This window comes from Microbacterium sp. 2FI (assembly GCF_005502885.1).
Classification (GTDB): domain Bacteria; phylum Actinomycetota; class Actinomycetes; order Actinomycetales; family Microbacteriaceae; genus Microbacterium.
The window spans coordinates 56,665-99,232 of record NZ_SCMR01000017.1 but is presented as its reverse complement, the minus strand read 5'-3'; the positions used below and the strand labels follow the sequence as shown (position 1 = coordinate 99,232).

At 69.6% G+C, this 42,568-nt stretch carries 43 protein-coding genes (1 of these 43 cut by a window edge); 9 read left to right on the top strand and 34 right to left on the bottom strand.

Annotation, left to right across the window (positions count from 1 at the left end):
* Nucleotides 1–554, top strand: a 554-nt coding sequence (locus FFS15_RS18650; protein ID WP_171013202.1) for a hypothetical protein, incomplete at its 5' end; no start/stop codon positions are given.
* Here the strand turns inward: FFS15_RS18650 and FFS15_RS13815 are convergent.
* From FFS15_RS13815 to FFS15_RS13800, 4 genes are read right to left on the bottom strand one after another with little or no spacing between them, the layout of a single operon-like run.
* A complete protein-coding gene (locus FFS15_RS13815) occupies nt 473–1,795 on the bottom strand; it encodes a DUF6716 putative glycosyltransferase (RefSeq protein ID WP_137845625.1) in 1,323 nt (440 codons plus the stop codon). The two genes, FFS15_RS18650 and FFS15_RS13815, sit on opposite strands and share 82 nt — an antisense overlap.
* Nucleotides 1,792–2,664, bottom strand: a complete 873-nt coding sequence (locus tag FFS15_RS13810) for an N-acetylneuraminate synthase family protein (protein WP_137845624.1) — start codon at nt 2,662–2,664, stop codon at nt 1,792–1,794. Before FFS15_RS13810 ends, FFS15_RS13815 begins: the two co-directional genes overlap by 4 nt.
* Nucleotides 2,661–3,860: an acylneuraminate cytidylyltransferase gene (locus FFS15_RS13805; RefSeq protein ID WP_137845623.1), complete on the bottom strand. Its 1,200-nt coding sequence runs from the start codon at nt 3,858–3,860 to the stop codon at nt 2,661–2,663. The genes FFS15_RS13810 and FFS15_RS13805 overlap by 4 nt, the downstream gene beginning before the upstream one ends.
* Nucleotides 3,857–4,783, bottom strand: coding sequence for a hypothetical protein (locus FFS15_RS13800; protein WP_137845622.1), 927 nt, complete (start codon nt 4,781–4,783; stop codon nt 3,857–3,859). Before FFS15_RS13800 ends, FFS15_RS13805 begins: the two co-directional genes overlap by 4 nt.
* A 127-nt stretch (nt 4,784–4,910) precedes the next feature.
* Between FFS15_RS13800 and FFS15_RS13795 the strand changes: the two genes are divergently transcribed.
* Nucleotides 4,911–5,834, top strand: coding sequence for a 5'-3' exonuclease (locus FFS15_RS13795; protein WP_137845621.1), 924 nt, complete (start codon nt 4,911–4,913; stop codon nt 5,832–5,834).
* A 24-nt stretch (nt 5,835–5,858) separates the two neighbouring features.
* Here the strand turns inward: FFS15_RS13795 and FFS15_RS13790 are convergent, their stop codons facing one another.
* The 3 genes from FFS15_RS13790 to trpD all read right to left on the bottom strand — a co-directional run bounded on the left by FFS15_RS13790 (nt 5,859) and on the right by trpD (nt 8,532).
* On the bottom strand, nt 5,859–6,854 hold the full coding sequence (locus tag FFS15_RS13790; protein WP_137845620.1) for a PHP domain-containing protein: 996 nt from the start codon (nt 6,852–6,854) through the stop codon (nt 5,859–5,861).
* A 28-nt stretch (nt 6,855–6,882) separates the two neighbouring features.
* Complete coding sequence (locus FFS15_RS13785; RefSeq protein ID WP_137845619.1) at nt 6,883–7,383, bottom strand: aromatic ring-opening dioxygenase LigA; 501 nt, start codon at nt 7,381–7,383, stop codon at nt 6,883–6,885.
* Between the two features lie 87 nt (nt 7,384–7,470).
* Nucleotides 7,471–8,532, bottom strand: coding sequence for an anthranilate phosphoribosyltransferase (gene trpD / locus FFS15_RS13780; RefSeq protein WP_137845618.1), 1,062 nt, complete (start codon nt 8,530–8,532; stop codon nt 7,471–7,473).
* A 176-nt stretch (nt 8,533–8,708) separates the two neighbouring features.
* On the opposite strand from trpD, the gene FFS15_RS13775 reads away from it, so the two are divergent.
* The 5 genes from FFS15_RS13775 to FFS15_RS13755 all read left to right on the top strand — a co-directional run bounded on the left by FFS15_RS13775 (nt 8,709) and on the right by FFS15_RS13755 (nt 13,613).
* Entirely contained in the window at nt 8,709–9,350 is a 642-nt protein-coding gene (locus FFS15_RS13775) for a heme-copper oxidase subunit III (RefSeq protein WP_137845617.1), read from the top strand.
* Between the two features lie 19 nt (nt 9,351–9,369).
* Nucleotides 9,370–10,173 (top strand): cytochrome c, encoded by an 804-nt coding sequence (locus FFS15_RS13770; RefSeq protein WP_137845616.1) that lies wholly within the window; start codon nt 9,370–9,372, stop codon nt 10,171–10,173.
* Between the two features lie 41 nt (nt 10,174–10,214).
* Entirely contained in the window at nt 10,215–11,294 is a 1,080-nt protein-coding gene (locus tag FFS15_RS13765; protein ID WP_137845615.1) for a Rieske 2Fe-2S domain-containing protein, read from the top strand.
* Nucleotides 11,291–13,135 (top strand): ubiquinol-cytochrome c reductase cytochrome b subunit, encoded by a 1,845-nt coding sequence (locus tag FFS15_RS13760; RefSeq protein WP_137845614.1) that lies wholly within the window; start codon nt 11,291–11,293, stop codon nt 13,133–13,135. The genes FFS15_RS13765 and FFS15_RS13760 overlap by 4 nt, the downstream gene beginning before the upstream one ends.
* Before the next feature lie 73 nt (nt 13,136–13,208).
* A complete protein-coding gene (locus FFS15_RS13755; RefSeq protein WP_137845613.1) occupies nt 13,209–13,613 on the top strand; it encodes a rhodanese-like domain-containing protein in 405 nt (134 codons plus the stop codon).
* On the opposite strand, the gene FFS15_RS13750 is transcribed toward FFS15_RS13755, so the two are convergent.
* The 6 genes from FFS15_RS13750 to FFS15_RS13725 form a co-directional block, all read right to left on the bottom strand.
* Nucleotides 13,610–14,404 carry a protein phosphatase 2C domain-containing protein gene (locus tag FFS15_RS13750; protein WP_137845612.1) on the bottom strand — a complete coding sequence of 265 codons (795 nt, stop codon included), beginning with the start codon at nt 14,402–14,404 and terminating at the stop codon, nt 13,610–13,612. The genes FFS15_RS13755 and FFS15_RS13750 overlap by 4 nt on opposite strands.
* Nucleotides 14,405–14,408: 4 nt before the next feature.
* Nucleotides 14,409–14,843 carry a cytochrome c oxidase subunit 4 gene (locus tag FFS15_RS13745; RefSeq protein ID WP_137845611.1) on the bottom strand — a complete coding sequence of 145 codons (435 nt, stop codon included), beginning with the start codon at nt 14,841–14,843 and terminating at the stop codon, nt 14,409–14,411.
* On the bottom strand, nt 14,844–16,607 hold the full coding sequence (gene ctaD, locus FFS15_RS13740) for a cytochrome c oxidase subunit I (RefSeq protein WP_137845610.1): 1,764 nt from the start codon (nt 16,605–16,607) through the stop codon (nt 14,844–14,846).
* Between the two features lie 2 nt (nt 16,608–16,609).
* The gene (gene coxB / locus FFS15_RS13735; RefSeq protein WP_137845609.1) at nt 16,610–17,506 is read right to left on the bottom strand and encodes a cytochrome c oxidase subunit II; all 897 of its coding nucleotides are present in this window, start codon (nt 17,504–17,506) and stop codon (nt 16,610–16,612) included.
* Between the two features lie 159 nt (nt 17,507–17,665).
* On the bottom strand, nt 17,666–18,031 hold the full coding sequence (locus FFS15_RS13730) for an iron-sulfur cluster assembly accessory protein (RefSeq protein ID WP_137845608.1): 366 nt from the start codon (nt 18,029–18,031) through the stop codon (nt 17,666–17,668).
* 103 nt (nt 18,032–18,134) lie between these two features.
* On the bottom strand, nt 18,135–19,532 hold the full coding sequence (locus tag FFS15_RS13725; RefSeq protein ID WP_137845607.1) for a dipeptidase: 1,398 nt from the start codon (nt 19,530–19,532) through the stop codon (nt 18,135–18,137).
* 46 nt (nt 19,533–19,578) lie between these two features.
* On the opposite strand from FFS15_RS13725, the gene FFS15_RS13720 reads away from it, so the two are divergent.
* Complete coding sequence (locus FFS15_RS13720) at nt 19,579–20,172, top strand: DUF3043 domain-containing protein (RefSeq protein ID WP_137845606.1); 594 nt, start codon at nt 19,579–19,581, stop codon at nt 20,170–20,172.
* A gap of 19 nt (nt 20,173–20,191) precedes the next feature.
* Here the strand turns inward: FFS15_RS13720 and FFS15_RS13715 are convergent, their stop codons facing one another.
* The 5 genes from FFS15_RS13715 to dnaE all read right to left on the bottom strand — a co-directional run bounded on the left by FFS15_RS13715 (nt 20,192) and on the right by dnaE (nt 27,614).
* Nucleotides 20,192–21,214: a quinone-dependent dihydroorotate dehydrogenase gene (locus FFS15_RS13715; RefSeq protein WP_137845605.1), complete on the bottom strand. Its 1,023-nt coding sequence runs from the start codon at nt 21,212–21,214 to the stop codon at nt 20,192–20,194.
* 10 nt (nt 21,215–21,224) lie between these two features.
* Nucleotides 21,225–21,713, bottom strand: coding sequence for a transcriptional regulator NrdR (gene nrdR / locus FFS15_RS13710; protein WP_137845604.1), 489 nt, complete (start codon nt 21,711–21,713; stop codon nt 21,225–21,227).
* A 12-nt stretch (nt 21,714–21,725) separates the two neighbouring features.
* Nucleotides 21,726–23,048 carry a histidinol dehydrogenase gene (gene hisD, locus FFS15_RS13705; RefSeq protein ID WP_137845603.1) on the bottom strand — a complete coding sequence of 441 codons (1,323 nt, stop codon included), beginning with the start codon at nt 23,046–23,048 and terminating at the stop codon, nt 21,726–21,728.
* A gap of 30 nt (nt 23,049–23,078) precedes the next feature.
* A complete protein-coding gene (locus FFS15_RS13700; RefSeq protein ID WP_249354069.1) occupies nt 23,079–24,020 on the bottom strand; it encodes a hypothetical protein in 942 nt (313 codons plus the stop codon).
* Nucleotides 24,021–24,095: 75 nt separating this feature from the next.
* Nucleotides 24,096–27,614, bottom strand: coding sequence for a DNA polymerase III subunit alpha (gene dnaE / locus FFS15_RS13695; protein ID WP_137845601.1), 3,519 nt, complete (start codon nt 27,612–27,614; stop codon nt 24,096–24,098).
* A gap of 121 nt (nt 27,615–27,735) precedes the next feature.
* Here dnaE and FFS15_RS13690 point away from each other — a divergent pair, with 121 nt between their 5' ends.
* On the top strand, nt 27,736–28,209 hold the full coding sequence (locus tag FFS15_RS13690; RefSeq protein WP_137845600.1) for an NUDIX domain-containing protein: 474 nt from the start codon (nt 27,736–27,738) through the stop codon (nt 28,207–28,209).
* Nucleotides 28,210–28,383: 174 nt separating this feature from the next.
* Here the strand turns inward: FFS15_RS13690 and FFS15_RS13685 are convergent, their stop codons facing one another.
* The 16 genes from FFS15_RS13685 to mraY all read right to left on the bottom strand — a co-directional run.
* Nucleotides 28,384–28,953, bottom strand: coding sequence for a GNAT family N-acetyltransferase (locus FFS15_RS13685; protein WP_137845599.1), 570 nt, complete (start codon nt 28,951–28,953; stop codon nt 28,384–28,386).
* A gap of 1 nt (nt 28,954) precedes the next feature.
* The gene (locus FFS15_RS13680; protein WP_137845598.1) at nt 28,955–29,413 is read right to left on the bottom strand and encodes a DinB family protein; all 459 of its coding nucleotides are present in this window, start codon (nt 29,411–29,413) and stop codon (nt 28,955–28,957) included.
* 34 nt (nt 29,414–29,447) lie between these two features.
* A complete protein-coding gene (locus FFS15_RS13675; RefSeq protein ID WP_137845597.1) occupies nt 29,448–30,368 on the bottom strand; it encodes an RluA family pseudouridine synthase in 921 nt (306 codons plus the stop codon).
* A gap of 1 nt (nt 30,369) precedes the next feature.
* Nucleotides 30,370–30,942, bottom strand: a complete 573-nt coding sequence (gene lspA, locus FFS15_RS13670) for a signal peptidase II (protein WP_283205755.1) — start codon at nt 30,940–30,942, stop codon at nt 30,370–30,372.
* A gap of 63 nt (nt 30,943–31,005) precedes the next feature.
* Nucleotides 31,006–31,587 (bottom strand): DivIVA domain-containing protein, encoded by a 582-nt coding sequence (locus FFS15_RS13665; RefSeq protein WP_137845595.1) that lies wholly within the window; start codon nt 31,585–31,587, stop codon nt 31,006–31,008.
* A 136-nt stretch (nt 31,588–31,723) separates the two neighbouring features.
* The gene (locus FFS15_RS13660) at nt 31,724–32,023 is read right to left on the bottom strand and encodes a YggT family protein (RefSeq protein WP_137845594.1); all 300 of its coding nucleotides are present in this window, start codon (nt 32,021–32,023) and stop codon (nt 31,724–31,726) included.
* Nucleotides 32,024–32,032: 9 nt separating this feature from the next.
* Nucleotides 32,033–32,494 carry a cell division protein SepF gene (locus FFS15_RS13655; protein WP_137845631.1) on the bottom strand — a complete coding sequence of 154 codons (462 nt, stop codon included), beginning with the start codon at nt 32,492–32,494 and terminating at the stop codon, nt 32,033–32,035.
* 32 nt (nt 32,495–32,526) lie between these two features.
* Nucleotides 32,527–33,213, bottom strand: coding sequence for a YggS family pyridoxal phosphate-dependent enzyme (locus FFS15_RS13650; RefSeq protein ID WP_137845593.1), 687 nt, complete (start codon nt 33,211–33,213; stop codon nt 32,527–32,529).
* 9 nt (nt 33,214–33,222) lie between these two features.
* On the bottom strand, nt 33,223–34,362 hold the full coding sequence (gene ftsZ / locus FFS15_RS13645; RefSeq protein WP_137845592.1) for a cell division protein FtsZ: 1,140 nt from the start codon (nt 34,360–34,362) through the stop codon (nt 33,223–33,225).
* A 162-nt stretch (nt 34,363–34,524) separates the two neighbouring features.
* Nucleotides 34,525–35,532, bottom strand: coding sequence for an FtsQ-type POTRA domain-containing protein (locus FFS15_RS13640; protein WP_137845591.1), 1,008 nt, complete (start codon nt 35,530–35,532; stop codon nt 34,525–34,527).
* Nucleotides 35,533–35,538: 6 nt separating this feature from the next.
* Nucleotides 35,539–36,975, bottom strand: coding sequence for a UDP-N-acetylmuramate--L-alanine ligase (murC, locus tag FFS15_RS13635; protein ID WP_137845590.1), 1,437 nt, complete (start codon nt 36,973–36,975; stop codon nt 35,539–35,541).
* 67 nt (nt 36,976–37,042) lie between these two features.
* Complete coding sequence (locus tag FFS15_RS13630; protein WP_137845589.1) at nt 37,043–37,435, bottom strand: hypothetical protein; 393 nt, start codon at nt 37,433–37,435, stop codon at nt 37,043–37,045.
* A 186-nt stretch (nt 37,436–37,621) separates the two neighbouring features.
* Nucleotides 37,622–38,707 carry a UDP-N-acetylglucosamine--N-acetylmuramyl-(pentapeptide) pyrophosphoryl-undecaprenol N-acetylglucosamine transferase gene (locus tag FFS15_RS13625; protein WP_137845588.1) on the bottom strand — a complete coding sequence of 362 codons (1,086 nt, stop codon included), beginning with the start codon at nt 38,705–38,707 and terminating at the stop codon, nt 37,622–37,624.
* 57 nt (nt 38,708–38,764) lie between these two features.
* Nucleotides 38,765–40,027 carry a putative lipid II flippase FtsW gene (ftsW, locus tag FFS15_RS13620; protein ID WP_137845587.1) on the bottom strand — a complete coding sequence of 421 codons (1,263 nt, stop codon included), beginning with the start codon at nt 40,025–40,027 and terminating at the stop codon, nt 38,765–38,767.
* Nucleotides 39,978–41,531: a UDP-N-acetylmuramoyl-L-alanine--D-glutamate ligase gene (gene murD, locus FFS15_RS13615; protein ID WP_137845630.1), complete on the bottom strand. Its 1,554-nt coding sequence runs from the start codon at nt 41,529–41,531 to the stop codon at nt 39,978–39,980. The genes ftsW and murD overlap by 50 nt, the downstream gene beginning before the upstream one ends.
* A protein-coding gene (mraY, locus tag FFS15_RS13610; protein ID WP_137845586.1) for a phospho-N-acetylmuramoyl-pentapeptide-transferase crosses the window boundary here: on the bottom strand, nt 41,528–42,568 show its 3' portion. It continues 69 nt past the right edge of the window; only the last 1,041 of its 1,110 coding nucleotides appear in the window; its start codon lies beyond the right edge, outside the window; its stop codon occupies nt 41,528–41,530. The genes murD and mraY overlap by 4 nt, the downstream gene beginning before the upstream one ends.

Below are 42,568 nucleotides of genomic sequence, written 5' to 3'. Positions count from 1 at the left end.
ACCCCGACCCCGCCCCCGAGCTCTGCTCGCAGATCGACTGCCGCGAGACCCTGGCGGTGGCGACGGTACCCGACGTGACCCTCGCCGACCTCGCGTCGTTCCGGCCGGCGCAGCCCACGCTCACCGGTGAGCCGGCCGGCTTCGGAATCGCCGGCCTGCCGACGAACGTCGTGGCGACGGCATCCGAGCAGTTCATCGCCGGGACCCTCCTCGGGTGGGACGTCACGGTGCGCTTCGTGCCCGCCGGCTTCGTGTTCGACTACGGCGACGGTGAGACCGCACGCACGATCACGGGCGGCACCAACTGGCAGAGCCTCGGACAGCCGCAGTTCACGCCCACCCCGACGAGCCACGTATACGGCGAGCGCGGCACGTATCCGGTGTCGGTGACGGTGCAGTACTCGCCCTCGGTCGACTTCGGCTCTGGGCTGTGGCGACCGGTGGCGGGCTACGTCACCGCGTCGACCGGCGGCTACGGCGTTCGCGTGCTCGAGGCGCGCACGGCGCTGGTCGACGAGACCTGCGTCGAGGATCCGTCAGGCCCCGGCTGCTGATCCAGCAGCACCACTCGCCGCAGACGCTGCGCTATCCGCACGATGGCCCGCAGCGGCATCCCGATCACGAGCGCGATCATGCCCCCGGCCGAGCGGTCCTGCCCGCCGAGCACCACCTTGCGTTCCCACGCGTCGCGCAGGGCGCCTCCGGCGCGTCGCCACGGCCCGCGCTCCTCGAGCGCACCGGCGCGGCGCGCCTCGACGAGGGCGGTCGCGGCATCCACCCAATCGTCGTCCGTCGAATCGTGGAAGTAGTTGTCCCTCAGCCATGCGGCGGACGGATGCCGGAACCGACGTGCGATGAGATCGCCGGCGTCTCCGAACAGCCCGCTGCCGACGAAGACCTCGTTGATGAGCAGGGGCGATACACCGAAGTCGGAGAGCGCGATCACGGGGATGCCGCGCGCGACCGCCTCGATCGCCGCGGTGGAGCTCACGGTGACGAGCCCGGCTGCCCCGTCGAGCGCCGCCGCCATCGAGCCGGTCGAGGTGACGAGGTTCGCGGGCAGCGGCGCCATCCCCGCGAGCAGCTCGGCGTACCCGTCGCGCTCGAGATGCGTCTGGTGCTCGCCCGCGGCCGCACGCAGCTTGACGACCACCCGACGAGACGGCTCGGCCTCCGCCGCCCGGACGAGAATCCGCGCCACGCGCAGGCGATCGGCGCGCTCCGACGGCACCTTGGCCTGCGCCGCGAAGATGAGGTCGGTGCCGGCATCCGCTTCACCCGAGGCCGACCCGAACCGCTCCGATCGAGCGAACGGCAAGGTCGCGAGTGCGAACCGCTGCCCGCTCCGGTGCGACACCTCGAGCGCGGCGAACGCCTCCCGCTCGCGCACCGAGTGCACGACGAACAGGTCGCTCTGCGTGCGATAGACGACGGCCCGTCGCGTCGCCGGGATCGAGATCCCCGGGAGTCCGGTGACGATCACCGGGCGCGGCGTGAGCTCGGCGGCGGCACGGGCGAGCACACGTACAAGCGGCCCTCTCCCGCCCAGCAGCACCACATCGGCGCCCGCGAGCTCACCGGCGAGGTCGTCGAAGGCCGTCCGTCGGACGCGACGCGAGCCGAGTCCGCTGCCGGCGAGCGCTGCGGCGAGTTGCGCATCGCTGACGACGAGCGGCGTCTCGAGCACGCGCAGCTGCGCGTCCCATCCGGCTTCGAGCGACCCGAGCAGCGCCGCGGTCCACTTGACGTACGAATCGGTGTCGGCGACGCCGACGATGCGGAGGGGCCGCGTCACGCCGGCACGCGCCGCAGCTTCGCCATCGGCGCGAGCTCGCCCGGATACACCCGCTTGACGCCGTCGCCGAGCGCCGCCTCGATGACGCGGATGTCGCGCACGAGGTGCTGAAGGCCCGCGGGCTCGAGTGACGCGGCGTGATCCGAGCCCCACATCGTGCGGTCGAGGGTGATGTGGCGCTCGACGGCGACGGCACCGAGGGCGACGGCGGCGAGCGAGATCTGCAGCCCGCGCTCGTGGCCCGAGTAGCCGACCGGAACGCCGGGATAGCGATCGCGGAGCGCCGGGATCATCCGCAGGTTCGCCTCCTCGGGCTCCATCGGGTAGGTCGACGTCGCGTGCATGAGCAGCAGCCGCTCGGTGCCGACGACCTCGATCGCGGCGTCGATCTCGTCGATCGTCGACATTCCCGTCGAGAGGATCACCGTCTTGCCGGTGTCTCGGAGCGCCCGCAGCAGGCCGTGGTCGGTGAGCGAGGCGGAGGCGACCTTGTGCGCCGAGACGTCGAGGTCCTCGAGGAAGGCGACGCTCGGCTCGTCCCACGGCGATGCGAACCACTCGAGACCGCGCAGCAGCGCGTGGTCGGAGATCTCGATGTACTGGTCGCGATCGAATTCGACGCGGTGCCGGTACGCGAGATACGTCATCGTGCCCCACGGCGTCTCGCGCGGGATGTCGCGCATGTGCTCGGGGGTCGCGAGTTCGGGCGTGCGCTTCTGGAACTTCACCGCGTCGGCGCCCGCATCGGCAGCCACGTCGATGAGCTGCTTCGCGAGGTCGACGTCGCCGTTGTGATTGAGTCCGATCTCGGCGATGACGTACGCGGGGCGACCCCCGCCGACGACGCGGGATCCGATGGTGACGGTCATGGTGCCTCCAGGGCTCTGGTGAGGGGATCGAGGGATGCCGGGGCTCTGCCGGCGAGCACCCGGTCGGCGAGGTCGCGCACTGCGCCCGCACCCCCCGGGCGATCGAGCACGACGCGCGCGGCGGCGAGGACGCCGTGGTGGGCGCCCGGCACGGCGACCGGCCAGCCGACGAGCTCGAGGCACGAGAGGTCGTTGACGTCGTTGCCGAGGTAGGCGATGCGCGAGAGCGGGATGCCGAGACCGTCCGCCCAGTCCCGCAGCGCCGCCGCCTTGTCGGCGATGCCGTGACGCACCTCGACGCCGAGCTTCGCCGCGCGCGCCGCGACGACCGGGTTCTGCTCGCTCGAGAGGATCAGCACGGGAACGCCGGCGCGGCGGAGCAATGCCACTCCCATGCCGTCTTCCCGGCTCACGGTCACCGACTCGGTGCCGTCCTGGGCGAGCATCACGGTGTCGTCGGTGTGGACGCCGTCGAAGTCGGTGACGACGGCGTCGACGTCGATCGGCGCCGCCGCAGCATCGTGCAGCGGCGAGAGAGCCCGCGCTACGACGAGTTCCGCCTCGGTGTCGATCTCGAGCGCGGTGTGCGGTGCGACCTCGACGATCCCGACGCTCCCGAAGAAGCGGTGGCCCTCCGCTCGCAGCCCCGCCGCGCGCAGCACGTAGAACGCACCGGTCTCGAGGTAGTGGGGCGCGCGATCCTGGCGCCGCGGGCGCGCGGCCGCGTCGTGGTTGATCGCCTCGGCCGCTTCGCCCGCGCCCTTCGCCCACAGGAATCCGTAGGTCTCGACGGCCGAGAACACACTGTCGCGACGGCGGCAGCGCACGAGCTCCACGGCCTCACCCAGAGCCGCGACGTCGACGAACGGCGAGGTCGCCTGCAGGAACGCGACGATCCCCACGTCCACGCCGCGGCGCTCCAGCTCGTCCAGGACGTGCAGCAGCGCGGTCTCCGAGCTCGCTTGGTCGCCGGCGAGTTCGGCGGGTCGCTCGACGATCTCGGCGCCCCACTCCGCAGCGACAGCGGCGATCACGGGGTCGTCGGTGCTCACGACCACGCGGTCGATCGCCGGGCACCGCGTCGCCGCGTCGATTGCACGCGCGACGAGCGGAATGCCCCCGACGCGTCGCAGATTCTTGCGCGGCACGCCCTTCGATCCGCCCCGGGCGGGGATGACGGCGACGACCTCGCTCACGCGGCGACCTCCGAAGCCGACGCGGTGCGGTCACCGATCCGCGCCGAGGTGCGCAGCGTCGATCCGGTGCCCGCGAGCACGAGCGGGAGCGTCGTGCACGTGCTCGACGGCAGCGTGCGGATGTCGAGCGGCCCCGTCGCGCCGGCGAGCACCAGCTCGACGGGCAGATTCGTCTCGCGGATCGTGAGCCCCGGCACGTGCGCCACGGCATCGAGCTGTTCGCGCGTCTCGCGACGGTGCGGCAGGTAGACCGCGGAGCCGCCGGCTGCGGCATCCCTCACCCATCGCACGTAGTCGAGCAGTGTCATGCGCCCGTCCACCGGCCACGCGCTCCCCAGCACGATTCGCCGGCCGAGCTCGGGCGCAGCGGGTGCGGTCGCGCGGGTCCACTCGAATCCATGGCGACGGATGCCGAAGCCGCGGTCGCCGAGCCCGTCGATCCGTTCGCGCCCGAGGTCGAACGCCGTGAAGAAGTCGGCGCGACGGGCGCCCGCGCGACGCCGCACCGCCTCGGCCGCGAACGGAGCCGCGAGTGTCGTGAGGCCCCGCTCGTCGACCCCGGGACGCGCGTACGGGCGCGCGCCGAGCAATGCGTCGGCGAACGCCACGACGTTGCCGCCGTCGTCGAGGAACGTGATCCGCCGCGGACGAAGAAGCGATGCCGCCACCCGGAACTGCCCCGAGAAGCCGTCGCCGACGAGCCAGTGGCCGTGCCGGGCGAGAAGGGCGAACGGGATGCCGAGGTACGGCTCGAGCTCGCCGAACCGCGCACCGCGCGCGACGAGCTCGTCCGCGGTTGCCGACATCTGCGGGGTGAGGCGTCCGGCCACCGGCACGCTCTGCCCCCGCGCGGCGGCCCACTCGGCGGCGCCGACGAGCTGCAGCGGCGACTCGACCCACGCGAGAACGTCGTCTCGGCCCATGTGCGCTCCTCGTTGCCTGCGGTGTCTGCCCACGATGGGCGCGACACGTGAACGCGGAGGCGCCCGACAGGCGACCGGCGAGGGGCGGGCAGGTGAACGGCGGGTGGTGCGTGGCAGGATGACGTGCGTGACCGACCGCCTGATGCTGCTCGACTCCGCGTCCCTCTACTTCCGCGCCTTCTACGGCGTGCCCGACACCGTGCGCGCCCCCGACGGCACCCCCGTGAACGCGGTGCGCGGCTTCCTCGACATCATCACGAAGCTGGTGACGACCTATCGGCCGACGCATCTGGTCGCGTGCTGGGACGACGACTGGCGTCCGCAGTGGCGCGTCGACCTCATTCCGACCTACAAGACGTACCGCGTCGCCGAGGTCGTCGCGGGCGCCCCCGACGTCGAGGTCGTGCCCGACCCGCTCGAGGTGCAGGTGCCGGTGATCCGCGCGACGCTCGACGCGCTCGGCATCCCGATCGTCGGCGCCGCCGAGCACGAGGCCGACGACGTCATCGGCACGCTCGCGACGCGCGCGACGCTGCCCGTCGACATCGTCACCGGCGACCGCGACCTGTTCCAGCTCGTCGACGACGACTCGGCGGTGAGGGTGATCTACACCGCGCGCGGCATGAGCAACCTCGAGATCGTCACCGACGCGACGGTCGTCGCCAAGTACGGCGTGCTCCCGAGCCAGTACGCCGACTTCGCGACGCTGCGCGGGGACTCGTCCGACGGACTCCCCGGCGTCGCCGGCGTCGGCGAGAAGACCGCGGCCGGCCTTCTCGCCGCCCACGGCGACCTCGCCGGCATCCTGGCAGCGGCCGAAGCGGGCGACGGCATGTCGGCCGGCGTCCGCAACAAGATGCTCGCGGGTCTCCCCTATCTCGCGGTGGCGCCGAAGGTCGTCGCCGTCGTGCGCGATCTGCCGCTCGCCGAGGTCGACGCGCGCCTCCGGCCGCTCACCGACGACGCGAAGGCGGATGCCGAGGCCCTCGCCGAACGGTGGGCCCTCGGCGCCGCGATGACACGGATCGTCGGCGCGCTCGACGCGGTCTGATCCCCGCGGTCCGATGCGGGCGCCTCAGCGCACCCGCGCCGTCCACTCCCGCAGGCGCTCCAGCGGCCACGTCGTCACGATCCGCTCGGGCGGCACCCCCGCGCGCTCGGCGCGCTCGGCGCCGTAGTCCAGCAGCGACAGCTGGCCCGGCGCATGTGCGTCGGAGTCGATCGAGAACAGGCACCCGGCCTCGAGAGCGAGCGCGATGAGCTCGTCAGGCGGGTCCTGCCGCTCGGGGCGCGAATTGATCTCGACCGCGACGCCGTGCGCGGCGCACGCCTCGAAGACCGGCTGAGCGTCGAAGGTCGACGGCGGCCGCGTGCCGCGCGAGCCTTCGACGAGGCGCCCGGTCACATGCCCGAGAACATCGACGTGCGGATCGGATACCGCCGCCACGAGCCGCCGTGTCATGGGACCCCGCTCCATGCGGAGTTTGGAATGCACCGAGGCGACGACGATGTCGAGCTCGTCGAGCAGGTCGGGCTCCTGGTCGAGCCCGCCGGCGTCGAGGATGTCGACCTCGATGCCCGACAGCAGCGTGAAGCCCGCGCCGCTCATTCCGGCCACCACCTCGAGCTGGTTCCGCAGCCGCTCCGGCGAGAGACCGTTCGCGACGCGCAGGCGCGGCGAATGATCAGTGAGCGCGAGGTATTCGTGCCCGAGCGTCCGCGCGGCTTCGACCATGAGGTCGATCGAGGTCAGCCCGTCCGACCAGTCGCTGTGCGAGTGCAGGTCGCCGCGCAGCAGCCCCCGCAGCGTCGAGGCGCGCTGCACGCCCGCCCGCTCGCGAAGATCGGCGAGGTAGCCGGGCACGCCGCCCGCCAGCGCCTGCTGGATCACCGCGAAGGTCGAATCGCCGACGCCCTTGCGACGACGCAGCGCCGCGGCATCCCGCAGCTGTTCGTCGGTGAGGCCCTCGATCGCGTCGGCCGCCGCGCGGAACGCCTTCGACTTGTACCGCGACGAGCGCTCACGCTCGAGGAGCGTGGCGATCTCGGTGAGCGCGTCGTGCGGGTTCATCGCGGGAGCGGCGCGCGGAGGCCGCGGCTCATGCTCCGCTCGACAGCGCCGATCGCTTCACGACGACCGGAACGCTCGCAAGCCGGTGGATCGCCCACCCGAACAGGATCGCGAGCACGCCCATACCTGCCGCGAACAGCGCGACGCCGTAGGCGACGACCGACGTGAACAGCGATGCCCGCAGGAACGAGGCCTGCATGACGGTCGCACGCACCGGGTCGTCCTGCGGAAGCTCGGCGTACGTCTTCCCACCCGACGCCTCGAGCGCGTGCTTGTTGATCGTCTCGGCCTGCACGTAGGCGGTGAACGGACCGGTCACCTGCTGGCCCGCGAAGGCCGACGCGTCGTCGGGGATCGTGATGTTCTCGGCCGTGAGCTGGGTGGTCACGCCGATCCACGCGATGATCCCGACGAGGATCAGCAGGATCCCGCCGATGATGCCGAGGATCCCCACCGCCTTGACGAGTCCGACGCTCTTGGCGGGCGGTTCGATGGCATCGGCGGTGGTGGCGGTCGTTTCGTCGCTCATGGCGTCCTCCTGGATCGGCGTCCTGGGGCCACGCTAGCGGTGGGCCTCAACCGTGTGGAAGACCGCGCGCCGTGCAAAACCCTCGGATCAGCCGGCGAGCTCGCGCGTGACCGCGACCCAGCGATCGAGCGTCGCCGCTGCCTCGCCGCTGTCGATCGCGGCGGCGGCGGCATCCTTCGCCTCCGCGAGGCGCTCGAGGATGGGGCGCTGAACCTGGGTCGCATCGCGGAAGAGGCGGTACGAGACGATGCCGGCCGCCGCGTTCAGCAGCACGATGTCGCGCACTGCACCGGCATCGCCGCCGAGCACGCGCCGCACCACGAGGGCATTGTGGGCGGGATCGCCACCCAGCAGATCATCGATGTCGGCCATCGGGATGCCGAGGTCGCGCGGGTCGAGGTCGTGCTCGTGGATGTCGCCGCGGCTCACCTCCCACAGCCGGCTGTGACCGGTGGTGGTCAGCTCGTCGAGCCCGTCGTCGCCGCGGAACACCAGCGCCGTGGCACCGCGGGTGCGGAAGACCCCGGTGATGAGCGGCACGCGGTCGAGCTGCGCGACGCCGACGGCGTTCGCCTCGGCGCGGGCCGGGTTGCACAGCGGCCCCAGGAAGTTGAACACCGTCGGCACGCCGAGTTCGGCACGCGTGGGGCCGGCGTGGCGGAACCCGGGATGGAAGGCCGACGCGAAGGCGAAGGTGATGCCCGCGCGCGCGAGCGTCTCAGCGACCTGGTCGGGCGTGAGGGTCAGGTCGATGCCGAGAGCCGAGAGCACGTCGGACGAACCCGATGCCGAGCTCGCGGCCTTGTTGCCGTGTTTGACGACGGGAACACCGGATGCCGCGGCGACGACGGCCGCCATCGTCGAGATGTTGACGGTGCCGAAGCGGTCGCCGCCGGTGCCGACGATGTCGAGCACGGCCGGGTCGACCGGCAGCGGGAGCGCGGCTTCGAGGATCGCATCGCGGAAGCCGACGATCTCGTCGACAGTCTCGCCCTTGGCACGCAGCGCCACGAGGAATCCTGCCAATTGCGACGGGGTCGCAGCCCCCGACATCACCTGTCGCATCGCCCATGTCGACTCCGAGACGCTGAGGTCGCGCCGCTCGAGCAGCGTGGTGAGAACGTCCGGCCAGGTGTACAGCTCCGCCATAACGCAAGAGCCTAGCGGCGCCGCCGAAACGCAACCGATCTGTGACACAGGCCGCTCAAGGCGCGTCATCACCGTCCTCTGGGCCGATTCTCGGGCATCTCTTAGGTCCACCTAAGTTCCAGAAGGGGCAAATACGTGCCCTCCGATGCGAAACTCAGGCCCTGAGTTCAGCCATAATGGGGAGCGTGACGACCTCCTCAGCGACCTACTCCCAGGCCATGCGGTCCGTCAAGCGGCCGGATCCGGTCGCCGTCGGCACCATCGTCTGGCTCGGCAGCGAGGTGATGTTCTTCGCGGGTCTGTTCGCGATCTACTTCACCCTCCGCAGCACCTCTCCCGAGCTCTGGGCAGAGCGCACCGAACTGCTGAACGTGCCCTACGCGTTCGTGAACACGGTGATCCTCGTGCTCTCCTCGGTGACCTGCCAGATGGGCGTGTTCGCCGCCGAGCGCTTCCAGCCGTATTCGACCAAGAAGCGCGGCTGGCTCGGCTGGGGAATGGTCGAGTGGTTCTGGCTCACCTTCGCCCTCGGCGCGGTCTTCGTGTCGGGCCAGGTGTGGGAGTACGCGCAGCTCGTGTACGAAGGCATGCCGATCTCGGCCGACTCGTACGCCTCGGCGTTCTACCTGACGACGGGCTTCCACGCGCTGCACGTCACCGGCGGTCTCATCGCGTTCCTCCTGGTCATCGGCCGGGCGTATGCGGTGAAGAACTTCGGCCGCAAGGAGATGACCTCCGCGATCGTCGTGTCGTATTACTGGCACTTCGTCGACGTGGTGTGGATCGCCCTGTTCGCCGTCATCTACTTCCTGAAATAGAGCGGAGCTGATTCCCGACATGGCACGAGCAACAACGCGCCGCTCCCCCGGCCGCCGCAGCCCCTGGGCTGCCGCGGCACTCATCGGCGTCGGCCTGCTGATCACCGGTGGCGCATACGCCGGCGCGTCCGCGGCGATGGCCTCGACCGCCGAGACGACCGTCGCCGCCGCAGACCTCACCGTCGAAGACGGCCAGAAGCTCTTCCAGGCCAACTGCGCCACGTGCCACGGCCTCGACGTGCAGGGCACCCCTGACGGTCCTTCGCTCTACGGCGTCGGCGAGCTCGCCGTGCACTTCCAGATGAGCACCGGCCGCATGCCGCTGCAGATGCAGGGCCCGCAGGCTCCGCAGAAGCCCGTGCAGTTCACCGACGAGCAGATCGCGGCGATCGGCGCCTACATCCAGTCGATCGCGCCCGGGCCGACGTTCCCCGACGACGAGGTCCTCGACGGCGGAGGCAGCGCATCCGAGGGCGGCGAGCTCTTCCGCATCAACTGCGCGATGTGCCACAACGTCGCCGGCGCCGGTGGCGCGCTGACCGAGGGCAAGTACGCACCCGGGCTGCACGAGACGACTCCGCTCAACATGTACGCCGCGATGGTCACCGGACCCCAGAACATGCCGGTCTTCAACGACATGACGCTGACGACCGAAGAGAAGCGCGACATCATCTCGTACCTGCTGTTCCTGCAGGAGAACGAGTCCGCCGGCGGATTCTCGCTCGGCTCTCTCGGCCCCGTCTCCGAGGGCCTGTTCATCTGGATCTTCGGCATCGGCTCGCTGATCGCCCTCACCGTGTGGATCACGGCGAAATCCAACTGAACCCACGACATCCCGAACACGCAACACTGACGAGGAGCAGCATGGCACACGAGGACGACCCGCTCGAGCACGAGAGGGCTTCTTGGAAGCCCTCCCCCGGGCTCGCCGTCGCGGTCACCGACCCGGTGCGCAATCCTGAGCTCCCCCCGCACCGCGAGCGGGTGACCGATCAGGATCCCGCCGCCATGAAGCGGGCGGTCCGCACGGTCTACACGCTCTTCTACCTGTCGATCGCGGGCAGCATCTGGGCCATCGCCGCCTACATGCTCTTCCCGATCGAGAGCGGCCGGATCGTCGACATCCGCGCCAACAACCTCTTCATCGGCCTGGGCATCGCGCTGGCCCTCCTCGCAATCGGCCTCGGTGGCATCCACTGGTCGAAGGCGATCATGTCCGACAAGGAGTTCACCGAGCCGCGTCACGCGACGCGCGGCCGTGACACCACGCGCGCGGCGGCGATCCAGGCCTTCGCCGACGCGAACGAGGAGTCGGGCTTCGGCCGTCGTGTGCTGATCCGCAACTCGATGATCGCCGCGATCGTGGCGTCCGTCGCCCCCGGCATCGTGCTGTTCCGCGGCCTCGCGCCCCAGAACACCCCCGATCACCCGCACGCCGGAGACCCGGTGTACCTCCTCAGCCACACGATGTGGAAAGAGGGGATGCGGCTGGCGCACGACCCGAGCGGCGAGCCGATCCGCGCTGCCGACGTGACCCTCGGCTCGGCCGTGCACGTCATCCCCGAAGAGCTCGCCGAACTCTCGCACAGCGACGGCTACCTCGAGGAGAAGGCCAAGGCCATCGTCCTGCTCATGCGCCTGCTTCCCGAAGACCTCATCGAGTCGGAAGAGAAGAAGGACTGGTCGTACGACGGCATCGTGGCGTACTCGAAGGTCTGCACCCACGTGGGCTGCCCGGTGGCCCTCTACGAGCAGCAGACGCACCACCTGCTGTGCCCGTGCCACCAGTCGCAGTTCGACGTCACCGACGCCGCCAAGGTCATCTTCGGCCCCGCCGCGCGTCCGCTGCCGCAGCTTCCGATCACGGTCGACGCTGACGGCTACCTCGTCGCCCAGCGCGACTTCGAAGAACCCGTCGGCCCGAGCTTCTGGGAGCGCCATTGAGCACCGCAACCGTCACTGACGAGCCCCAGGGAACGTCGGCCACGGCCGACCGCGACAAGCCTCTCGGCGGACGCTTCGTCGGCGCCGCGTCGAACTACATCGACGAGCGTACGAGCCTCTCGGGGTTCGTGAAGGAGCTGGGTCGCAAGATCTTCCCCGACCACTGGTCGTTCATGCTCGGCGAGATCGCCCTGTGGAGCTTCGTCGTGGTCCTCCTGTCGGGCACGTTCCTCACGTTCTTCTTCCAGGCGTCGATGACCGAGACCCACTACCACGGCGCCTTCCTGCCGATGAACGGCATCGAGATGTCGGCGGCGATGGCCTCGACCCTCGAGATCTCGTTCGACATCCGCGGCGGCCTGCTCGTGCGCCAGATCCACCACTGGGCGGCCCTCGTCTTCGTGGCCGGCATCGGCGTGCACATGCTGCGCGTCTTCTTCACGGGCGCCTTCCGCAAGCCGCGCGAGCTCAACTGGGTGATCGGCTTCGTGCTGTTCATCCTCGCCATGGGCGAGGGCTTCACGGGCTACTCGCTCCCCGATGACGTGCTGTCGGGCAACGGCCTCCGCATCATCGACGGCATGGTCAAGGGCATCCCGGTCATCGGCACGTGGACCTCGTTCCTGCTCTTCGGCGGCGAGTTCCCCGGCCACGACATCGTGGGCCGCCTGTACTCGCTCCACATCCTGCTGCTGCCGGCGATCCTGGTGGGTCTGCTCGTCCTCCACCTCATGCTGATGGTCATCAACAAGCACACGCAGTTCGCAGGCCCCGGCCGATCGAACAGCAACGTCGTGGGCTACCCGATGATGCCGATCTACATGACCAAGATGGGCGGCTTCCTCTTCATCACGTTCGGCGTGATCGTGCTCATCGCGTCGCTCTTCACGATCAACCCGATCTGGAACTACGGTCCGTACGACCCGTCACCGGTGTCGGCCGGAACGCAGCCCGACTGGTACATCGGCTTCGCCGACGGCGCCCTGCGCCTCGTGCCCCCGGGCTGGGAGATCGTGTTCCTCGACCACACGTGGTCGTTCAACATCCTCGCCCCGCTCATCCTCATCGGCGTGTTCATCGTGCTGGTCCTCATCTACCCCTTCATCGAGGCGTGGGTCACGGGCGACAAGCGCGAGCACCACATCGCCCAGCGTCCGCGCAACGCGGCGACCCGCACCGCCATCGGCGCCGCCGGCGTCACGTTCTACGCGGTGCTGTGGGCGGCAGCGGCATCCGACATCATCGCGACCCACTTCTGGCTCACGATGGAGGGTGTCATCCACACGCTCCAGGCGCTCCTGTTCCTGGGCCCGATCATCGCCTACTTCGTCACGAAGCGCATGTGCCTCGCGCTGCAGAAGAAGGACCGCGAGATCGCGCTGCACGGCTACGAGTCCGGTCGCATCGTCCGCCTCCCCGGCGGCGAGTACATCGAGGTCCACCAGCCGGTCGACGAGTACGACCGCTACAAGCTCGTCGACTTCGAGACCTACGAGCCGCTCGTCGTGCGTCCGAACGTCAAGGGCCGCATCCCGTGGCACGAGAACGTGCGCGCTGTGATCTCGCGCTGGTTCTTCGAAGACCGCCTCTCCCCCGTGACGCAGTCCGAACTCGATGCGGCGCTGGCCCACCAGCACCACGAGCTCGAGCACATCGCGGCTGAGGAAGACGCCGAACTGCAGGGTGCTCACGAGCGCGCCGGCGTGCCCGACGCCCCGCACAAGCCGATCGACGACGGTCACAACTCCGAGACGGCCGTGCGCCCCTCGAACGTGATCATCCCCGAACCCGAGCCGGGCACGAAGAAGCCCAAGAACCGCGAGAAGGAATCCGGCCAGTAGGACGGCAGATTTCCGACGAACAGTGGCGCTCTCCCCCGCGGAGGGCGCCACTTTCGTGTTCTAGGTTGAACACATGACCGACGCGCTCTCGTACTACGCCGCCAAGCTCGCCCTCGAAACCGACGCCTCCGACGTCTATGCCGCACAGAAGGACCGCGACGCGTTCGTGCTCGTCGACGTCCGCAGCGACGAGGCGTGGGCGCAGGGACGCGTCTCAGGGGCCGTGCACATGCCGTACCGAGAGATCGCCGAGCGCGCCGGGCGCGAGATCCCGGCCGGCACGCCCGTCGTCGTGTACTGCTGGAGCCCCGGCTGCAACGCCGGCGCGAAGGGCGCCCTCGAGTTCGCGAAGCTCGGCTACGCGGTGCGCGAGATGATCGGCGGCTACGAGTACTGGGTGCGCGAGGGCCAGCCCACAGAGAACGACGAGGGCACCCTCCCCCGCGTCTTCGACGCGCAGGTGATGGTCGTCCGCTAAGCGGACTCGAGGCCCTCGGTGAAGCGCGCGGCCGCGGCCCCGTAGAACCGGGCGTGGGCTGCCACATCCACCTCGTCGTCACCGACGATGTCCGAGACGACCACCGTGACGTTGTCGCGTGTGCCCGCCTCGAGGGCGAGGGCGACGGATGCCGCGGCCGCCGAGTCGGGATCCTTGTTGTGCCGGAGAAGCTCCGCGACATCCGCGATCGGCACGTAGTCGGTGAGGCCGTCGCTGCACAGCATCCATCGATCGCCCGGTACGGCGGTGTACTCGACCACCGTCGCGGCATCCCTCTCCGCGCCGCTCAGCGACGCCGTGATGAGGTTGCGGCGCGGGTGGGATGCGGCATCCTCCGCCGTCATCATCCCCCGGTCGACGAGAGCCTGGACGTAGGAGTCGTCGCGCGTCTGCTGGACCAGCTGACCGTCGCGCAGCAGATACGCGCGCGAGTCGCCGGTGTGGGCGAGCAGCAGGGAACCGCTCATCGACACGAAGATGCCGGTGAACGTCGTCGCCATGCCGTGGAGCGAAGGGTCGCGCGTCACGTGGGCGCGGAGGTCCCAGTTCGCCGCGCGCACGCTCACGGCGAGGTGTTCGGCATCGATCGCGTCGAGGCGACCGGCCGCGAGGCGATGCACGAACGCCGCAGAGGCGAGATCGCCCGCCGGCCCACCGCCGACGCCGTCGGCGACTGCAGCCCCCCAGGGGGCCGCGAAAGCGGCATCCTGATTGATGGCGCGATGCGCTCCGGTGTCGGAGACCGCGCCGGCACGCAGCCGGATCGGCACCGGGTCAGCGCGCGAAGTAGCCGCGGTAGTACTCGTAGACCCAGCCCACGATCGCGACGACGAACACGGCGATGCCGATGGGCATCATCCACGCGCCGACCGCGAGGCCGATCATTCCGAGTGCCGCCGAGAACGCGAGCACGATCGGCCACCACGACCACGGGCTGAACTCACCGAGCTCGGGGTCGCCGTCGTCGATGTCTGCCGTCAGGGTGTCTTCGGGCAGCTCGCCGCCCTGAGCCTGGTGCACCCTGCCGATGTAGAACGCGATGAGGGCGCCCATGAGAGCCGTGAACAGGAGCGCCACGCTGCCGACCCACTCGATGCCGTTGTACCACGGCAGGTCGGGGTGGGCGATGATGCTCCAGGTCGTGTAGACGACCGCCATGAGCAGGAAGAAGGCTGAGAGCAGCCACCAGAGTCCGGTGTTGGTGCGCACCTACTTCACCTCTTTCGTCTCTGCGTCCACAACCGGGGCATCGGGGGCATCCTTCGCGGGTCCCACGCCGACGGGAATGCCCGCCTCGGGGTGGTTGAGGTCGAACGCGGGGCGCTCGCTGCGGATGCGCGGGATCGACGTGAAGTTGTGACGCGGCGGCGGGCACGAGGTCGCCCACTCGAGCGATGCGCCGTAGCCCCATGGGTCGTTCACGGTCACTCGCGGTGCCTTGCGCGCAGTGATCCACACGTTGAACAGGAAGGGGATCATCGAGGCGCCGAGGAGGATCGCGCCGATCGTCGACACCTGGTTCTGCCAGGTCCAGCCGTCGGCCTCGGAGTAGTCCGCGTAGCGGCGAACCATGCCGTCGACGCCCAGCCAGTGCTGGATGAGGAAGGTCATGTGGAAGCCGATGAACAGCATCCAGAAGTGCACCATGCCCAGGCGCTCGTTGAGCATCTTGCCGGTCCACTTCGGCCACCAGAAGTAGAAGCCCGCGAACATCGCGAACACGACGGTTCCGAAGACGACGTAGTGGAAGTGCGCGACGACGAAGTACGAGTCCGACAGCGCGAAGTCGAGCGGCGGCGACGCGAGGATGACGCCGGTGAGCCCACCGAAGACGAACGAGACGAGGAAGCCGAGCGAGAACACCATCGGCGTCTCGAAGGTCACCGAGCCGCGCCACATCGTGCCGATCCAGTTGAAGATCTTCACGCCCGTGGGCACCGCGATGAGCATCGTCATGAGGGCGAAGAACGGCAGCAGCACCGCGCCGGTGACGTACATGTGGTGGGCCCACACCGCCACCGAGAGCGCGGCGATCGCGATCGTCGCGTAGACGAGGGTCTTGTAGCCGAAGATCGGCTTGCGGCTGAACACCGGCAGGATCTCGGAGATGATGCCGAAGAACGGCAGCGCGATGATGTACACCTCTGGATGCCCGAAGAACCAGAACAGGTGCTGCCACAGCAGCACACCGCCGTTGGCCGGGTCGTAGATGTGGGCGCCGAGCACGCGGTCGGCGGCTGCGGCGAGGATCGCGGCTGCCAGCACCGGGAACGCCATCAGGATCAGGATGCTGGTGACCAGCGTGTTCCACGAGAAGATCGGCATGCGCCACATCGTCATGCCGGGCGCGCGCATCGTGATGATCGTGGTGATGAAGTTCACGGCGCCGAGGATCGTTCCGAAACCGCTCATGCCGAGGCCCAGCATCCACAGGTTTCCGCCGACACCCGGCGAGAACGAGGCGTTGGCGAGCGGCTGATACGCGAACCAGCCGAAGGCGGCCGCACCCTGCGGGGTGAGGAAGCCGGCGACGGCGATCGTCGAGCCGAACAGGAACAGCCAGAACGCGAAGGCGTTGAGTCGCGGGAACGCGACGTCGGGCGCGCCGATCTGCAGCGGCAGGATCGCGTTCGCGAAGCCCGCGAACAGCGGGGTGGCGAACATGAGCAGCATGATCGTGCCGTGCATCGTGAAGAGCTGGTTGTACTGCTCTTTGGTCGGGATGATCTGCATGCCGGGCTCGAAGAGCTCGGCGCGGATGATCAGCGCCATCACGCCGCCGAGCATGAAGAAGATCACCGACGAGATGAGGTACAGGTAGCCGATCGTCTTGTGGTCGGTGGAGGTGATCCACTTGACGATGATGTTGCCCTTCTGCTCGACGCGCGAAGCGCTGAGCAGTGCAGCCTGACGGGGCGGCAGGGTGGTCGGGCGACCCTGCGTCTTCTCCTGAAGCGGAAGCGTCGTCGCCATGATCAGTTGTCTCCCTCTTCCTCATCCGAACCGCCCGTGCCGGGCTCGTTCTGGAGTCGGTCGTACGCGTCGTCGATGTCGCCGGTCTGGTCGGCTGCGCGCAGTGACGCCAGGTAGTCCTCGTACTCGCTCTCGCTGACCACCTCGACGTTGAAGAGCATCATCGAGTGGTACTCGCCGCAGAGCTCGGCGCACTTGCCGGCGTACGTGCCCTCACGGGTGGGCGTGAACGACCAGTAGTTGTCGCGCCCGATGTACATGTCCTTCTTGTACAGGAAGTCGATGATCCAGAACGAGTGGATGACATCGCGCGACTGCAGCTTGATCTTGACGGTCTGATCGACCGGCAGCACCAGCGTCGGCAGCTCGGAGATGACGTCGCCGCGCTCGTTGGTCTGGGCCTGGACGCCCATCGACCACACGGCGTCGGAGTTGTCATCCTCTTCGCCGTTGTACTGGAAGTCCCACGACCACTGCTTGCCGATCGCGGTGATCGAGACGTCGGGATCCTCGGTCTGCGTCTCGAGGATCGTCTGGTCGCGGGCGGTGAAGGCGAAGAAGCCGATCACGAGGATCAGCGGCACGATCGTGTAGAAGATCTCGATCGGCATGTTGTAGCGCAGCTGCACCGGGAGGCCGACCTGGCCACGGCGGCGGCGGTAGGCGATCGCGGCCCAGCCCATGAGGCCCCACGTGATCACGCCGACGACGAGCAGGACGATCCAGGAGTTGACCCACAGGCCCGACACCATCTCGGTGTGGTTCGTGGCGGGCTGGCCGCTCTCGACGAAGCCGGGGAGGAACCCGTTGAGCTCCGTCGGAGTGCAGCCGGCGAGGACTGCAGCCGTTGCGATCCCGACCGGGAGAACGGCCCAGCGGAGGCGTCGTTTGGAGGGCACGGTGCACCTTTCCGGGTCACGAACAGAACTCCCGCCAGTCTAGGGCAAGCATCCAGCCGATTCAGGCCATCCGCCCAGGTTCCACCGTGTCTGCAAGACAGAAAAAGGCGGGCCCGGGCGCTGATCGCAGCGCCGGGCCCGCCCGGAAAATCGGTCGGCTCAGTGGAAGCTGTCGCCGCACGCGCAGCTGCCTGCGGCGTTCGGGTTGTCGATCGTGAAGCCCTGCTCCGAGATCGTGTCCTTGAAGTCGATCGTGGCGCCGTCGAGGTACGGAACGCTCATGTCGTCGACGATGACCTCGACGCCGTCGAAGTCGACCGTCTTGTCGCCCTCGAGGTAGCGCTCGTCGAAGTAGAGCTGGTAGATCAGGCCGCTGCAGCCGCCGGGCTGGACGGCGACGCGGAGCCGCAGGTCGTCGCGACCCTCCTGGCCGAGGAGGCTCTTCACCTTGAGGGCGGCTTCTTCGGTCAGCCCGACGCCGTGCTCACGCGTGGGCTGGTCGGTCGACAGTGCAGTGTCGGTCATGGCACTCCTCCGGATCGGCCGCCTGATCGGTGTACAGCATTCTGCGGCGGGATGCGACGATTCTACGCCCCCTCCCCGGGAGAGGGCTCCGAGCCCCGCGTGTCTACGCGTCGCCGCGCGCGTCGAGCTTCTCGAGCAGCAGCGCCTCCGACAGCACGGCGTTGCGGAACGTCTCGAGATGCAGCGACTCGTTCGGGCTGTGGGCGCGCGCGTGCGGGTCTTCGACGCCGGTCACGAGGATCTGCGCGCTCGGGAACTCCCGCACGAGATCCGCGATGAACGGGATCGAGCCGCCCACGCCGATGTCGACGGATTCGACGCCGTAGCCCTCGTGCAGCGCCTCGCGCGCGGCGGCGACCGCCCAGCCCGATGTGTCGACGAGGAAGGCGTCGCCGAAGTCCTGGTCGGTGAACTCGAGCTGCGCGCCGAACGGGGCGTGCGCGCGCAGGTGCGCCTCGACGGCGGCATACGCCTCGCGGGCGGGCTGGCCGGGTGCGACGCGCGCGCTGATGACGACCGTGACCTCGGGGCTGAGCGTGTTGGACGCGTTCGCGACGCTGGGCGCATCGATGCCGGTCACGGTGATCGAGGGCTTGTTCCAGATGCGGCTGAGGATGGTGCCGCGCCCGATCGGCGAGACGTCGGCGGGAAGCCCGGCTTCGTCGCGCAGCGTCTCCTCGCTGTAGGGCGGAGTCTCGGCATCCCTCTCAGTGAGACCCTCGACAGCGACGGCGCCGTCGGCATCCCACAGCGTCGCCAAGAGCGTCACCGTCGCCATCATCGCGTCGGGCACCGCTCCCCCGAACATTCCGGAGTGCGAGGCGTGGTCGAGCGTGCGCACCTTCAGCGTGAAGCGCGTGTTTCCGCGCAGTGACACCGTCAGCGCGGGGGTCTTCGCGTCCCAGTTGCCCGAATCCGCCACGACGATGACGTCGGCACGCAGCGCATCGGCGTTGTCCGACAGGAATTGCGAGAACGAGCGCGACCCGGCCTCCTCCTCGCCCTCGAGGAAGAGTGCGACGCCGAGGTCGAAGTCGCTGCCGACCGCCTCTTTCAGGGCCCGCAGCGACGCGATGTGCGCCATGATGCCGGCCTTGTCGTCGGCTGCGCCGCGGCCGTAGAGGCGCCCGCCGCGCACCGTCGGCTCGAACGGCGGCGACTCCCACAGCGCCTCGTCGCCGACGGGCTGCACGTCGTGATGGGCGTACAGCAGGATCGTCGGGCGGCCGTTGCGGGCGGCGCGCGTCGCGAGCACGGCGGGCTGGCCGATCTCGTCGGTGCCGGGGATGGCTGCGCGACGGATCTCGACGCTGTCGAAGAGGTCAAGATCACGCACGAGCGCGGCGACGGCTTCCGCACTCTGCTCGACCTTCGCCGCGTCGAAACCGGGGAACGCGACCGACGGGATGCGCACGAGGGCGCCGAGATCGGCGATGGCGGAGGGGATGCCGGCGGCCGCGGCGTCACGGATCGCCGACTGACGGGAGAGCTCAGGAGTCATGCGGGTAATCTTAAGCGCACCCCTTCACGCACTTTGAGGATTCTCCGTGGCCAAGACACCCGCAACACCCACGCCGAGCGACGCGCCGTCGGAGGGGACGACCGTCAACGGCGTCCCTGTCGGCGGTTCCGGCAAGGGCCGCGCGACGCCCACGCGCGCCGAGCAGGAGGCAGCCCGCAAGCGCCCCCTCGTCCCCGACACGAAAGAGGCGAAGGCCCGCGCCCGCGCCGACCTCAACGCGCAGCGCGAGAAGGCTCGCATCGGCATGGCCGCCGGCGACCCCCGCTACCTTCCGGCCCGCGACCAGGGCGCGCAGCGCAAGTACGTGCGCGACTTCGTGGATGCCGGCCTCCACCTCGGCGAGGCCGTCATGCCCGCGATGGTGGTCGTGATCCTCGCGACCTTCATCCCGATCCGCGAGGTGCAGTACTACTCGTTCGTGGCGCTGTGGATCTTCATCTTCTTCGTCATCGGCGACATGGTCATCACCTCGATCCGGGTCAAGCGTGCGGTCGCGAACAAGTTCGGCGCCGACAAGCGCGAGAAGGGTCTCGGCTGGTACGCGGCGATGCGCACCGTGCAGATGCGCTTCCTCCGCCTCCCCAAGCCCCAGGTGAAGATCGGCGAGCGCCCGGTCTGACCGCCGAGCGGTCGCGGGTTCAGCGCCTGGCGAGCCCGCGGTTGATCTGACGCCCCCACAGCGGGCCGCGGTAGAGGAACGCCGTGTAGCCCTGCACCAGCGTGGCACCGGCATCCATCCGCTCCCGCACGTCGTCGGCGGTCTCGACGCCGCCTACCGAGATCACGCAGAAGTCCGCCGGCACCGCCGTGCGCACGAGGCGCAGCACCGCCAGCGCGCGGGCCTTGAGCGGCGCGCCCGAGAGCCCGCCGTCCCCCGCTGCCGCGACGACGGCCGGGTCGGTCTGCAGACCCTCGCGAGAGATCGTGGTGTTGGTGGCGATGAGGCCGGCGAGCCCGAGGTCGACCGCGAGGTGAGCCACGGCGGTCACCTCGTCGTCGGGCAGGTCGGGCGCGATCTTGACGAGGAGGGGCGTCGCCCCGGCGGCGGCGTGGACCGCGGCCAGCAGGGGGCGCAGCGTCTCGACGGCCTGCAGGCCGCGCAGGCCAGGCGTGTTCGGCGACGAGACGTTCACCACGAGGTAGTCGGCGAGCGGTGCCAGCAGCGTCGCGCTGTGCACATAGTCGGCGGTGGCATCGGCGACGTCGACGACGCGGCTCTTGCCGATGTTCACGCCGAGCACGGGTCGCTTCGCGCGGCGGCGCAGCTTCTCGAGCCGCACCGCGGCTTCGGCGGCACCGTGGTTGTTGAACCCCATGCGGTTGACGACCGCGCGGTCGGGAATGAGGCGGAACAGTCGGGGGCGGGGGTTCCCCTCCTGCGGGATCGCGGTGAGGGTCCCCACCTCGACGTGCCCGAAGCCGAGGGCGTGAAGCCCCGCGGCGCCCTTCACGTCCTTGTCGAACCCGGCCGCCACGCCGAACGGCGAGGCGAACGTCAGCCCCAGCGCGGTGGTCGTGAGCTCGGGCGCCGGCGCGGTCACGGCGCGGGCGAGCCACGAGAAGGGCGGAACCCCCAGCACCCGGATCACGAGCATCGCCGCGTGGTGCGCGGTCTCGGGATCCATGCGCGAGAGCACGGTCCGGAACAGGAGGGGATACATCCCGTCCAGGCTATCCGGTCGTCTGGCCCTCGACCGGCACGGGCGCCGTCCGCGGGTGGTCCGCCCGCAGCTGATCGATCGCGCCCTCGAAGTCCTCGAGCGACTCGAACGCCTGGTACACGCTCGCGAAGCGCAGGTAGGCGACCTCGTCGAGCTCGCGCAGGGGTCCCAGGATCGCGAGCCCGATCTCGTTGGCATCGAGCTGCGACGAGCCGGTCTGGCGGATCGACTCCTCGACGGTCTGCGCCAGCACTGCCAGATCGGCCTCGGTGACCGGCCTCCCCTGGCACGCCTTGCGCACGCCCGAGATGACCTTCTCGCGGCTGAACGGCTCGATGACACCCGAGCGCTTGATGACGTTGAGGCTCGCGGTCTCGACCGTGGTGAAGCGGCCGCCGCACTGCGGGCACTGCCGGCGGCGACGGATGCTGAGGCCGTCGTCGCTCGTGCGCGAATCGATCACGCGCGAATCGGGATGGCGGCAGAAGGGGCAGTGCATGGCAGAGACAGACTACGCCGGATCGGAATCCTGTCGCGGAGCGAACCGCGCGACCACGGCCTCGCCGTGCGCGGGCAGCGCCTCGGCCTCGGCCAGCGTCACGATCGCGTCGCGGACGCGCTCGAGAGCCGCTTGGTCGTACTCGATGACCTGCTGCGGGCGCAGGAACGTCGACGCCGAGAGCCCGGCCGCATACCGCGCCTGGCCTCCGGTCGGGAGGACGTGGTTGCTGCCAGCGAGGTAGTCGCCGAGACTCACGGGGGCATCGGGGCCGACGAAGACGGCGCCGGCGTGCACGAAGGCGGCCGGGTCGGGGTCAGTGAGGTGGAGCTCGAGGTGCTCGGGGGCGTACACGTTGCTGAACGCCGTCGCCGCTGCCAGATCGTCGACGAGGACGATCGCCGACTGCGGGCCGGTGAGGGCTGCGGCGACCCGTTCGGCGTGCCGTGTGCGCGCGGCGCGGGGCGCGAGTTCGGCCTCGACCGCCGCGGCGAGGGCCTCGGATGCCGTGACCAGCACAGCAGAGGCCTGCTCGTCGTGCTCGGCCTGGCTGATGAGGTCGACGGCCACGAGCACCGGGTCGGCGGAGTCGTCGGCGACGATGAGGATCTCGGTGGCGCCGGCCTCGGCATCCGTCCCCACGAGACCCGCGACGGCGCGCTTGGCCGCAGCGACGAAGTTGTTGCCCGGCCCCGTGACGACGTCGACCCGGTCGAGCCCGAGAGCGGGCACGCCGTGCGCGAAGGCCCCGATCGCCCCGGCACCGCCGATCGCGTAGACCTCGTCGACGCCGAGCAGGTGCGCCGCGGCGAGGATCACCGGGTGCACGCGTCCGCCGTGGTCGCGCTGTGGCGGCGACGCCAGGGCGATCTCGGAGACGCCCGCGACCTGCGCCGGAACGACATTCATGACGACGCTCGAGGGGTAGACCGCCTTGCCGCCCGGAACGTAGAGCCCCACGCGTCGCACCGGCTGCCAGCGCTGCGACACGCGGGCGCCGGGTGCGAGCTCGGTGACCGCCGGCGGCGGTACCTGCGCGGCCGATGCCTCGCGAACGCGCGCGATGGCGTCTTCGAGCGCGGATCGGACGGCCGGGTCGAGCGTCGCGAGAGCCTCGTCGAGGTGGGATGCCGGCACCCGCAGCGCGTGGCCGGTCACCCCGTCGAAGCGCTCGGCCTGCTCGCGCAGCGACTCCTCACCGCGCGCCGCGACATCGGCCACGATCTCGGCCGCGGTCGCCAGTGCCTCGTCGCGTGCCGCCTGGGCGCGCGGAACGGTCGCGAGGAGTTCCGCGGATGAGAGCGTGCGGCCGCGAAGGTCGATCGTCCGGAGCATCCGTCTACGGTATCGCGCCGCGCGCGGCCGTCAGCCGCGCGTGACGCCCTCGACGTCGTGCAGGTAGCCGACGCGACCGTCCTCGTGACGGACGACGAACGTGTCGCCGCGGTCTTCGATCACGAGCGCCCACGCCGTGGGGCCGACGCGGAAGATCGGGATGCCGACCTCGTCGACCACGTCGCGGTCCTCGGGAGCCAGTGCCCAGAACGCCTGGTGCCGCCCGGGCTCCTCGGCGGAGGCCTCGGCCGTCTCGACGGGCTCGAAGGTGTCGCGGGCGTGCTCGGGCTCCCACGACTGCTCATCGGCGGCGGCGATCGCCTCGGCAGCCGCCGGGGCGGGTGCGACAGCGGCGTAGGCGGCGGTCTCGTCTGCGGACTCGGGCTCAGGTGCCGGGCGCGGCTCGGGCGTCGGGCGCGCCGAGACGGCGCGAACAGGCCGGGCGTTCCGGTGCGCCGGGATCTCGGGACGGCCGCGGAAGTCCTCGTCGAACGGGGCGATGAACGGAGCGAAGACGGTGAGGAAGACACCCGCGACCATCAGGAAGAACGAGACCCAGATCACCCACGTGCGAACCCAGGGTCCGCCGTCGATGACGATCGCGACGGTCTCCCAGATGAGCTGCAGCCACAGGATCGCGGAGACCGAGAAGGCCACGGAGGCGAACTGATCGATGCCGAGCGATCCGACACGGCGGATGCCGTCGGGCGAGAGGCGGCGCAGGGCGATGAGGAACACCGCTGCGGTCGGAACGCCGATCGTGAGGATCCACAGGAGACCCGACGTCCAGACCGACTCGAAGCGGATCGCGGTGATCGAGAAGAACGAGACCACGAAGGCCAGCAGCCACACGCCGCCGAGCGCGACCTCGCGGATCGTGAAGGGACCGACTCCGTACTGCGGCGGCTCCTCGGGGTACGTGGTCGCCGATGCATCGGCCTCGAGGTTCTCATCCAGCTTCTCGTCGGTCACGATCGTCCCTTCCGGCCGCTTTCGCGGCTCGCGTCGTCCTGCATATTACCCACGGCACATGAGACCGTGATGAGATCACCCGAGGCACTGCGGCCCGAGAAGACTCTTCAGCTCGCCGTACAGATCTGCGGTCACCCGCACCGGCAGCGGCACCTCGAAGACCTTCGCCACCGAGCCCTTGTAGAGCCGCAGGGTCACCTCGGTGTCGCCGCGGTGACGGTTCAGCACGGCGGCGAGCTCGTTCACGAGGCTCTCGCTCGCGCGGTGCTCGGGCATCAACAGCACCAGGGGGCCCGACGCGTCGGTCGTCCCGAGGTCGGGGCTGAACGCCGACTGCGCATGCAGGTTGAGCCCGTCGTCACGCCGCGACACCCGGCCGCGCACCACGAGGATCGAGTCGGCGACCAGCATCGAGGCGAACTCGGTGTAGGTCTTCCCCATGAACATCACCGTGACCTCGCCGTCGAAGTCCTCGACGGTGATCATGCCGTAGGGATTGCCGCTCTGCTTGGCGACGCGATGCTGCACGCTCGTGACGAGCCCGGCGACGGTCACCTGATCGCCGTCGTCGACGGTCTCGGAGGCGAGGAGGTCGTGGATGCTGGTCGACGCGTGCTTGGCGAGCGGCACCTCGAGCCCGGCGAGCGGGTGGTCCGAGACGTAGAGGCCCAGCATCTCGCGCTCGAACGCGAGCTTGTCCTTCTTCGTCCACTCGGGGCGATCGGGAACCTTCGCCGGCATGACCTCTTCGGCCTCGTCGTAGAGGCTGTCGAAGTCGAAGCCGATCGCCCCGGTCGCGGCCTTGCGCTTGGTCTCGACGGCCGCCTCGGCGGCATCCTCGTGGATCTCCATCAGCGCGCGGCGTGTCGACCCGAGCGAGTCGAACGCACCCGCCTTGATGAGCGACTCGACGGTGCGCTTGTTCGCGACGTGCATCGGCACCTTGGCGAGGAAGTCGTGGAAGTTCGCGAACCCTTCGTCGGTGCGCGAGGCGACGATGCCGTCGACGACGTTGGTGCCGACGTTGCGCACCGCCCCGAGACCGAAGCGGATGTCTTCGCCGACGGCGGCGAAGTAGCGGATCGACTGACCGACGTCGGGCGGCAGCACCTTGATGCCCATCCGGCGGCACTCGTTGAGGTAGACCGCCATCTTGTCCTTCGAGTCGCCGACGCTCGTGAGCAGCGCCGCCATGTACTCGGCGGGATAGTGGGCCTTGAGGTAGGCGGTCCAGTACGAGACGAGGCCGTAGGCGGCCGAGTGCGCCTTGTTGAACGCGTAGTCCGAGAACGGCAGCAGGATCTCCCACAGCTTCTGCACCGCGTCGTCGGAGTAGCCGTTGGCGTGCATGCCGGCCTGGAAGCCCTCGAACTGCTTGTCGAGCTCGGACTTCTTCTTCTTGCCCATCGCGCGGCGGAGGATGTCGGCCTGGCCGAGGCTGAAGCCGGCGACCTTCTGCGCGATCGCCATCACCTGCTCCTGGTAGATGATCAGGCCGTAGCTCGTGTCGAGGATCTCGCGGAGCGAGTCCTTGAACTCCTCGTGGATCGGCGTGATGTCCTGCTGGCCGTTCTTGCGCAGCGCGTAGTTGATGTGCGAGTTCGCGCCCATGGGCCCAGGACGATACAACGCGATCACGGCCGAGATGTCTTCGAAGTTGTCGGGCTTGAGCAGACGCAGCAGCGATCGCATCGGCCCGCCGTCGAGCTGGAACACTCCGAGCGTGTCGCCGCGCGCCAGCAGCTCGTAGGCGCCGACGTCGTCGAGCTCGAGGTCTTCGAGGACGAGGGCGTGACCGCGGTTGGCCTCGATGTTGTCGAGCGCGTCGTTGATGATCGTGAGGTTGCGCAGCCCCAGGAAGTCCATCTTGATGAGGCCCAGCGCCTCGCACGACGGGTAGTCGAACTGCGTGACGATCTGGCCGTCCTGCTCGCGCTTCATGATCGGGATGATGTCGATCAGCGGCTCGGACGACATGATGACCCCGGCGGCGTGCACGCCCCACTGGCGCTTGAGGTTCTCGAGGCCGACGGCGGTGTCGAAGACGGTCTTGGCCTCGGCATCCGTCTCGATGAGAGCGCGGAACTCGCTCGCCTCTTTGAAGCGGGGGTGCTCCTTGTCGAACATGCCCTCCAACGGCATGTCCTTGCCCATGACCGCCGGGGGCATGGCCTTCGTGAGCTTCTCACCCATGCTGAAGGGGAAGCCGAGCACGCGGCCGGCATCCTTGAGCGCCTGCTTGGCCTTGATCGTGCCGTATGTGACGATCTGCGCGACGCGCTCGTCGCCGTACTTCTCGGTGACGTACTGGATCACCTCGCCGCGGCGACGGTCGTCGAAGTCGACGTCGAAGTCGGGCATCGAGACGCGGTCGGGGTTGAGGAACCGCTCGAAGATGAGTCCGTGCTGCAGCGGATCGAGATCGGTGATCTGCATCGCGAAGGCGGCCATGGAACCTGCGCCCGAGCCGCGGCCGGGGCCGACGCGGATGCCGTTGCGCTTGGCCCAGTTGATGAAGTCGGCGACGACGAGGAAGTACCCGGGGAACCCCATCTGCACGATGACGCCGGTCTCGTACTCGGCCTGCTTGCGGACCGCGTCGGGGATGCCGGCCGGGTAGCGCACGTTGAGGCCGTTCTCGACCTCTTTGACGAACCAGGATTCTTCGGTCTCGCCCGGCGGCACCGGGAAGCGCGGCATGTAGTTCGCGCTCGTGTTGAACTCGACCTCGCACCGCTCGGCGATCAGCAGCGTGTTGTCGCACGCCTCGGGGTGGTCGCGGAGGATCTGCCGCATCTCGGCGGGGGTCTTGACGTAGTACCCGTCGCCGTCGAACTTGAACCGCTTCGGGTCGTCGAGCGTCGAGCCCGACTGCACGCACAGGAGGGCCGCGTGGCTCGACGAGTCGTGCTGGTGCGTGTAGTGCAGGTCGTTCGTGGCGACCAGCGGGATCTCGAGGTCTTTCGCGATCTTCAGCAGATCGGTCATCACGCGGCGCTCGATCGAGAGCCCGTGATCCATGATCTCGGCGAAGTAGTTCTCTTTGCCGAAGAGGTCTTGGAACTCCGCGGCAGCGGCGCGCGCCGCGTCGTACTGCCCGAGCCGCAGACGGGTCTGCACCTCGCCCGACGGGCAGCCCGTCGTCGCGATGAGGCCCTTGCCGTACTTCTGCAGCAGGTCGCGGTCCATGCGGGGCTTGAAGTAGTAGCCCTCCATGCTCGCGAGAGACGACAGCCGGAACAGGTTGTGCATGCCCTCGGTGCTCTGGCTGAGCAGAGTCATGTGCGTGTAGGCGCCCGAGCCCGAGACGTCGTCGTCGTTCTGCTCGGGGGTCCCCCAGCGCACGCGCGCCTTGTCGCTGCGGTGCGTACCCGGGGTGACGTACGCCTCGATGCCGATGATCGGCTTGATACCGGCATCCTTCGCGGCCTTGTAGAACTCGAAGGCCGCGAACGTGTTGCCGTGATCGGTGACGGCGATCGCCGGCATCCCGAGCCGCACCGCCTCCTGCACCATCGGGCCGATGCGGGCCGCCCCGTCGAGCATCGAGTACTCGCTGTGCACGTGCAGGTGAACGAAGGAGTCGGATGCCACCTGTCGAGTCTAAGGAGGACCGCCGACCTCCTGGCCGGCCACGCCCCGTGGCCGCGGGATTGACTCGCGAGGTGACCTCACCCTCACGTTGAGGTCGAGACTCGGGACCTAGGGTGAAGTTATGGCCACCCCGGAATTCGTCCTCGCTCTGCGCGAGAAGATCGGCTCCGCCCCGCTTCCGCTCGTCGGCGTGACAGCCGTCGTGTTCCGCGGCGAGCGGGTGCTGCTGGGCAGACGAGCCGACAACGGCGCCTGGCAGCCGGTCTCGGGCATCGTAGATCCGGGCGAGGAACCCGCCGACGCGGCGGTGCGCGAGTGCCTCGAGGAGGCGGGCGTCGTCGTGCGGGCAGAGCGCCTCGCGCTCGTGCAGCAGATCCCGCGCATCACCCACGAGAACGGCGACCAGGTCGACTATCTCGACCTGGTGTTCCGGTGCGCCTGGGTGTCGGGCGATCCGCACCCCGCCGACGGCGAACTCACCGAGGTCGGCTGGTACCGCCTGGGCGAACTGGTCGAGGTCGACCAGACCCACGTCCGCAAGATCGCGCTGGCGCTCGCCGAGGACGACCCTGCGCAGTTCCTCGGCGGCCGCTGAGGACTCTTCCCCTGAGTTCCCGTTCCCCCGGCGCACTCCCGATGTACCGAAAACCCGGTCGGTCACGGCGACACGCCGGTGACGGATGCCGAGGCACGGCGTGTCGTGTGACCGAGCAGGTTTTCGGCCCGCCCGATGGGACGCCAGAGACCGAGACAGGGACCGGAGACCGTCTCAGGAGAGGTCGAGGCGCATCAGCACGCGCGGAAAGCCGTTGATCACCGACGTCGTGTCGGCGGCCTTGCCGAACCCGGCCTTCTCGAAGAGCGACCGGGTGCCGACGTAGGCCATCGTGAGGTCGACCTTCTCGCCCTTGTTGTCGACGGGATACCCCTCGATCGCCGGCGCCCCGCTCGCGCGGGCGAAGTCGACTGCGCCTTCGAGCAGCGCGTGCGAGATGCCCTCGCCGCGGTGGCCCGGGCGCACCCGGATGCACCACACCGACCACACATCGAGGTCGTCGACGTGCGGGATCTTGCGGTTCGTCGCGAATGACGTGTCGGCGCGCGGGTGCACCGCCGCCCACCCGACGACCTCGTCGCCGTCGTACGCGAGCACGCCGGGCGGCCCGAGCGCCATGAGTTCCCGCACCCTGTCACCGCGGTCGGCGCCGCGCAGCGCCACGTTCTCCTTGCTCGGGATGCGGTAGCTCAGGCACCAGCAGACGTTGGCGTCCGCGCGCTTCGGCCCGACGAGCGACTTGACGTCGTCGAACTCGGTCGCCGGGCGGACGCGGATCGTCACGTCAGAAGTCCTCGTCGAGCGCGTACTGACGCTGCCACGACTCGGGGCGCCGGATGCCGAGCCCATACAGATACCGGATCAGCTGCCCGTGGTGCTGCGTCTCGTGCTCGAGCAGCGCGAGCGCGTAGGTCATGCCGTCTTCGTCGTCGTCGCCGAGCGCCTCGACGAACTCGGCCACCACCGCGCTGGTCGAATCCAGCGCGGAGCGGAGGGCCGCGGCATCCGTCGTCTCATCGTGCGTGACGGGAGAAGTGAACCCCTGCCACGACCCCGCACGCGCCGCGCGGACGTAGCTCTCGCGCGCACCCAGCACGCACCACAGCTGCCCGCCGATCGTGTTCGAGGGAAGTCCGGGAAGCCGCGAGCCGAGCTGCTCGGCGCTCAGCGCGTCGACGAGGTCGGTGTAGAGGACGTTCGCACGGTCGAACCGGCGGGCGAGCACGGCGGTGAAGGAAGCCACACCGACACTCTGCCCGAGGCCGCCGACACGCGCATCACTCCGCCCGCAGCACCTCGAGGGCGTGCGCGAGGTCGGCCGGGTAGTCGGAGGTGAAGGTGACCTGCTCCCCCGTCGACGGGTGTTCGAACGACAGCTCGTGCGCGTGCAGCCACTGCCGTGTGAGCCCGAGCCGCTTCGACAGGGTCGGGTCGCCGCCGTAGAGCGGGTCGCCCACGCACGGATGCCGGTGAGCGGCCATGTGCACGCGGATCTGGTGCGTGCGCCCGGTCTCGAGGTGGATCTCGAGGAGCGACGCACCGCGGAACGCCTCGATCGTCTCGTAGTGGGTGACCGAGTCCTTGCCGTCGGGAGTGACGGCGAACTTCCACGAGTGGCTGTGGTGCCGCCCGATGGGTGCGTCGATCGTGCCCGCGAGCGGATCGGGGTGACCCTGCACGACCGTGTGGTAGATCTTCTCGACCTCGCGCTCCTTGAAAGCGCGCTTGAGCACCGTGTACGCATGCTCGGTCTTCGCGACGACCATGAGGCCGCTCGTGCCGACGTCGAGGCGATGCACGACGCCCTGGCGCTCGGCGGCGCCCGTCGTCGCGATGCGGAATCCGCCCGCCGCGAGGGCGCCGAGCACCGTCGGGCCCTCCCAGCCGATCGAAGGGTGCGCCGCGACGCCCGACGGCTTGTCGACCACGACGATGTCGTCGTCGTCGTACACGATCCCGAGGTCGGGCACCGCGACGGGAACGATCCGGGCCTCTTCCCTCGGCGCCCACGAGACGTCGAGCCACGCGCCGCCGCGCAGCTTGTCGGACTTCGAGAGCACACGGCCGTCCTGCGCAACGCCGCCCGCGTCGGCGACATCGGCCGCGAACGTGCGCGAGAAGCCGAGCATCTTCGCGAGAGCGGCGTCGACGCGCGTGCCGTCGAGGCCGTCCGGCACCGGCATGCTGCGAGATTCCACGTCAGTCCTTCGGGGATGCCGGGGACTCGGATGCCGCGGCATCCGTCCCGTCATCACTCGACGTGGGCGCAGCGGACTCATCCGCATCCGCTGCCCCGGCCTTGGGCTCGCGCGTGCCGTCGAAACGGAGGCCGACGAGCACGAGGAGCGCCACGCCGATCATCATCGAGACGATGAAGATGTCGGCGACGTTGTAGATCGCCGGCATCATCCACGGCGTGTTGATGAAGTCGATCACGTGGCCGACGGCGAAACCCGGTTCGCGCAGCAGGCGGTCGGTGAGGTTGCCGAGCACACCGCCGAGCAGGAGCCCGAGACCCACCGCCCACAGCATCGAGGTCACGCGGGTCGCGGCGAGCCACACGATGACCACCGCGACGGCGGCGAGGGCGATCGTGAAGATCCACGTCACCTCTTCGCCCAGCGAGAATGCTGCGCCGGGGTTCTTCGTGAGGTAGAAGATCAGGAAGTCACCCAGCACCGGAACCGGCTGCTGATACGGCAGGTTCTCCAGCGCCAGGTGCTTCGTGAACTGGTCGGCGGCCAGCACCGTCAACGCGAGTGTCGCGATGATGGCACCGGCCGCCGCCTGACGACCCTTCGACGTGCTCCGGGACCGTGGTCGGCCTGACAAGGCCTAGAGGCCGATGGCCGAGACCGGCTGCGAGCCGGACGTCGTGGCCGTGGTCTCGAGGTCGCGCAGCTTGCCTTCGATGTAGCTGCGCAGCTGCGAGCGGTAGTCGCGCTCGAAGTTGCGGAGCTCGGTGATACGACCCTCGAGCGTCGAGCGCTCGCGGTCGAGCTTGGCGACCTCTTCGCGGCCGCGGGTCTCGGCTTCGGAGATGATGGAGGCGGCCTGCGCCTTGGCGTCGGCGATCAGCTGGTCGCGCTGGGTGCGACCCTCGGCGACGTGCTCGTCGTGCAGGCGCTGGGCGAGCTCGATGATGCCTGCGCTGGCGGCGGGGGCACCGGCGCCCGACTCGATGGCCGGAGCGGGAGCTGCAACGGGCTCAGGAGCCGCAGGTGCGGCGGCCGCGGGGGCGGCACCGGACTCGTACGCTGCGAGCTTCGCCTTGGCCTCATCGGCTTCGGCGATGGACTTGCGCCACTCCACGACGATCTCGTCGAGGAAGTCATCCACCTCGTCCGGGTCGAAGCCCTCCTTGAACCGGACGTGCTGGAACTGCTTGGTGACGACGTCATCGGGGGTCAATGCCATGGTGATTCCTCTTTCGAGCGCTCAGGTCGCTGGCCGATGTCGGGGGCCGCCCGCCCACTTCGGCGGGTCGTTTCAGGCAAGCATAGTCGCGGCATCCTGAGAGTGTCGAAGGAGATCCGCATGCCGTCATACGAGGTCAGCTGGCGATCGCACGGGTGACGCTGAGCAGAACGAAGCACAGCAGCATCGTCAGCGCGAAGCCGAAGTCGATCGCGATCGCCCCGACGCGCAGCGGCGGGATGACTCTGCGGAACAGCCGGATCGGCGGATCCGTGAGGGTATACACCGCCTCGGCAGCCACGAGACCGGCACCCTTCGGACGCCACTCGCGGTTGAAGAACGGGATCCACTCCAGGATCAGCCGCGCGAGCAGCACGAAGACGTACAGGAGAAGAACGAAGTTGAGGATCGAGGCGATGAGTTGAACGACGGCCACGGATCCAGACTACGGCTGTGTGAAGGGAACGGATTCCGGATCGGCCTGTGCGACCGTACCGTCACCCGACACCGCGACGTTCTCGGGCGACAGCAGGAAGACCTTGCTCGTCACGCGCTCGATGCGGCCGTAGAGGCCGAGCGACAGACCGCTCGCGAAGTCGATGAGACGACGCGCGTCGGCATCCGACATCTGCGAGAGATTGATGATGACCGGGATGCCGTCGCGGAAGTTCTCGGCGATCACCTGCGCGTCGCGGTACTGCTTGGGGTGCACCGTGAGGATCTCGCTGATCGCCGCGGGCGCCGGCTGACGCACGACCGTCGGGCGGTGCAGCGGGGTCACCGGAGCGGCCTTCTCGACGGCGGCTTCGGTCTTGCGGCCCCGCGGCTGCGGTGCCGGCTCTTCGTAGACCTCTTCCTCGTCGGCGAGGCCCAGGTACACCATGGTCTTCTTGAGCGGGTTCGACATCGCATCCTCCGTAGTGCTCATCTGTTCCGAGGTTAACCGCGAGCAGGCCGCGGTCCGGTGATTGCCGAGCCGATCCGCAGGTGTGTCGCGCCTGCAGTGATCGCCTCGGCGAAGTCCGCCGTCATTCCGGCGGAGATCCAGTGGGCGTCCGGCACGACCGACCGGACGGTGTCGGCGTATCCGCGCAGGCGCTCGAACGCCGCGGCGGCTGCCTCGTCGAGCGGCGCGACCGCCATGACGCCGCGCACACGGAGCGTCCGCCGCGCGGCGGCGTGCTCGGCCAGGGCCTCGAGATCAGCCGGAGCCACACCCCCGCGAGCGGGGTCGTCGGTGAGGTTGACCTGCAGCAGCACGTCGAGCACGGCATCGCCGGGCTCTGCTGCGGCATCCAGCGCGTCGGCCAGGCGCCCGCGGTCGACAGAGTGGACGACGGATGCCGCCGAGCGCACCGCCCGCGCCTTGTTGGTCTGCACCTGCCCGATGAAGTGCCAGCGCAGCCCCTCGAGCCCCGCGGTGGCGCGGGCCTTCTCGGAGAACTCCTGCTGCCGGTTCTCCCCCACGTCGCGCACGCCGAGGGCGTAGAGCTCCTCGACGAGCGTCGACGGGTGGAACTTCGTCACGACGATGCGCGTGAGCTCGGCGGGGTCTCGCCCCGCCGAGCGTGCCGCGCCGGCGATGCGCTCATCGAGCGCTGTGAGCCGCTCGGCCAGATCCCCCATGGGCGACCTCTATTTGAGGAAGTCGGGGATGTCGAGATCGTCGTCGGTGAACGGCGAGTCGATCGACGAGGCCGGGATCGTGGCGCCGACCGGGACCGGCTCCGCATCGCGGCTGCCGGCCGCTTCGTCGGCGGTGATCACCGGCATAGCCGGGGCCGTGACCACGCGCGACGCCGTGATCGGCTCGATGCGCGTCTGCGGCTCGCCGCCGTCGAAACCTGCGGCTATGACGGTGACGCGCACCTCGTCGCCGAGGGTGTCGTCGATGACGGTTCCGAAGATGATGTTGGCCTCGGGGTGCGCGGCCTCCTTCACCAGCTGCGCGGCATCGTTGATCTCGAAGATCCCGAGGTTCGATCCGCCCTGGATCGACAGGAGCACGCCGTGCGCACCTTCGATCGAGGCCTCGAGCAGGGGCGATTCGACGGCGAGCTCGGCTGCCTTGATCGCACGATCTGCGCCGCGCGCAGACCCGATGCCCATGAGCGCGGAGCCCGCGCCCTGCATGACGGACTTCACGTCGGCGAAGTCGAGGTTGATGAGACCGGGCGTCGTGATGAGGTCGGTGATGCCCTGGACACCGGCGAGGAGCACCTGGTCTGCCGTGGCGAACGCCTCGATCATCGAGATGCCGCGATCGCTGATCTCCAGGAGCCGGTCGTTCGGCACGACGATGAGGGTGTCGACCTCTTCCTTCAGCTTCGACACGCCGGTCTCGGCCTGCTGCTGACGGCGGCGGCCCTCGAACGAGAACGGCTTGGTCACGACACCGATGGTGAGCGCGCCGATCGACTTCGCGATCTTCGCGACCACGGGCGCGCCGCCGGTGCCGGTGCCACCGCCCTCGCCTGCCGTGACGAAGACCATGTCGGCGCCGCGCAGGGCCTCTTCGATCTCTTCGGCGTGGTCTTCTGCCGCGCGTCGGCCGACCTCGGGGTCGGCGCCGGCACCGAGGCCGCGCGTGAGTTCGCGGCCGACGTCGAGCTTGACGTCGGCGTCGCTCATCAGCAGCGCCTGGGCATCGGTGTTGATCGCGATGAACTCGACGCCGCGCAGTCCGAGATCGATCATGCGGTTGACGGCGTTCACGCCGCCGCCACCGACGCCGACCACCTTGATGACGGCGAGGTAGTTCTGGTTCTGGCTCATGCCGGCCTCCGTAGCATTGGACCTGTGTAACCTTCAACCTCTAGTAGAGGTATAAAGAATTGCCCGGTATGCAATTCCTGATCTGAAGGTATGCGGATGCCGTCTGCCCGCCCGCACCGACGTGGGCGTGTCGCGACATCCCGTGCGGAACTGGTCGAAGAGTCAGCGGATGACGATGGCGGAGGGCGACGACACGTCGTAGCTGAAGACGTCTGCCGGCGGTCGGGAGGCCATCGCCCGCTGCAGCACGACCGCCTTGAGTGCCGAGTCTTGCGCACTCCCCCACACAACGAGCGTGTTGGTGCCGCCGAGGGTCAGGGTCACATCATCGGGTGTGGATGCCGAGACTCCCGTGACCTGGACGGCGATCTCATCCGGCAGCGATCGCATCACCTGCCCGGCAGCGTCGAACGCGTCGGAGTCGGTGCCGCCGGTGATCGAGAGCACCGGGACGCCCGCGGCCGGCGACGCACTCGTGGCGAGCACCACACCCGCGGCATCCACGAGGGAGTAGCCGGCCGCCGTGTCGACCGATCCGATCGGCGTGCGCTCGACGATCCGCACGACGAGCTCGTGCGGCGGTCGCGCCTCGAGCGAGTAGGACTCGACGAGGGGGAAGCCCACCAGTGCCGCCTTGACCGCGCTCTCGTCGACGAGGGGCAGGGGTGTCCCCAGCTGGTCGCCCAGAGCCTGCTCGACCTCGGCCGCATCGAGCTGCTCGGCACCGACGACGCGAATGTCGCGCACGGCGAACAGCGGGCTGTACGCGGCGCCGAGCGTCGCGAGCACGAGGACGACGAGAGCCGCGCCCACGCCGATCCACACGATGCGGCGGCGGCGCTGGCGCACCGTGAAGCGGCGCACCTCGGCTCGCAGGGCGCGCCTGCGCGCCCTGGCCGCACGCCACACGTCACGCAGGCTCACGGGAGCATCGCTCGCGGGCTCGGCGGCGGGGTCGGCGCCTTCGGGGCGACGGATGCCGACGGGCGCCGTGATCGGGATCACGGGTGCCGCGGCACCGTTCGTCGCGCGTGTCTCCGCGGCATCGGCAGGCGCCGTCGCAGCATCCGTCGTCGTCTCATCGGCGGGCGCACGAGGCGCGTCATCGACGGTCGCAGCGCCCGCCGCGGGCGCGTTGGACGGAGGCGGCAGCGGCGGTGGCCGACGCATGCGCCCCTACTCCCCCGCGCCGGTCGCGGCGTCCGCGCCGGTCGGCGCGCTCGTGCGGCCGAGCGCGTCGAGCACCTGCGGGATGATCTGGTACACGTTCCCGCAGCCGAGGGTGATGACGTAGTCGCCGTCGCGCGCGACCGTCGCGGTGTAGTCGGCCGCGGCCTGCCAGTCGGCGACGTAGTGGACGTGGGCGGGGTCGACGAACGCGCCGCTCACGAGCTCGCCGGTGACGCCCGGAACCGGGTCTTCCCGTGCGCCGTACACGTCGAGCATGACCGTGTGATCGGCATGGCGCTCGAGCACGTCGGCGAACTCCTGGTACATCTCCTGCGTGCGCGAATACGTGTGCGGCTGCTGGATCGCGATGATGCGTCCGTCGCCGACGACGGTGCGTGCGGCCGCCAGGGCTGCCGCGACCTCGGTCGGGTGGTGGGCGTAGTCGTCGAACACGCTCACGCCGCGCTCGACGCCGTGCAACTCGAAGCGGCGGATCGTGCCGGCGAAGCCTTCGACGGCGCGCACCGCGGGTTCGAGCGCGTGTCCGAGGGTCAGCAGCACCGCGACCGCGCCGACGGCGTTGATCGCGTTGTGTGCACCCGGGATCGGGAGTGCGGCGTCGACCGTCTCGCCGGCGAAGGTGACGCGGAACGACACGGGCCCCTCGGTGCGGATGTCGGTGACGCGCACGGTGGCTGCGGCATCCTCCCCGAAGGTGACGACGTTCGCGTGGGTGAGCTGGTCCGCGACGATCCGCGCACCCGCGTCGTCGGACGAGATGACGACCGCCTCGCGCGCCGCGTTCGCAAACCGGGCGAATGCGGCATAGAACGCCTCGCCCGAGCCCCAGTGGTCGAGGTGGTCGGGGTCGACGTTCGTGATGAGCGCGATCGAGGTGTCGTAGAGCAGGAACGTGCCGTCGGACTCGTCGGCTTCGATGACGAAGAGGTCGTCGGACCCGCTGCCGCTCGAGACCCCCAGCTGCGCGATCACGCCGCCGTTGACGAAGGTGGGATCGACGCCGAGGTCGCGGAGGGCGGTCACCAGCATGCCGGTCGAGGTCGTCTTGCCGTGGGCACCGGCGACCGAGACGAGGCGCTGGCCGCCGATGAACCAGTACAGCGCCTGCGAGCGGTGGATGACGTGGAGGCCACGCTCCTTGGCGAGCAGGAACTCGGGGTTCTCGGGCCAGATCGCCCCGGTGTGCACGGCCGTGTCGACGTCGTCGGCGAGGTTCGCGGCATCGTGCCCGACGTAGACCGTCGCGCCGAGAGCAGCGAGTTCCTGCAGGGCCGCGCTGTCGGCGCGATCGGAGCCCGACACCCGGATCCCGCGCTCGAGGAACATGCGCGCGAGCCCCGACATGCCGGAGCCGCCGATTCCGATGAAGTGGGCGGCCTCGATGTTCTCGGGGATGGGAAGGGTGAGGTCGGGTCTGATCATGACCCGTCAATCCTAAGTTGGGTGACGGATGCCGCGGCCCCGGCGCGCTGGCCGGAGCAGGGGCGGGTCAGTCGCCTCGGTGCTGCTCCTCGCAGTCGCCGAGTTCCACGACCGATACCGCGTCGGGGCAGACGAGGAACGCCGTCCCGCCGCCGTACGGGTCCTGCGTCATGTCCATCTGGACCTCGATCGCACCGTCCGAGCGCCTGCTGTAGGTGGTGATGATGGGGTCGCCTTCGGTGGTCGGGGCGGTGACCTTCAGCACGCCGTCGACACCCGCCTCGGCAAAGCAGTCGACGGCCTCCTGCGGGATCACCTGACCTTGGCCGAGTCTGTACGCGCCGCACGACGGTGGGGGGCTCGCGGGCGAACCGCCGGAGCCGGAGGCGCAGGAGGTCAGCAGGATCGCGGCGAGAACGGCGACCGCCCCGGCCGCAGTAGCCTTCGTCATCCGGTTCATGAGGCCTCCTCGCCCGTGTCGCTGTGTGAGTGTCGGCGGCGACCCGATCGTCTCACCCGGACCCGTTCCGCACGGACGGCGTGCCGTAAACCTGCTCGGTCACGACGACACGCCGGTGACGGATGCCGAGGTCCGGCGTGTCGTGTGACGGACCGGGTTTTCGGCACAGCGGCGGAGGCCGGCGGGCTACCGTCCCAGAGCCTCGTCGATCAGGGTGACGACGTTCTCGGTGCCGTGGCGCGTGCCGACGGATGCCGCGGCCTGCGTCATCGCCGCGCGCTTCGCGTCGTCGGCGAGGAGCGGCAGCACGTCGGAACGCACCCGGTCGCCGGTGAACTCCGCGTCGGGCAGCAGGATCGCTGCGCCGGCTCGTACGGCCGAGGCCGCGTTCAGCGCCTGCTCGCCGTTGCCGACCGCGTACGGCACGTACACGGCGGGGATGCCGAGCGCGCTGATCTCGCTCACCGTCGCGGCGCCCGCGCGCGAGACGATGAGGTCGGCGAGGGCGAAGGCGAGATCCATGCGGTCGACGTAGCGGCGCACCGCGTAGCCCGGTGCCCGTGGGTCGGCGAGCTCGGAACGCTCCCCCGTCACGTGGACGAGCTGCCACCCGGCATCCACCACGTCGCGCCATGCCGCGCCGAAGCCCTGGCCGAACGCCTCGTTCAAGCGCTGCGCGCCGAGCGATCCGCCGAACACGAGCAGTACGGGCCGCGCGGGATCGAGCCCGAAGTGCGCCGCCGCCTCGGTGCGAAGCGCGCTGCGGTCGAGGTCGACGATCTCGCGGCGCAGCGGCATCCCGACCACGCGCGAGCGCTTGAGCGGCGTGCCCTCGAAGGCGACGCCGATGCCCGCGGCGCTGCGCGCGCCGAGCACGTTCGCGAGTCCAGGCCGGGCGTTTGCCTCGTGCACGACGTACGGCACGTCCGCGCGGCGGGCGGCGACGTACGCCGGTGCCGATGCGTAGCCGCCGAAGCCGACGACGACGTCGACGCCGCGGGCTGCGATGTGGTCGCGCACCTGGCCGATCGCGGTGCGGAACCGCGCGGGGAAGGCCGCAGCAGCTCGATTCGGGCGCCGCGGGAAGGGGACCTTGTCGACGAAGACCAGTTCGTAGCCGCGCTCGGGTACGAGGCGGGCCTCGAGGCCTTCGCGCGTGCCGAGCACGAGGATCTCGGCATCCGGATCCCGCTCGCGCAGCGCATCGGCCACCGCCAGCAGCGGATTCACGTGGCCGGCGGTGCCGCCGCCGGCGAGGAGGTACGTCGTCACCCCACGACCCTAGCCGCCGTCGGGGGTCGGTCCCGGCGAACCGTCAGCCGTCGCGCGCTACCGCGTCGCGCGCTGCCGCCGCCTGCGGGCTTCGTCGATCTGAGCCTGCCGCCTCGCCACGGCATCCGGAAGCGTGCGCGCGAACGAGAGCAGCACGCCCGAGGCGATGAGCACCGACAGCAGCGACGTGCCACCCTGCGACATGAACGGCAGCGGCACGCCGAGCACGGGGAAGACCCGCAGCACGACGCCGATGTTGATGAGGGCCTGGCCGATGATCCACACCGTGATGCCGCCCGAGACGATGCGCACGAACGGGTCGTCGGTCTTGCGGATGATGTGGAAGGCGCCCACCGCGAAGAGGGCGAACAGCGACAGCACCACGGCGCAGCCGATGAGGCCGAGCTCTTCGCCGACGACGGCGAAGATGTAGTCGTTCGCGATCGCCGGCAGCCAGTCGTACTTCTCGCGCGAGTTGCCGAGACCGAGGCCGAAGACGCCGCCGTTGGCGAGCCCCCAGATGCCGTGCAGGGGCTGGTAGCAGTCGTTGAAGTAGTCGTCCAGGCAGTTGGGGTTGAGGAAGCTCAGGAACCGGCGCATGCGGTCGGGGCTCGCCACGGCGAGCACCGCGACCGCGACGGCTGCGCCGATCGCCGGCAGCACGAAGATGCGCAGCTTCACGCCCGAGAAGAAGAGCGCGCCCAGCACGATCAGCACGAGGATCATCGCCGTGCCGAGGTCGCTGCCGGCCATGACCGTCGCGACGACGAGCACCGAGACCGGCACGAGCGGAATGAACACGTGCTGCCACTTGCTCAGCAGCGTCTGCTTGCGGAAGAGCACGTACGCGACCCACAGAGCCAGGGCGAGCTTGAGGAACTCCGACGGCTGCGCCTGGAGCCCCGCGATCGTGATCCAGTTGCGGTTTCCGTCGGCGCCGTGGCCGAGCGGTGTGAACACCAGCAGCTGGAACGCCGTCGCGCCGATGAGCGCGGGCCACGCGACGCGCTTCCAGAACGAGATCGGCAGGCGGCTTGCGACGAACATCAGCGGGATGCCGATGACGGCGAACACCAGCTGCTTCACGGCGGCGTCCCAGGGCGCCTCGCCCGTGGCCGTCGCGGTCGCCGACGTCGCGGAGAGCACCATGACGAGGCCGAAGATCGTCAGCATCAGCGCCGTGGAGGAGATCAGCAGGAACTCGCTCGGCACCGGCGCGAACACCTTGCCGAGCGAGACGCGCGCCGCGAGCCCGCGCGCGGTGGAGCGCTCAGGAGGCGGAGTCTGGGGTTCCCGCGGGCGGGACGTCGTCGTGCTGATGCCCGGCCCCCGTTCCGATCCGCTCCATCACCGCCGCCGCGAAGCGGCGACCGCGGTCGGCGTAGGAGGCGAACTGGTCGAAGGATGCCGCGGCGGGGGCGAGCAGAACAACGTCCCCGTCACGCGCGATTCCGACCGCCAGTTCGACGACCTGCGCCATGACCTCTTCAGTCTCGACGGCGTGCACCTCGAACACCGGCACCCCCGGCGCGTGTCGCGCGAACGCGACCACGACCGCCTCGCGGTCGGCGCCGATCACGATCGCCGCCTTCGCCGACGCGCCGCGGGACGAGACGAGGTCGGAGATGTCGACGCCCTTGAGGAGGCCCCCGACGATCCACACCGCTCCCGGGTACGCCTGCAGCGACGATGCGGCCGCGTGCGGGTTGGTGGCCTTGGAATCGTCGACCCACGTGATGCCCGCGTGCCGGGCGACGACCTCGATGCGATGCGGATCGAGGCGGAAGCCGCGCAGGGCCTCGCGAATCGCGGCGACCGGCACCTCGAGCGACCGCGCGAGGGCGGCTGCGGCGAGGATGTTCGCCGCCATGTGCGGCGCGGCGAGTCCGAGTTCGGCGAGCTCTGCGACCGTCGTGAGCTCGAGGGCGGACGTGCGTCGGTCGTCGAGGAAGGCGCGATCGACGAGGATTCCGTCGACGACGCCGAGATCGCTGGGACCGGGCACGCCGAGGTCGAATCCGATCGCGCGGGCGCCTTCGACCACATCGGCATCCTCGACCATGGCCAGGGTGGCGGCATCCGACTTGTTGTAGACGCACGCGACGCGTGTGAGGTCGTAGACGTGCGCCTTCGCGGCGCGGTACTCCTCGAACGAGCCGTGCCACTCGAGGTGGTCGTCGGCGAGGTTGAGGCACACCGCGGCGTGCGGCGAGACGGGCTCGGGGCCCTGCTGGAGCCCCAGGTACCAGAGCTGGTGGCTGGAGAGCTCGACGACGAGGGCGTCGAAGCCCGATGGGTCGCGGACGGCGTCGAGCACGGGCGTGCCGATGTTCCCGACGGGCGCCGCGCGCAGGCCACCGGAGACGAGCATGGTCGCCGCGAGGCGCGTGGTCGTCGTCTTGCCGTTCGTGCCGGTGATGAGGATCCAGTCGGCGGGCATGCCGTCCGCGCGCAGGACCTTGTCGCGCACGCGCCACGCGAGCTCGATGTCGCCCCAGAGGGCGGCGTCCGAATCCTGCGCCCACACGATGAGCGGATGCCGCGGCGCGAAGCCCGGCGAGGCGATGACCACCTCGGGCGCGAAGTCTGAGAGCTCATCGGGAACGGCATCCAGAGGCCCGGTCCACAGGCGGGCGCCGATCACCGGCAGCAGTCGGGCATACTCCTCGTCCGCCGTCTCGGTGACGACGAGGACATCGGCGCCGAGCTCGGCGAGCGTGTCGGCGACCGAGAAGCCGGTGACGGAGAGCCCGAGCACCGCGACGCGCAGGCCCTTCCAGTCGGCGTGCCAGCTCGTAAGGGTGTCGAGCCGTGCCGCGGTCATGTCTGCGACAGCCACTCGACGTAGAAGAGCCCGACTCCCGACACCGCGAGGAGCCCCGCGATGATCCACATGCGGATCACGATCGAGATCTCGGACCACCCGCGCATCTCGAGGTGATGGTGGAACGGGCTCATGAGGAAGAGGCGTTTGCCGCGGGTGAGCTTGAAGTAGAGCCGCTGCAGGATCACCGAGCCGGGGCCGATGATGAAGACGCCGGCGATGAGCACGCCGAGCAGTTCGGTGCGCGAGAGGATCGACATCGCCGCGATGACGCCGCCGATCGACATCGAGCCGACGTCGCCCATGAACACCTGGGCCTTGGGCGCGTTCCACCAGAGGAACCCGACGAGAGCTCCGACGAATGAGGCCGAGATGATCGCGAGGTCGAAGGGGTCGCGCGTCGCGTAGCACGCGTAGGGCGTGTCGAGCACGATCTGGGGCGCCTGGCAGCTCTGGTTGAACTGCCAGAAGACGACCAGGCTGTAGGCGCCGGTGACGAAGATGCCGGCGCCGGCGGCGAGGCCGTCGAGGCCATCGGTGACATTCGTGCTGTTCGACCACGCGACGCCGATGAAGGTGACCCACGCGAGATACACCACCCAGCCGATGATCGGGCCGAGGGCGAAGAACCAGAGCAGCGGAACGTCGCGGAACACCGAGACGTACGCCGACGCCGGAGTCTGGCCCCAGTCGTTCGGAAGCATGAGCGCCACGATGCCGAAGGGGACGACGACCAGCACCTGCCCGAGCACCTTGCGCCAACCCGTCAGGCCGAGGCTGCGCTGGCGGCGCACCTTCATGTAATCGTCGATGAACCCGACCACGCCGAAGCCCACCATCATCCACACGACCAGGAGGCCCGAGATCGTGGGCGGATTGTTGCCGGTGTACCCGCCGACGAAGTAGCCGACCAGGGCGCCTGCGATGAAGATCGTGCCGCCCATCGTGACGGTGCCGCGCTTCTCCTGGTGGCTCGGGTTGTGGACGTTCTCGGGGGTGCGGATGACCTGCCCCCAGCCCCACTTGCGGAAGAGCCG

Coding starts and splice junctions, on each gene's coding strand:
- FFS15_RS13725 (WP_137845607.1), bottom strand. CDS start 19,532: ATGACTCCTGAGCTCTCCCGTCAGTCGGCGATCCGTGACGCCGCGGCC.
- murD (WP_137845630.1), bottom strand. CDS start 41,531: ATGACCGCGGCACGGCTCGACACCCTTACGAGCTGGCACGCCGACTGG.
- FFS15_RS13755 (WP_137845613.1), top strand. CDS start 13,209: ATGACCGACGCGCTCTCGTACTACGCCGCCAAGCTCGCCCTCGAAACC.
- FFS15_RS13730 (WP_137845608.1), bottom strand. CDS start 18,031: ATGACCGACACTGCACTGTCGACCGACCAGCCCACGCGTGAGCACGGC.
- FFS15_RS13775 (WP_137845617.1), top strand. CDS start 8,709: ATGGGGAGCGTGACGACCTCCTCAGCGACCTACTCCCAGGCCATGCGG.
- hisD (WP_137845603.1), bottom strand. CDS start 23,048: ATGCTCCGGACGATCGACCTTCGCGGCCGCACGCTCTCATCCGCGGAA.
- FFS15_RS13790 (WP_137845620.1), bottom strand. CDS start 6,854: ATGAACCCGCACGACGCGCTCACCGAGATCGCCACGCTCCTCGAGCGT.
- FFS15_RS13640 (WP_137845591.1), bottom strand. CDS start 35,532: ATGCGTCGGCCACCGCCGCTGCCGCCTCCGTCCAACGCGCCCGCGGCG.
- FFS15_RS13665 (WP_137845595.1), bottom strand. CDS start 31,587: ATGGCATTGACCCCCGATGACGTCGTCACCAAGCAGTTCCAGCACGTC.
- FFS15_RS13770 (WP_137845616.1), top strand. CDS start 9,370: ATGGCACGAGCAACAACGCGCCGCTCCCCCGGCCGCCGCAGCCCCTGG.
- FFS15_RS13810 (WP_137845624.1), bottom strand. CDS start 2,664: ATGACCGTCACCATCGGATCCCGCGTCGTCGGCGGGGGTCGCCCCGCG.
- nrdR (WP_137845604.1), bottom strand. CDS start 21,713: ATGCACTGCCCCTTCTGCCGCCATCCCGATTCGCGCGTGATCGATTCG.
- FFS15_RS13800 (WP_137845622.1), bottom strand. CDS start 4,783: ATGGGCCGAGACGACGTTCTCGCGTGGGTCGAGTCGCCGCTGCAGCTC.
- FFS15_RS13650 (WP_137845593.1), bottom strand. CDS start 33,213: ATGGGGGATCTGGCCGAGCGGCTCACAGCGCTCGATGAGCGCATCGCC.
- ftsZ (WP_137845592.1), bottom strand. CDS start 34,362: ATGAGCCAGAACCAGAACTACCTCGCCGTCATCAAGGTGGTCGGCGTC.
- FFS15_RS13655 (WP_137845631.1), bottom strand. CDS start 32,494: ATGTCGAACCCGCTCAAGAAGACCATGGTGTACCTGGGCCTCGCCGAC.
- FFS15_RS13715 (WP_137845605.1), bottom strand. CDS start 21,214: ATGTATCCCCTCCTGTTCCGGACCGTGCTCTCGCGCATGGATCCCGAG.
- FFS15_RS13630 (WP_137845589.1), bottom strand. CDS start 37,435: ATGAACCGGATGACGAAGGCTACTGCGGCCGGGGCGGTCGCCGTTCTC.
- FFS15_RS13690 (WP_137845600.1), top strand. CDS start 27,736: ATGGCCACCCCGGAATTCGTCCTCGCTCTGCGCGAGAAGATCGGCTCC.
- ctaD (WP_137845610.1), bottom strand. CDS start 16,607: ATGGCGACGACGCTTCCGCTTCAGGAGAAGACGCAGGGTCGCCCGACC.
- FFS15_RS13765 (WP_137845615.1), top strand. CDS start 10,215: ATGGCACACGAGGACGACCCGCTCGAGCACGAGAGGGCTTCTTGGAAG.
- trpD (WP_137845618.1), bottom strand. CDS start 8,532: ATGGCGGAGCTGTACACCTGGCCGGACGTTCTCACCACGCTGCTCGAG.
- murC (WP_137845590.1), bottom strand. CDS start 36,975: ATGATCAGACCCGACCTCACCCTTCCCATCCCCGAGAACATCGAGGCC.
- FFS15_RS13785 (WP_137845619.1), bottom strand. CDS start 7,383: ATGAGCGACGAAACGACCGCCACCACCGCCGATGCCATCGAACCGCCC.